Origin of the sequence: Streptomyces sp. NPDC090032, assembly GCF_044748025.1 — a bacterium.
In the GTDB taxonomy this organism is placed as follows: domain Bacteria; phylum Actinomycetota; class Actinomycetes; order Streptomycetales; family Streptomycetaceae; genus Streptomyces.
Genome location: NZ_JBIVFF010000006.1, coordinates 115,344 through 172,265, shown reverse-complemented (window position 1 = coordinate 172,265; position 56,922 = coordinate 115,344). Strand labels below are relative to the sequence as shown.

General features: G+C 70.9%; 47 protein-coding genes, 1 tRNA gene and 1 pseudogene (2 of these 49 running past the window's edge). 27 read left to right on the top strand and 22 right to left on the bottom strand.

Annotation, left to right across the window (positions count from 1 at the left end; translation table 11 throughout):
- Nucleotides 1-823, top strand: the 3' portion of a protein-coding gene (locus ACIPWY_RS16175) for a serine hydrolase domain-containing protein (protein WP_362897749.1). It extends 338 nt beyond the left edge of the window; 823 of the gene's 1,161 nt are visible here — the last part of the coding sequence; the start codon falls outside the window, past its left edge; it ends in the stop codon at nucleotides 821-823.
- A gap of 40 nt (nucleotides 824-863) precedes the next feature.
- A complete protein-coding gene (locus ACIPWY_RS16170) occupies nucleotides 864-1,637 on the top strand; it encodes an SDR family NAD(P)-dependent oxidoreductase (RefSeq protein WP_362897748.1) in 774 nt (257 codons plus the stop codon).
- An 8-nt stretch (nucleotides 1,638-1,645) separates the two neighbouring features.
- Here ACIPWY_RS16170 and ACIPWY_RS16165 read toward each other — a convergent pair whose 3' ends face one another.
- From ACIPWY_RS16165 to ACIPWY_RS16145, 5 genes are all read right to left on the bottom strand, one after another.
- Nucleotides 1,646-2,500, bottom strand: a complete 855-nt coding sequence (locus ACIPWY_RS16165) for a DMT family transporter (protein ID WP_362897746.1) — start codon at nucleotides 2,498-2,500, stop codon at nucleotides 1,646-1,648.
- Nucleotides 2,497-3,030 carry a YbaK/EbsC family protein gene (locus tag ACIPWY_RS16160; RefSeq protein WP_401533557.1) on the bottom strand — a complete coding sequence of 178 codons (534 nt, stop codon included), beginning with the start codon at nucleotides 3,028-3,030 and terminating at the stop codon, nucleotides 2,497-2,499. Before ACIPWY_RS16160 ends, ACIPWY_RS16165 begins: the two co-directional genes overlap by 4 nt.
- A gap of 67 nt (nucleotides 3,031-3,097) precedes the next feature.
- Nucleotides 3,098-4,762, bottom strand: a complete 1,665-nt coding sequence (locus tag ACIPWY_RS16155) for a penicillin-binding transpeptidase domain-containing protein (RefSeq protein ID WP_401533554.1) — start codon at nucleotides 4,760-4,762, stop codon at nucleotides 3,098-3,100.
- A 92-nt stretch (nucleotides 4,763-4,854) separates the two neighbouring features.
- Complete coding sequence (locus tag ACIPWY_RS16150) at nucleotides 4,855-6,492, bottom strand: penicillin-binding transpeptidase domain-containing protein (RefSeq protein WP_401533552.1); 1,638 nt, start codon at nucleotides 6,490-6,492, stop codon at nucleotides 4,855-4,857.
- A gap of 130 nt (nucleotides 6,493-6,622) precedes the next feature.
- A complete protein-coding gene (locus ACIPWY_RS16145; protein WP_362897738.1) occupies nucleotides 6,623-8,386 on the bottom strand; it encodes a phospholipid carrier-dependent glycosyltransferase in 1,764 nt (587 codons plus the stop codon).
- A gap of 99 nt (nucleotides 8,387-8,485) precedes the next feature.
- Between ACIPWY_RS16145 and rsmI the strand changes: the two genes are divergently transcribed.
- The 11 genes from rsmI to ACIPWY_RS16090 all read left to right on the top strand — a co-directional run bounded on the left by rsmI (nucleotide 8,486) and on the right by ACIPWY_RS16090 (nucleotide 21,511).
- Entirely contained in the window at nucleotides 8,486-9,382 is an 897-nt protein-coding gene (gene rsmI / locus ACIPWY_RS16140) for a 16S rRNA (cytidine(1402)-2'-O)-methyltransferase (protein ID WP_362897736.1), read from the top strand.
- A gap of 194 nt (nucleotides 9,383-9,576) precedes the next feature.
- Entirely contained in the window at nucleotides 9,577-10,041 is a 465-nt protein-coding gene (locus tag ACIPWY_RS16135) for a hypothetical protein (RefSeq protein ID WP_362897734.1), read from the top strand.
- Nucleotides 10,042-10,120: 79 nt separating this feature from the next.
- Nucleotides 10,121-11,002 carry a TatD family hydrolase gene (locus ACIPWY_RS16130; RefSeq protein WP_362897732.1) on the top strand — a complete coding sequence of 294 codons (882 nt, stop codon included), beginning with the start codon at nucleotides 10,121-10,123 and terminating at the stop codon, nucleotides 11,000-11,002.
- Between the two features lie 136 nt (nucleotides 11,003-11,138).
- On the top strand, nucleotides 11,139-12,488 hold the full coding sequence (locus tag ACIPWY_RS16125) for a ubiquitin-like domain-containing protein (protein ID WP_393701598.1): 1,350 nt from the start codon (nucleotides 11,139-11,141) through the stop codon (nucleotides 12,486-12,488).
- Nucleotides 12,489-12,549: 61 nt separating this feature from the next.
- Complete coding sequence (gene rsmA / locus ACIPWY_RS16120) at nucleotides 12,550-13,413, top strand: 16S rRNA (adenine(1518)-N(6)/adenine(1519)-N(6))-dimethyltransferase RsmA (RefSeq protein ID WP_362897728.1); 864 nt, start codon at nucleotides 12,550-12,552, stop codon at nucleotides 13,411-13,413.
- Entirely contained in the window at nucleotides 13,410-14,315 is a 906-nt protein-coding gene (locus ACIPWY_RS16115) for a 4-(cytidine 5'-diphospho)-2-C-methyl-D-erythritol kinase (protein WP_401533548.1), read from the top strand. Before rsmA ends, ACIPWY_RS16115 begins: the two co-directional genes overlap by 4 nt.
- A gap of 78 nt (nucleotides 14,316-14,393) precedes the next feature.
- Nucleotides 14,394-14,639: a hypothetical protein gene (locus tag ACIPWY_RS16110; protein WP_362897724.1), complete on the top strand. Its 246-nt coding sequence runs from the start codon at nucleotides 14,394-14,396 to the stop codon at nucleotides 14,637-14,639.
- A 127-nt stretch (nucleotides 14,640-14,766) separates the two neighbouring features.
- On the top strand, nucleotides 14,767-16,578 hold the full coding sequence (locus ACIPWY_RS16105; RefSeq protein WP_362897722.1) for an ABC-F family ATP-binding cassette domain-containing protein: 1,812 nt from the start codon (nucleotides 14,767-14,769) through the stop codon (nucleotides 16,576-16,578).
- 222 nt (nucleotides 16,579-16,800) lie between these two features.
- A complete protein-coding gene (locus tag ACIPWY_RS16100; RefSeq protein WP_393701602.1) occupies nucleotides 16,801-18,609 on the top strand; it encodes a PQQ-binding-like beta-propeller repeat protein in 1,809 nt (602 codons plus the stop codon).
- Between the two features lie 73 nt (nucleotides 18,610-18,682).
- Nucleotides 18,683-20,557: a PQQ-binding-like beta-propeller repeat protein gene (locus ACIPWY_RS16095; protein WP_393701604.1), complete on the top strand. Its 1,875-nt coding sequence runs from the start codon at nucleotides 18,683-18,685 to the stop codon at nucleotides 20,555-20,557.
- A gap of 246 nt (nucleotides 20,558-20,803) precedes the next feature.
- Nucleotides 20,804-21,511, top strand: a complete 708-nt coding sequence (locus ACIPWY_RS16090; RefSeq protein WP_393701606.1) for a LuxR C-terminal-related transcriptional regulator — start codon at nucleotides 20,804-20,806, stop codon at nucleotides 21,509-21,511.
- Between the two features lie 259 nt (nucleotides 21,512-21,770).
- Here the strand turns inward: ACIPWY_RS16090 and ACIPWY_RS16085 are convergent, their stop codons facing one another.
- Both ACIPWY_RS16085 and ACIPWY_RS16080 read right to left on the bottom strand, forming a co-directional pair.
- Complete coding sequence (locus ACIPWY_RS16085) at nucleotides 21,771-22,052, bottom strand: hypothetical protein (RefSeq protein WP_362897714.1); 282 nt, start codon at nucleotides 22,050-22,052, stop codon at nucleotides 21,771-21,773.
- A gap of 18 nt (nucleotides 22,053-22,070) precedes the next feature.
- Nucleotides 22,071-23,753: a sodium:solute symporter family protein gene (locus ACIPWY_RS16080; protein WP_393701609.1), complete on the bottom strand. Its 1,683-nt coding sequence runs from the start codon at nucleotides 23,751-23,753 to the stop codon at nucleotides 22,071-22,073.
- Nucleotides 23,754-23,963: 210 nt separating this feature from the next.
- Here ACIPWY_RS16080 and galT point away from each other — a divergent pair, with 210 nt between their 5' ends.
- The 3 genes from galT to galK are packed head-to-tail and all read left to right on the top strand — an operon-like array spanning nucleotide 23,964 to nucleotide 27,163.
- The gene (gene galT / locus ACIPWY_RS16075) at nucleotides 23,964-25,025 is read left to right on the top strand and encodes a galactose-1-phosphate uridylyltransferase (RefSeq protein WP_362897710.1); all 1,062 of its coding nucleotides are present in this window, start codon (nucleotides 23,964-23,966) and stop codon (nucleotides 25,023-25,025) included.
- The gene (gene galE / locus ACIPWY_RS16070) at nucleotides 25,022-25,987 is read left to right on the top strand and encodes a UDP-glucose 4-epimerase GalE (RefSeq protein ID WP_362897709.1); all 966 of its coding nucleotides are present in this window, start codon (nucleotides 25,022-25,024) and stop codon (nucleotides 25,985-25,987) included. Before galT ends, galE begins: the two co-directional genes overlap by 4 nt.
- Before the next feature lie 3 nt (nucleotides 25,988-25,990).
- The gene (gene galK / locus ACIPWY_RS16065; protein WP_362897707.1) at nucleotides 25,991-27,163 is read left to right on the top strand and encodes a galactokinase; all 1,173 of its coding nucleotides are present in this window, start codon (nucleotides 25,991-25,993) and stop codon (nucleotides 27,161-27,163) included.
- A gap of 39 nt (nucleotides 27,164-27,202) precedes the next feature.
- Here galK and ACIPWY_RS16060 read toward each other — a convergent pair whose 3' ends face one another.
- Nucleotides 27,203-27,658, bottom strand: a complete 456-nt coding sequence (locus ACIPWY_RS16060; protein ID WP_362897705.1) for a GNAT family N-acetyltransferase — start codon at nucleotides 27,656-27,658, stop codon at nucleotides 27,203-27,205.
- Nucleotides 27,659-27,923: 265 nt separating this feature from the next.
- Between ACIPWY_RS16060 and ACIPWY_RS16055 the strand changes: the two genes are divergently transcribed.
- Entirely contained in the window at nucleotides 27,924-28,673 is a 750-nt protein-coding gene (locus ACIPWY_RS16055) for a response regulator transcription factor (RefSeq protein ID WP_362897703.1), read from the top strand.
- A 25-nt stretch (nucleotides 28,674-28,698) separates the two neighbouring features.
- On the opposite strand, the gene ACIPWY_RS16050 is transcribed toward ACIPWY_RS16055, so the two are convergent.
- A complete protein-coding gene (locus ACIPWY_RS16050) occupies nucleotides 28,699-29,196 on the bottom strand; it encodes a MarR family winged helix-turn-helix transcriptional regulator (protein WP_393701613.1) in 498 nt (165 codons plus the stop codon).
- Between the two features lie 89 nt (nucleotides 29,197-29,285).
- Here ACIPWY_RS16050 and ACIPWY_RS16045 point away from each other — a divergent pair, with 89 nt between their 5' ends.
- From ACIPWY_RS16045 to ACIPWY_RS16035, 3 genes are all read left to right on the top strand, one after another.
- Nucleotides 29,286-30,077, top strand: coding sequence for a trans-aconitate 2-methyltransferase (locus tag ACIPWY_RS16045; RefSeq protein ID WP_393701615.1), 792 nt, complete (start codon nucleotides 29,286-29,288; stop codon nucleotides 30,075-30,077).
- Nucleotides 30,077-30,442: a VOC family protein gene (locus tag ACIPWY_RS16040; RefSeq protein WP_362897698.1), complete on the top strand. Its 366-nt coding sequence runs from the start codon at nucleotides 30,077-30,079 to the stop codon at nucleotides 30,440-30,442. The genes ACIPWY_RS16045 and ACIPWY_RS16040 overlap by 1 nt, the downstream gene beginning before the upstream one ends.
- 104 nt (nucleotides 30,443-30,546) lie before the next feature.
- A complete protein-coding gene (locus ACIPWY_RS16035; protein WP_362897696.1) occupies nucleotides 30,547-32,214 on the top strand; it encodes a multicopper oxidase family protein in 1,668 nt (555 codons plus the stop codon).
- Between the two features lie 27 nt (nucleotides 32,215-32,241).
- Here the strand turns inward: ACIPWY_RS16035 and ACIPWY_RS16030 are convergent, their stop codons facing one another.
- Nucleotides 32,242-32,925, bottom strand: a complete 684-nt coding sequence (locus ACIPWY_RS16030) for a TetR/AcrR family transcriptional regulator (RefSeq protein ID WP_362897694.1) — start codon at nucleotides 32,923-32,925, stop codon at nucleotides 32,242-32,244.
- Complete coding sequence (locus tag ACIPWY_RS16025) at nucleotides 32,922-33,917, bottom strand: fatty acid desaturase (protein WP_362897692.1); 996 nt, start codon at nucleotides 33,915-33,917, stop codon at nucleotides 32,922-32,924. The genes ACIPWY_RS16030 and ACIPWY_RS16025 overlap by 4 nt, the downstream gene beginning before the upstream one ends.
- 273 nt (nucleotides 33,918-34,190) lie before the next feature.
- Here ACIPWY_RS16025 and ppc point away from each other — a divergent pair, with 273 nt between their 5' ends.
- Nucleotides 34,191-36,929 (top strand): phosphoenolpyruvate carboxylase, encoded by a 2,739-nt coding sequence (ppc, locus tag ACIPWY_RS16020; protein WP_393701619.1) that lies wholly within the window; start codon nucleotides 34,191-34,193, stop codon nucleotides 36,927-36,929.
- Between the two features lie 26 nt (nucleotides 36,930-36,955).
- On the opposite strand, the gene ACIPWY_RS16015 is transcribed toward ppc, so the two are convergent.
- The 6 genes from ACIPWY_RS16015 to ACIPWY_RS15990 all read right to left on the bottom strand — a co-directional run bounded on the left by ACIPWY_RS16015 (nucleotide 36,956) and on the right by ACIPWY_RS15990 (nucleotide 41,832).
- Entirely contained in the window at nucleotides 36,956-37,411 is a 456-nt protein-coding gene (locus tag ACIPWY_RS16015) for a hypothetical protein (RefSeq protein ID WP_351986545.1), read from the bottom strand.
- A 153-nt stretch (nucleotides 37,412-37,564) separates the two neighbouring features.
- A complete protein-coding gene (pth, locus tag ACIPWY_RS16010; RefSeq protein WP_362897688.1) occupies nucleotides 37,565-38,161 on the bottom strand; it encodes an aminoacyl-tRNA hydrolase in 597 nt (198 codons plus the stop codon).
- A gap of 117 nt (nucleotides 38,162-38,278) precedes the next feature.
- On the bottom strand, nucleotides 38,279-38,866 hold the full coding sequence (locus tag ACIPWY_RS16005; protein ID WP_362897687.1) for a 50S ribosomal protein L25/general stress protein Ctc: 588 nt from the start codon (nucleotides 38,864-38,866) through the stop codon (nucleotides 38,279-38,281).
- A 225-nt stretch (nucleotides 38,867-39,091) separates the two neighbouring features.
- Nucleotides 39,092-40,069 carry a ribose-phosphate diphosphokinase gene (locus ACIPWY_RS16000; RefSeq protein ID WP_100596162.1) on the bottom strand — a complete coding sequence of 326 codons (978 nt, stop codon included), beginning with the start codon at nucleotides 40,067-40,069 and terminating at the stop codon, nucleotides 39,092-39,094.
- A 119-nt stretch (nucleotides 40,070-40,188) separates the two neighbouring features.
- Nucleotides 40,189-41,643 (bottom strand): bifunctional UDP-N-acetylglucosamine diphosphorylase/glucosamine-1-phosphate N-acetyltransferase GlmU, encoded by a 1,455-nt coding sequence (gene glmU, locus ACIPWY_RS15995; RefSeq protein WP_362897685.1) that lies wholly within the window; start codon nucleotides 41,641-41,643, stop codon nucleotides 40,189-40,191.
- A gap of 118 nt (nucleotides 41,644-41,761) precedes the next feature.
- Nucleotides 41,762-41,832: transfer RNA gene (locus tag ACIPWY_RS15990), tRNA-Gln, on the bottom strand.
- Between the two features lie 492 nt (nucleotides 41,833-42,324).
- Between ACIPWY_RS15990 and ACIPWY_RS15985 the strand changes: the two genes are divergently transcribed.
- The gene (locus ACIPWY_RS15985; RefSeq protein ID WP_362897683.1) at nucleotides 42,325-43,647 is read left to right on the top strand and encodes a histidine kinase; all 1,323 of its coding nucleotides are present in this window, start codon (nucleotides 42,325-42,327) and stop codon (nucleotides 43,645-43,647) included.
- 297 nt (nucleotides 43,648-43,944) lie between these two features.
- Here the strand turns inward: ACIPWY_RS15985 and ACIPWY_RS15980 are convergent, their stop codons facing one another.
- Together ACIPWY_RS15980 and ACIPWY_RS15975 are read right to left on the bottom strand one after the other, a co-directional pair.
- Complete coding sequence (locus tag ACIPWY_RS15980; protein WP_362897681.1) at nucleotides 43,945-44,430, bottom strand: SUKH-3 domain-containing protein; 486 nt, start codon at nucleotides 44,428-44,430, stop codon at nucleotides 43,945-43,947.
- A 62-nt stretch (nucleotides 44,431-44,492) separates the two neighbouring features.
- Nucleotides 44,493-45,065, bottom strand: coding sequence for a YwqJ-related putative deaminase (locus ACIPWY_RS15975; protein WP_362897679.1), 573 nt, complete (start codon nucleotides 45,063-45,065; stop codon nucleotides 44,493-44,495).
- 222 nt (nucleotides 45,066-45,287) lie between these two features.
- On the opposite strand from ACIPWY_RS15975, the gene ACIPWY_RS15970 reads away from it, so the two are divergent.
- The 3 genes from ACIPWY_RS15970 to ACIPWY_RS15960 all read left to right on the top strand — a co-directional run bounded on the left by ACIPWY_RS15970 (nucleotide 45,288) and on the right by ACIPWY_RS15960 (nucleotide 50,340).
- Complete coding sequence (locus ACIPWY_RS15970; protein ID WP_393705426.1) at nucleotides 45,288-46,313, top strand: SMI1/KNR4 family protein; 1,026 nt, start codon at nucleotides 45,288-45,290, stop codon at nucleotides 46,311-46,313.
- Between the two features lie 7 nt (nucleotides 46,314-46,320).
- Nucleotides 46,321-49,161 carry an SUKH-4 family immunity protein gene (locus tag ACIPWY_RS15965; RefSeq protein WP_393705427.1) on the top strand — a complete coding sequence of 947 codons (2,841 nt, stop codon included), beginning with the start codon at nucleotides 46,321-46,323 and terminating at the stop codon, nucleotides 49,159-49,161.
- Between the two features lie 279 nt (nucleotides 49,162-49,440).
- Nucleotides 49,441-50,340 (top strand): cellulose-binding protein, encoded by a 900-nt coding sequence (locus ACIPWY_RS15960; protein WP_393705428.1) that lies wholly within the window; start codon nucleotides 49,441-49,443, stop codon nucleotides 50,338-50,340.
- A gap of 147 nt (nucleotides 50,341-50,487) precedes the next feature.
- Here ACIPWY_RS15960 and ACIPWY_RS15955 read toward each other — a convergent pair whose 3' ends face one another.
- The 3 genes and pseudogenes from ACIPWY_RS15955 to ACIPWY_RS15945 form a co-directional block, all read right to left on the bottom strand.
- Nucleotides 50,488-52,119 (bottom strand): cation acetate symporter, encoded by a 1,632-nt coding sequence (locus ACIPWY_RS15955; RefSeq protein ID WP_393705429.1) that lies wholly within the window; start codon nucleotides 52,117-52,119, stop codon nucleotides 50,488-50,490.
- A pseudogene (locus tag ACIPWY_RS15950) lies at nucleotides 52,116-52,556 on the bottom strand (DUF485 domain-containing protein); the annotation flags it as partial. The pseudogene ACIPWY_RS15950 and the gene ACIPWY_RS15955, both read right to left, overlap by 4 nt.
- Nucleotides 52,557-52,833: 277 nt before the next feature.
- Nucleotides 52,834-54,450: an MDR family MFS transporter gene (locus ACIPWY_RS15945; RefSeq protein WP_362897669.1), complete on the bottom strand. Its 1,617-nt coding sequence runs from the start codon at nucleotides 54,448-54,450 to the stop codon at nucleotides 52,834-52,836.
- Between the two features lie 343 nt (nucleotides 54,451-54,793).
- On the opposite strand from ACIPWY_RS15945, the gene ACIPWY_RS15940 reads away from it, so the two are divergent.
- Together ACIPWY_RS15940 and ACIPWY_RS15935 are read left to right on the top strand one after the other, a co-directional pair.
- A complete protein-coding gene (locus tag ACIPWY_RS15940) occupies nucleotides 54,794-55,582 on the top strand; it encodes an ABC transporter ATP-binding protein (protein WP_401533534.1) in 789 nt (262 codons plus the stop codon).
- On the top strand, nucleotides 55,579-56,922 hold the 5' portion of the coding sequence (locus tag ACIPWY_RS15935) for an ABC transporter permease (protein WP_393705430.1). The gene runs 1,236 nt beyond the window's last position; only the first 1,344 of its 2,580 coding nucleotides appear in the window; it begins with the start codon at nucleotides 55,579-55,581; its stop codon lies off the right edge, out of view. The genes ACIPWY_RS15940 and ACIPWY_RS15935 overlap by 4 nt, the downstream gene beginning before the upstream one ends.

Here is a 56,922-nt window from a genome sequence, read left to right as displayed (position 1 = left end):
CCGCACCGGAGTCCCCGCGCTCGACCGCCCGCTGACCCCCGCCGAGGCCGCCGACCCCGACACCGGCGCCGCGGCCGTCGCCGCCCAGGCCCCCGCCTGGGAACCCGGCACCGACCACGGCTACCACGCACAGACCTACAGCTGGCTCACCGGCGAGCTGGTGCGCCGCGTCACCGGCCGCACCGTCGGCGCCTGGATCGCCGAGCACATAGCCGCCCCCGCCGGCGCCGACCTCTGGGTCGGCCTGCCCGCGGCCGAGGCGCACCGCGCCGGACTCATCGGCCCCGTCGAACCCCCGGCAGCGCCCGGCGGCGGCCTGCGCACCCGCCCCAAGAAGAACGTCGCCGAGGCCTACGCCGACCCGGACTCCCTCACCCGCCGCGCCTTCGGCGCCATCCACCCCGCGCCCGACGAGAACGACCCGGCCTACCGCGCGGCCGAACTGCCCGCCTCGAACGGTGTCGGCACGGCGGAGGGACTCGCCCGTTTCTACGCGTCCCTGATCGGCGAAGTCGACGGCGGCACCCGCCTGTTCACGCCCGGCACCGTGGAGTCGGCCCGCACGGAGGCGTCCTCGGGCGCCGACCGTGTACTCGTCGTCCCGACCCGCTTCGGACTCGGCTACATGCTCCACGGCGTCGCCTCACCCCTCCTCGGCCCCGGCTCCTTCGGCCACCCCGGCCGTGGCGGCCCGCTCGGCTTCGCGGACCCCGGGTCGGGGATCGCCTTCGGTTACGTCACGAACGGCATGCAGAAGGGCGTCACCGCGGACCCGCGCGCTCAGTCGCTGGTGCGGGCGGTGCGCGCCTCGCTCGCCGGATGACCGCCGTGTGCCCCGGACGCGCGCCGGGTAGCGTCGGCCCATGAGGCGCTTCGAGGGGTACGGGGTCATGGTCACCGGCGCGGCGCGCGGCATCGGCGCCGCCACCGCGCACAGGTTCGCCGCCGAGGGGGCGCAGGTCGCCGTCACCGATGTGGATCCGCAGGCGGCGGAGAAGACGGCCGCCGGAATCCGCGAACAGGGCGGCGCGGCACAGGCGTTCGCCTGCGACGTCGGGTCGCGCGAAGCGGTGGAGGCGGCGGTCGAGGCCGCCGTCGGGGAGTTCGGCCGCCTCGACGTGCTCGTCAACAACGCCTATTCGTGCGCCCCGGACGCCGCCCGCTTCGAGGACGAGCCGGACGACGTGTGGGCCCGCGACCTCGACATCACGCTGACCGGCGCGTACCGCTGCTGCCGTGCCGCTCTGCCCCACCTGGTGGCATCGGGCCGTGGCGCGATCGTGAGCGTCGGTTCCGTCAACGGCCTTCAGGATTACGGCAATCACGCGTACAGCGCCGCGAAGGCGGGACTCGGCTCACTCACCCGCACCCTCGCCGGGCACGCGGGCCCGCGCGGCGTCCGCGTCAACCTCGTCGCGCCGGGCACGGTGCGCACCCCCGCCTGGTCGGGCCGGGGCGCCGCCCTGGACGCCGTCAGCGGCCTCTACCCGCTGGGGCGGGTCGGCGAGCCGGAGGACATCGCGGCGGCCGTGACGTTCCTCGCCTCGCCGGACGCGGCATGGATCACCGGGGTCACCCTCCCGGTCGACGGCGGCCTGACGTCGGCGAGCCTGGGATTCCGCGCCCAGCTCCAGTGACGCCCCGCTCAGCCCGCGGTGTGCAGCATCAGCCCGATCCCCGCCACCATCAGCCCCGCCGCCACCATCCGTGGTGTCCCGAACCGTTCCTTGAAGAACACCGTCCCGATCGCCGCGCCCACGATGATCGACGACTCGCGCAGGGCCGAGATCGGGGCGAGGTCCGCCCGTGTCTGCGCCCACAGGACGAGCCCGTACGCGGACACGGACAGGGCCGCGCCGAGCAGCCCGACCGCCGCGAACGGCCGTAGCCGGGCCGCCAGTTCGCCCCGCCACGTCCAGGCCGCGTACACGGGGACGCCGAGGGCGCCGAGGAGCATCAGCCAGGCGATGTAGCCGAGCGAGTTCCCGGAGGCGCGCACGCCGAGTCCGTCCACCACCGTGTACGCCGCGATGGACACGCCCGTCGCGACGGCCGCGCCCACGGCAGCCCAGTCGGGCCTGCGTCCCGAGCCCCGTATGCCCCACAGGGCGAGCCCGGTCAGACCCGCGCACGAGACCGCGACGCCCGCCGCCTGCCAGCCGTCGGGGATCTCGCCCGCGAACACCGCCGCGAGCACGGTCACCACGAGCGGCGCCGTGCCGCGAGCGATCGGGTACGCCTGGCCGAAGTCGCCGAGCTTGAACGACCGCATCAGCAGGGCGTAGTAGGCGACGTGGAGGAGCGCGGAGCCGATGAGGTACGGCCAGGCCGCCGCGTGCGGGAACGGTACGAAGGGCACGCACACGAGCCCGATGAGCGCGCCGCCGCCCGAGATCAGCGTGAAGCCGACCAGCTTGTCCGTGATGTGGTGGGCGATCGCGTTCCAGCTCGCGTGCGTGACGGCCGCGAGGAGCACGGCCGCCGCGACGAGCGGGGTCACCGAGCGCTCTCGCGCACGTCCACGAGGGTCGCGCCGGCGTGCGCGATCAGCGACTTGGGGTCCATGGGGAACACGGCGTACGGGGTGCCCGCGGCGGCCCACACGGTGTCGTGGTCCAGGAGGGAGCGGTCGGCGAGGACCCGGGTCCTGGTGAGGTGGCCGAAGGGCGGGATGCCGCCGATCGCGTACCCGGTCGTCGCGCGCACGACGTCCGCCTTGGCGCGGGTGACCTTCTCCGCGCCCAGCTCGTGCCGGACCAGCTCCACGTCCACCCGCGACGCGCCGTCCATGAGGACGAGCACCGGCACTCCGTCCGCCGCGAAGATCAGCGACTTGCAGATCTGGCTGAGTTCACAGCCGATCGCGTCCGCCGCCTCCTGCGCCGTCCTCGTCGCCTCGGGGAAGCGGCGGACGAGCGGGAGTACGTCGGCCAGGCCCAGCCCGGCGAGGGCTTCGGCGAAACGGGGGTGCGCGTGGGTGGCGGCGGGCGCGGCGGATGCTGCGGGTGCTGCTGGTTCCGGGGTGCTCATGGCGGCACCGTAGCGCTCGGTGTACCCGCCACGCGACCAGGTATCAGCCCAGCCGCGAGCCCTGTCGTCAGTCCCCGGCGAGCAGCATCTGCCGCACCACGGGACCCGCCGAGTCACCGCCGTGGCCGCCCTGCTGGACGACCGCCGCCGAGGCCAGATCGCCGCGCCAGGCCGTGAACCAGCCGTTGGGCTCCTTCTGCCCGTCGACCTCCGCCGAGCCGGTCTTCGCGCCCATGTCGGTGCCGAGCCCGGACATCGGCTCGACCGCCGTACCGGCGACCGCCGTGTAGTGCAGCAGCTCGCGCAGGGCGCTCACGGTCGACGGGGACAGCTTGCGGGACGCCGTGGCGAGCGTGCGGTGGTCGACGTCCGGAGAGACCAGGTAGGGCTGCTTGAACTCGCCCGTCTCGGCGGTGGCGACGACCGACGCCATGTTGAGCGGGTTCATCCGCACCCCGCCCTGACCGATCAGCGAAGCCGCCATCTGCGCCTGCGACTGCACGGGGACCGCGCCGTCGAAGCTGGGCACGCCGATCGACCAGTTGTCGCGGCCGAGCCCGAAGACCTCCTGCGCCTGCTTCGTCAGGTCGCCGTCCTCCAGCTCCTTGGCCTGGCTGATGAAGGCCGTGTTGCAGGAGCGCGCGAAGCTGGCCCGGAAGGTGCCGTCCTTGATCTCGAACTTGTCGTCGTTCTGGAACTTCCAGCCGCCGTACGTCACGTACTTGGGGCACGGGTGCTTCTTGTCGACGCCCGCGAGGTTCTTCTCCAGGAGCATCGACGACGTCACGATCTTCATCGTGGAGCCGGGCGCGAGGGAGCCCTGGAAGGCCGTGTTGAAGCCTTCGGGGCGGGAGTTGGCGACCGCGAGGATCTCTCCGGTCGACGGCTTGATGGTGACGACCGCCGCCTTCTCCCGCTTGGCGACCTCACGTTCGGCGACGGCCTGCGACGTCGGGCTGATCGTCGTGCGCAGGGTGCCGGGCGTGCCCTTGGAGAGCGTGACGAGCGTCTTGTCGGGCGTGTGCTCGCTCTCCTTGCCGCTGTCCTTGTGGACGACGCGCAGTTCGATGCCCGCCGTGCCGCCGGCCTTCTTGCCGTACTTCTCGCGCAGCCCGTCGATGACGGTGCCGAGCGAGGGGTACTCGGCCGCGGTCAGCTCGTTCCCGGAGCGGTCCGTCGCCTTGATCGGGGGGTCGCCGGCCGCGCCCGTGACGAGCCGGTCACCGTCCTTGAGGTCCGGGTGCACGACGGACGCCCGCCACCCGACGAGCGGCTCGCCGTCCTTCACCCGCCGCACGACGGTCAGTTCGGAGCCGTACGCGAACGGCTTCGACTTTCCCCCGTACGAGACCGTCGCCGCCACCGCGAACGGCATCTTGGCCCCGGCGCGCTTGCCGGGCGTCAGCTTCACCCCGGACAGATGGGCGTCCTTGCCGTACGAGGTGAGGGCGGCCGTCGCCGCGGTCGCGTCGTCCGTGGCGGCCGCAGCCTTCGCGGTGTCGCCCGCGGCCCACGCGGTCAGGAAGCGGTCGGCCGCGGTGCGGACCTCGGCCGCGGTGACGGGACCCGTCTTGACGTGGGGTTTGTCGTCGGCGGCGGACGTCCGGTCCGAGTCGCCGTCGAAGAAGGCGTAAGCGCTGAATCCGGCGCCGAGCACCACGACGGCGGCCACGCCGCCGATCACGGCCGCGTTCGCCTTCTTGCGCTCGGGTTGCCTGCCTCTGCTGCCCACCGGTCCTCCGTCGTTGCCTGTCTGCCCGGTCCACTGGGTTCCTCGCGGACGGCTCAGACTAAGGCGTCGGGGGAGTTGCCCCCGACGGCGCCTCAGCTACCGGCCCGTAGCACCGCCGCGACGATCGGGCCCGCGGCGTCGCCGCCGTGGCCGCCCTCCTCGGTGACCGCGGCCGCCGCGACGTCCCCGCGGTAGCCGGTGAACCAGCTGTTCGACTTCGTCTGGCCGGTGACCTCCGCCGAGCCGGTCTTCGCGCCGATCTCCGGGCCGAGACCCGCCATGACCTGCGCGGCGGTGCCGACCGTCGCCGTGCGGTACATCATCGTCCGCAGCTGCGCAGCGGTGTTCGCAGGCAGGCCGCGGGCGGTGGCGAGCTCCCGGTCGTCGACGGAGCGCGGCACGATCACGGGCTGGTGGAAGGCGCCCGTCAGCGCGGTCGCCGTGACGGACGCCATGTTCAGCGGGTTCATCTGGACCTGGCCCTGCCCGATGGCGTTGGCCGCGCGGTCGGGGCCGCCGGACGGAGGAATCTTGCCGTCCGCGGATGCGATGCCGGTCTTCCAGTTGTCCTGGCCGAGACCGAAGCGGTCCTGCGCCTCGCGCGTCAACGACTCGTCCGTCAGCGGCTTTTCGTCGATGAGCTTCACGAACGCCGTGTTGCAGGACCGCGCGAAGCTGTCCGCGAGGTTGGCGCCCTCGTTGGCCTTCATGCCCGGAAGATTGTGGAACGTCTGGCTCTGCCAGGTCGCCGTGTCCGGGCAGGGAGCAGGGCTGTTGACCGAGGCGACACCGTTGTCGATGAGCATCGCCGTCGTGATGATCTTCATCGTGGAGCCGGGGGCCTGCTCGCCCTGGAAAGCGGCGTTGAAGCCGTCCTGACGGTGGTTGGCGACCGCGAGGACCTGGCCCGTGCTCGGCTGCACGGCCACCACGGACGACTCGGCGTAGCTCTTCACGGCTCGCTCGGCCGCCGCCTGCGCGGTGGCGCTGAGCGTCGTGTGCAGCTCGCCCGCCTTGCCCTTCACCAGCGTGAGCAGCGTCTTGGTCCCGGCGTCCTCGCTCTCGCGCCGGATGTACGTCTCGACGCCCGCCCGGCCGCCGGCCTTGTCCCCGTACTTCTCCCGCAGCTGGTCCAGGATCGGCCCGAGCGAGGGGTACTTCTCCTTCGTCAGGACGGCGCCCGAGCGGTCCACGGCCTCGATGGGCGGTGCCGAGGCCTCGCCCGTGACGAGGGTGTCGCCGCGGCGCATGTCCGGGTGCACGACGGCCGCCTGCCAGTCGACCAGCGCCCGGCCGGTGTTGAGGCCCCGCACGACCTTCAGCGAGGAGTCGTAGGCGAGGGTCTTCTTCTTCCCCTCGAACGACACCGTGGCCTTCACCTCGAACGGCACCTCGGCCCCCGAGGGCGCCCCCGCCGTCAGCGTGGTCTGCGTGATGTGCGCGTCGTCGTGCCAGCCGGTCAGCGCCGAGAGCGCAGACTCCGCGTTGTTCGTGTACGTCGACGCCGAGCCCGGGTCGGACTTCGCCCACGCCGCGAGGAACTTCTGCGACACGTCCTTGATCTCGTCCGCCGTCGGCGGCCCGGTCCTGCGCGGCGAGGGCGCCCCCGCCGTACTCGATCCGCCTGTACCGGTCACGGCCGTCACCACGTTGTACGCGCCGTATCCCGCGCCCCCGACCATGACGGCGAACACCCCGCCGATCACAGCGGCCTTGGCCCCCTTGCGCATGCTGCGTCCCCTCCCCAGGTTCCGGTGGGGAACTTTATGCGGAGGCCGTGCCCTATGTGACGAGAGTGCGCAGATGTTGTCCGAACTTGTCCGAACGGAGACCGCTCGCGTGGGCTCGGAACATCCGAGGTCAGACCCAGGAGTCCAACCACATCCGGGACTGCCAGGAGCTGAACGGGATCGCCTGGCCGGTGTAGATCGGCCAGAAGTAGACGAAGTTCCACACGATCAGCAGGACCAGCACGCCGGCACCGGCCGCGCCCACGACCCTGCGCCGCTCCCCGGAGCCCGGTGGCCCGAGGATCGCGCCGATCAGCATCGCGATGCCGAGGCACAGGAAGGGCACGAAGACGACCGCGTAGAAGAAGAAGATCGTGCGTTCCTGGTAGTTGAACCAGGGCAGGTAGCCCGCGGCGATGGCGCACGCGATGGCGCCCGCCCGCCAGTCACGGCGGAAGAACCAGCGCCACAGCAGATACAGCACGGCGAACGCCGCCGCCCACCACAGCAGCGGGGTGCCGAGCGCCAGGACCTCGCGGGCGCACTTGTCGCCCGCACCGGCCGGGCAGCCGTCCTTGCCGGGCAGCGGGGACTCGTAGAAGTACGAGACCGGCCTGCCGTCGACGAGCCAGCTCCACGGGTTCGACTGGTAGATGTGCGGGGAGCTGAGCCCCACGTTGAACTTGTAGACCTCGTGCTCGTAGTGCCACAGGCTGCGCACCCAGTCGGGGAACAGCCAGGTCCAGGAGCCGCCCCGGCCGTCGGTCGCCGCCCAGTTGCGGAAGTAGCCGCCGGTCCCGTCGGCAGGAGAAAGGATCCAGCCGAGCCAGGACAGGACGTAGGTGCCTACCGCGACCGGCACCGTCGACAGGAACGCCCACCCGAGGTCCCGCTTGAGCACGGCGACGTACGGCCGGCGGGCCCCGGCGACCCGGCGCGCGCCGACGTCCCACAGGACCGTGAGGATGCCGAACGCCGCCAGATAGATGAAGCCGTTCCACTTCGTGCCCGCGGCGAGGCCCAGGCACAGGCCGGCGAGCAGCCGCCACGGGCGCCATCCCAGGCGCAGCGTCTCGGCGATGTGCACGTCGGGGCGCGGCACACCGTCCTCGCCCCTCGGCAGCGCGGCCGCGAGCTTCCCGCGCGCCTTGTCGCGGTCCACGAGCAGGCAGCCGAACGCGGCGACGACGAAGAACACGAGGACCGAGTCGAGCAGCGCCGTGCGGCTCATCACGAACGCGAGGCCGTCCACGGCGAGCAGCAGACCGGCCAGGCAGCCCAGGAACGTCGAGCGGAACAGCCGCCGCCCGATGCGGCACACGAGCAGCACGCACAGCGTGCCGAGCACCGCGGTCATGAACCGCCAGCCGAACGGATTGAAACCGAACAGCCACTCACCGATCCCGATGACGTACTTGCCGACCGGCGGATGCACGACGTACGAGGCGTCGTGCGGGATCGGCACATGGCCGCCGGTCTTGAGGATCAGGTCGTTGGCGTTCTTGTCCCAGTTGACCTCGAAGCCGCGGTGGATCAGCGCCCACGCGTCCTTCGCGTAGTACGTCTCGTCGAATATCACGGCCTTCGGGCTGCCGAGATGCCAGAACCGCATCAGGCCCGCGATCAGCGTCACGAGCAGCGGACCGAGCCAGCCCGACCAGCGCGTCACGCCCCGCGCGACGCCTTCGGAAAGACCGAGCGTCGTCCACAGCCGCGACGACGGCGGCGCGTACGGCGGCACGAGCCGCGTGCCCACGTCGTCCCGGGGCCGCGCCACGTGACCGAACTGCCGCAGCCGGCGCTCCCACGTCGACGGCTGCCGCCCCTCGCCGGGGTCGAGGCCCGGCGGGGCGCTGGTCGAGGGCGAGTGCGGCGAGGACGCAAGTCTGGTCACCGCGCCATCGTAGGGAACGTCACTGTGCGAGTCCCGCGTGCGGCCCGGCCGACACGTCCCGCACGACACACCGCGCCCCGCCCCTGCGAGGATGGATCCGTGACATCAAGCCCAGATTCCCCCGGAACGCTCGTGCTCGCGGGCACGCCCATCGGAGACGTGTCGGACGCGCCGCCCAGGCTCAGCAAGGAGCTGGCCGACGCCGACGTCATCGCCGCCGAGGACACCCGCAGGCTGCGGCGTCTGACGCAGGCGCTCGGGGTGAGCCCGGGCGGGCGCGTCGTGTCGTACTTCGAGGGGAACGAGTCCGCCCGAACGCCCGAGCTGGTCGAGGCGCTCGCGGGCGGGGCCCGGGTGCTGCTCGTGACCGACGCGGGGATGCCGTCCGTGTCCGATCCCGGGTACCGGCTCGTCGCGGCCGCCGTCGAGCGTGACATCAAGGTCACCGCAGTGCCCGGTCCGTCCGCGGTGCTCACCGCGCTCGCGCTGTCCGGGCTCCCCGTCGACCGGTTCTGCTTCGAGGGTTTCCTGCCGCGCAAGGCCGGCGAGCGCATGGGCAGGCTGAAAGAAGTGGCCGAGGAACGCCGCACCCTCGTCTATTTCGAGGCCCCGCACCGCCTCGACGACACCCTCGCCGCGATGGCGGAGGCATTCGGCGCCGAGCGCAGGGCGGCCGTGTGCCGTGAGCTCACCAAGACGTACGAGGAAGTGAAGCGGGGCCCGCTCGGGGAACTCGCGAAATGGGCCGCGGAAGGCGTGCGCGGGGAAATCACCGTCGTCGTCGAGGGCGCCCCGGAGAAGGGCGCGGAGTCACTCGACGCCTCCGAGCTGGTACGCAGGGTGCTGGTGCGCGAGGAGGCGGGGGAGCGGCGCAAGGAAGCCATCGCGGCGGTGGCCGCCGATGCCGGGCTACCCAAGCGCGAGGTCTTCGATGCCGTGGTGGCGGCAAAGAATGCCGCTCGGGGCGCCCCATCGGAGGGCAAAGGACTATCGTGAAAAGCAAAGCGCAGGCCGCGCGTCAGGCCCTTTCCGATAAGGAAAGGCCAAATCGGATCCAATAGTCGACAGGCCTGATGCGATCGCGCCGGGAGAAGCGTCCACTGGTTGAAGGGACGCACCCGTCCCACGCTTCAGGGCGGATGTAATGCCCCGCCCGGAAGTGCCTTGTCCAGAGGGCAAGAGGAGCAGGCATGAGTGAGATCGCAGGCGCCGTACCGACCCCGGCCGGTGCTGCCGCACGCCAGATACCCAACCGGAGCGCGGCCACAGCCATCGCCCACGAGTCGTACGCCTTCGCCTGCATGCGGTGCGGTCACGGCTGGGAACAGAGTTTCGAGATCGAGCACCACATCGACGGCGACGGCGCCGAGTTCGTGATGTACGTGGTGGGCGGCGAGCGCGTCCCGTCCCCGCTGACCCGGCCCACGTGCCTCAACTGCGGCGGCCATGTCGTACGGATCATGAGGGCGGGGCGGGTCTCGTCGATCCGCGGCGTGATGGAGCGCGAGGGAATCATGCCGGGGGAGCAGCGCGAGGGCGAGGACCACCCCGCGAAGGACCACCCCGCGAAGGACCACCCGGAGAAGGCCCCCCACGACCACCACTGGCACCTCTCCGACCTGCTGCACCCCTTCCAGCACCGCAAGACCGACTGAGCGCCGCCCCGAGTACCGTCTGGCCGGCCGCGACCGGACCCCGACGACCCCACCGACCCCGGCTTCGTAGGATCGGGGCATGAGTTCTGACCGTTCGAAGGACGTCACCCCGCCGCCGCTGCCCGCGCCCCTCTCGGTGCCGGTCGCCGACTCGCACACCCACCTCGACATGCAGTCGGGCACGGTGGAGGAGGGCCTCGCCAAGGCCGCGTCGGTGGGTGTGACGACCGTCGTCCAGGTCGGCTGTGACGTGAACGGGTCCCGCTGGGCCGCCGACACCGCGGCCGCGCACCCGAGCGTGCACGCCACCGTCGCGCTGCACCCGAACGAAGCGCCCCGTATCGTCCTCGGCGACCCCGACGGCTGGTCGCGGCAGGGCGAGCGGCCCGCCGGCGGCGACGCCGCCCTCGACGAGGCGCTCGCGGAGATCGACCGGCTCGCGGCCCTCCCGCACGTCAAGGGCGTCGGGGAGACCGGACTCGACCACTTCCGTACGGGACCTGAAGGCATCGCCGCGCAGGAGCGCTCCTTCCGCGCCCACATCGAGATCGCCAAGCGGCACGGCAAGGCGCTCGTGATTCACGATCGCGACGCCCACGCCGACGTGCTGCGCATCCTCAAGGAGGAGGGCGCCCCCGAGCGCACGGTCTTCCACTGCTACTCCGGAGACGCGGAGATGGCCCGGATCTGCGCCGAGAACGGCTACTTCATGTCGTTCGCCGGGAACGTCACCTTCAAGAACGCGCAGCCCCTGCGCGACGCCCTGGTCGTAGCCCCGCGCGAGCTCGTCCTCGTCGAGACCGACGCGCCCTTCCTGACCCCCGCGCCCTACCGCGGACGGCCTAACGCCCCTTATCTCGTTCCGGTCACGCTGCGCGCCATGGCCGCGGTGAAGGACCTCGACGAGGACACCCTCGCGACGGCCGTCGCGGCCAACACGGCGCGCGCCTTCGACTACTGACCGGCCACACCCCGGAGACGGCGCCGGACGGGTAACGCCGGGAACACGCCGCGACACAGCGTAGTCGCGCCGCTTTGGAGAGTGACGATCGCTCCGCTAGGTTCTCCTCGCCCGATCCGGACCCAGGAGCGTCGTCGTGAGCAATTCGCCGTACGGGACGTATGAGCCGCAGGAAACGCTCGACGCGCTCGACGAGACACACGAACCACCGGCCGGCCCGCACCCCTACGGGGCCTACGGGGACACCTACCGCCCCGGCTACGAGTCGATGGAGACCCAGCCGGCCTGGCCGGTGCCCGAAGCGCTGGTGCCGCGCCGGACCGTCCCCGCGCCGCAGACCGCGGGGCGCGCCGAGGCCCGCAGGGCGGCCCGGCGCAGGAAACGGCCCGAGCGGCCCGAGACCCTCAGACGCCTGCTGCCGCAGGCCCTCGTCGTCGCGTTCCTGGCCGGCGGCACCACCGCGTTCGTCGCCGCCGACAAGGCCGTCCAGCTCAGCGTCGACGGCAGGCCGCGCACCCTGCACACCTTCGCGGACGACGTCAGCGAGCTGCTCGCCGACGAGGGGGTCGACGTCGGCCCGCACGACGTCGTCGCCCCCGCCCCCGGGACCGCCCTGGCCAGCGGCGACGAGGTCACCGTGCGCTACGGCAGGCCCGTCCACCTCACCATCGACGGGGAGCGCCGCAAGCTGTGGACCACCGCGGGCACCGTCGACGCCGCCCTGCGTCAGCTCGGAGTCCGCGCCGAGGGCGCCTACGTCTCCACGTCCCGCTCGAGCCGCATCGCCCGTGACGGCCTGGCGTTCGACGTCCGCACGGAACGCAGCGTCACCGTCATGGCCGACGGCCGCGAGCGCACCCTCCGCACCAACGCCGCGACCGTCCGGGACGCCGTCGACGAGGCGGGCGTCTCGCTGCACGGCCAGGACACCATGTCCGTGCCGCAGGACAGCTTCCCGCGCGACGGGCAGACGATCACCGTCATGCGGATCAAGGGCAGCAAGGAGGTGCGCGAGGAACCCATCGAGTACGCCGTGGAGCGCACCAAGGACCCGACCCTGTTCCGCGGCACCGAGGTCGTCGAACGGGCGGGCCGCCAGGGCACCCGCCGCGTCACCTACGCCCTGCGCACCGTCAACGGCGTCAAGCAGAAGCCGCGCCGCATGAGTGCCGAGGTCGTGCGCGAGCCCCGCAGTCAGGTCGTCAAGGTCGGCACCAAGCCGCCGCCCTCCTCCGTCGCCGGCGCCGACGGCCTGAACTGGAGCGGGCTCGCCCGCTGCGAGTCGGGCGGCCGCCCCGCCGCGACCGACGCCACCGGCACCTACGGCGGCCTCTACCAGTTCGACGTACAGACCTGGCGCCGCCTGGGCGGCGGCGGCCGGCCCCAGGACGCGTCCGCCTCCGAGCAGACGTACCGGGCGAAGAAGCTGTACGTGCAGCGCGGCACCAGCCCGTGGCCGCACTGCGGGGGCCGCCTGCACGGGTAAGGCCTGGCGGGGGCCCGTGGTCCGGTCGGGACCCGGCCGCGGCGCCCCGTACCCTGAGACCGTGAGCACCACTGACCCCCAGGGCCCTCTGCTTGGCCCCGCCGACATCCGCGAACTGGCGGCAGCCCTGGGCGTGCGGCCCACGAAACAGCGCGGCCAGAACTTTGTCATCGACGCCAACACGGTCCGCCGCATCGTGCGCACCGCGCAGGTCACCCCCGAGGACAACGTCGTCGAGGTCGGCCCCGGCCTCGGCTCGCTGACCCTGGCGCTCCTGGAGGCCGCGGCCCACGTCACCGCCGTCGAGATCGACGACGTGCTCGCCGCCGCGCTGCCCGCGACGATCGAGGCCCGCCTCCCGCAGAAGAAGGACGCCTTCGCGCTCGTCCACTCCGACGCGATGCTCGTGAGCGAACTGCCGGGCCCCGCGCCCACGGCGCTCGTCGCGAACCTGCCCTACAACGTCGCGGTGCCGGTCCTGCTCCACATGCTCGCCACCTTCCCGACCATCGAGCGCACGCTCGTCATGGTGCAGGCCGAGGTCGCCGACCGCCTCGCGGCCGCCCCCGGCTCGAAGGTCTACGGCGTCCCGTCGGTCAAGGCCAACTGGTACGCGGACGTGAAGCGCGCCGGCTCCATCGGCCGGAACGTCTTCTGGCCCGCGCCGAACGTCGACAGCGGCCTCGTCGCCCTGGTCCGGCGCGCCGAGCCGGTGGCGACCACCGCCTCCAAGCGCGAGGTCTTCGCCGTGGTCGACGCGGCCTTCGCCCAGCGCCGCAAGACGCTGCGCGCCGCCCTGTCCGGCTGGGCCGGATCGGCCGCCGCCGCCGAGGCCGCCCTGGTCGCGGCCGGTGTCTCCCCGCAGGCGCGCGGCGAGGCCATCACGGTCGAGGAGTTCGCGAGGATCGCGGAGAACAAGCAGTGAGCGTGACGGTACGGGTCCCCGCCAAGGTCAACGTCCAGCTCGCGGTGGGCGCCGCCCGCCCCGACGGCTTCCACGACCTCGCCAACGTCTTCCTCGCCGTCGGCCTCCACGACGACGTCACGGCGACCGCGGCCGACGAACTGACCCTCACCTGCGAGGGCCCCGGCGCGGACCAGGTCCCGCTCGACCGCACGAACCTCGCGGCCCGCGCCGCGATCGCGCTGGGCGAGCGGTACGGGATCGAGCCCCGCGTCCACCTCCACATCGACAAGGACATCCCCGTCGCCGGCGGCATGGCGGGCGGCTCCGCGGACGCGGCCGGCGCCCTCGTCGCCTGCGACGCACTGTGGGGCACCGGCGCCACCCGCGACGAACTCCTCGACATCTGCGCCGAGTTGGGCAGCGACGTGCCGTTCAGCCTGGTCGGCGGGGCGGCGCTCGGCACCGGGCGCGGTGAGAAGCTTCAACTCCTGGACGTGGGCGGGGAGTTCTGGTGGCTGTTCGCCGCCGCCGACGGAGGGCTCTCGACGCCCGCCGTGTACGGCGAGTTCGACCGCCTCGCCGCGACCGCGGGCCGCGCCGTCCCCGATCCTGAGGCCTCGCCCGCCCTGCTCGACGCGCTGCGCTCCGGCGACACGGCCGCGCTGGCCGCGACGCTCACGAACGACCTCCAGCCCGCCGCGCTCTCCCTGTTCCCCGCGCTGAAGGGCACCCTCGACGCGGGCACGGCGGCGGGCGCACTCGCGGGCCTGGTCTCCGGCTCGGGCCCGACCACGGCGTTCCTCTGCGCGGACGAGAAGTCGGCGCGCACGGTTGCCGCCGCCCTCACGGCGTCCGGCACCTGCCGCTCCGTACGGGTCACGACATCACCGGCACCTGGCGCGACGGTCGTCCAAGGCTGACGCAGCGGGACGTACTCACGGGTAACTGAGTACGTCCGCGCTGTCGGCCACCACGGGCGCCACGGCACCGTGGTCACCATGACCACCGACACCGCGAGCGCCCGGCACCGGCGCCGCAGACGCCGCATCGGCAGCGCTGTCGTCCCGCTCGGCGCGATCGCCCTCGTCGGGCTGCACTCCGTGCTCGCCACCCGCGGCCACCTCCTGCCCCCGCCCGCCGGCGGTGGCTGGCAGGGCAGGGTCGCACGGCCGCGCGAGGTCGCCGCAGTCCTCGGCCGGGCGGGCGCAGGTCCCCGCATCCGTGCCGCTCGACGGCGCCCGTAGCTCGCGGGGAAGCGGAGGCTCCCGCCCGGGTCCGGGCCGTCCGGGACCTCACAACGAAGGCGCAGGCCGGCGGACCCCTCGCGGCGACTACGCTGGAAGACTGATCCATCCCCTTGTCAGGAGCGAAATGGCAGTCAACCTGGTCAATGTCGAGGCAGTCAGCAAGGTGTACGGCACCCGTGCCCTGCTCGACGGCGTATCGCTCGGCGTGTCCGAAGGGGACAGGATCGGTGTCGTCGGGCGCAACGGCGACGGCAAGACGACCCTCATCAGGATGCTCGCCAAGCTGGAGGAGGCCGACACCGGCCGCGTCACCCACAGCGGCGGCCTGCGCCTCGGCGTCCTCACGCAGCACGACTCCCTCGACCCCGAGGCGACCGTCCGGCACGAGGTCATCGGCGACCTCGCCGACCACGAGTGGGCGGGCAACGCCAAGATCCGCGACGTGCTCACCGGCCTCTTCGGCGGACTCGACCTGCCCGGCTTCCCGCAGGGCCTCGACACGGTCATCGCCCCGCTGTCCGGCGGCGAGCGGCGCCGTATCGCGCTCGCGAAGCTCCTCATCGGCGAGCCCGACCTGATCGTCCTCGACGAGCCCACCAACCACCTCGACGTCGAGGGCATCTCCTGGCTGGCGAGCCACCTGCGGACCCGCCGCTCCGCCCTCGTCTGCGTGACCCACGACCGCTGGTTCCTCGACCAGGTCTGCACCCGCATGTGGGACGTGCAGAGGGGTGACGTCTTCGAGTACGAGGGCGGCTACAGCGACTACGTCTTCGCGCGCGCCGAGCGCGAGCGCATCGCGGCGACCGAGGAGACCAAGCGGCAGAACCTCATGCGCAAGGAGCTGGCCTGGCTGCGCCGCGGCGCCCCGGCCCGTACCTCCAAGCCCCGCTACCGCATCGAGGCCGCCAACGAGCTCATCGCCGACGTCCCGGAGCCGCGCGACAAGAGCGAGCTGATGAAGTTCGCCAGCTCCCGGCTCGGCAAGACGGTCTTCGACCTCGAGGACGTCACCGTGCAGGCCGGGCCCAAGGTGCTCCTCAAGCACCTGACCTGGCAGCTCGGCCCCGGCGACCGCATCGGCCTGGTCGGCGTGAACGGCGCGGGCAAGACCTCCCTGCTGCGCGCCATGGCGCAGGCCGCCCGCACCGACGGCGAGGAGCAGCCCGCGGCCGGCCGCGTCGCCGTCGGCAAGACCGTGAAGCTCGCCTACCTCTCGCAGGAGGTCGCCGAGCTCAACCCCGAACTGCGCGTCCTGCAGGCCGTGCAGCAGGTCCGCGACCGCGTCGACCTCGGCAAGGGCCGCGAGATGACCGCGGGTCAGCTCTGCGAGACGTTCGGCTTCAACAAGGAGAAGCAGTGGACGCCCGTCGGTGACCTGTCCGGTGGTGAGCGCCGCCGTCTCCAGATCCTGCGCCTCCTGATGGACGAGCCGAACGTCCTCTTCCTCGACGAGCCGACGAACGACCTCGACATCGAGACCCTGACGCAGCTGGAGGACCTCCTCGACGGCTGGCCCGGCTCCATGGTCGTGATCTCCCACGACCGGTTCTTCATCGAGCGCACCACGGACAAGGTGTTCGCGCTGCTCGGCGACGCCAGCTTGCGGATGCTGCCGCGCGGCATCGACGAGTACCTGGAGCGGCGACAGCGGATGGAGGAGGCCGTGGCCGCCGCCTCCCCGGTTCTCGCCGCGGCGCAGGCTCCCGAGAAGACGGTGTCCGCCGCGGACGCCCGCGCCGCGAAGAAGGAACTCCAGAAGATCGAGCGGCAGATGGACAAGATGTCCGAGAGGGAGACCAAGCTGCACGCGCAGATCGCCGATAACGCCACGGACTTCGCGAAGGTGGCCAAGCTGGACAGTGAACTGCGTGAACTGATCGGGGAGCGCGAGGAGTTGGAGATGCGCTGGCTCGAGCTCGCGGAGGACGCGTGAAGCTCCCGTAACAGACCCATCACGGGCCGGTGCTCCCTTGGGAACAGGGGAGCGACCGGCCCGATGTGTTAGTGCGCAGGGTGATAGAAAGGGCGCTCTGGCGATTGCCTGAGAACGACCGGAGAACGTCCTGAAATCGATCAGGCGAGATCGATCAGGCGAGATCGACCAGGCGAGATCGACCAGGCGAGCAGACACATCAGTGAAGAGGGGGGAGCGCTGATGACTCAGCCGCCCAACCAGCCGCCGCAAGGCGGCTTCGGAGCACCACAGGATCCGCAGCAGCCTCCGGCGCAGCCGCCGCAGCCTCCGGCCCAGCCGCCGCAGGCTCCGCCGACTCCGCAGCCCGGATACGGCTACCCGCAGCAGCCGGGCCCGTACGGCCGGCCCCCGCAGGGCGGCCCCTACGGTCAGCCCCAGCAGCCGGGTCCCTACGGCCAGCCTCCGCAGCAGCCCGGCCCCTACGGCCAGCCCCCGCAGCAGCCCGGCCCGTACGGCGCGCAGCAGCCCGGCCCCTACGGGCAGCAGCCCCAGTACGGCTACCCGCCGCAGCAGCAGCCCCCGTTCCCCGGCGGCCCCCCGGCCCCGGGCGGCGGCAAGAACTTCTTCAAGGGCCGGACCGGGATCATCGTGGCCGCCGCCGTGGCCGTCGTCGTGATCGCCGGCGGTGTGGTCTGGGCGGTCGTGGGCGGCGGTGACGACAAGAAGAAGGATCCCGTCGCCGACAAGAGCCAGGACCCCAAGCCCACCGGCTCCGCGCCGGTCGACCCGGGCGACGGCTCCGGCGACGGGCGCGACGGCAAGGAGGACCTCAACGCGGGTCGCCAGGCCGGTGAGTCGAAGGTCCTCTGGTACAAGACGGCCCCCAAGGCCCCCGGTGACGGCGCGGACGCGCCCGGCATGTGGATCACCGACTCCATCGCGGTGAAGGCGGTCTACAACGAGCTCGTCGCGTACAACATCTCGGACGGCAGGCCGAGTTGGCCGACCATCAAGCTCCCGCAGAAGATCTGCGGCGCCAGCGTGCAGAAGTCGGACGGCGACAAGGTCGCCATCGCGTACATGAGCGGCGTCACCGACCGCGCCAAGTGCAACCAGGTCCAGCAGATCGACCTGAAGACCGGCAAGAAGGACTGGGAGAAGAAGATCCCCGAGGGGGACCTCTTCGACGGCACCGGCAGCGGCGTCGAACTCACCTACGCGGGCAGCACGTTGATGGTCGGCCGCCAGATGTCCGGCCTCGGCCTGAGCGTCAGCGACGGCAAGCAGCTCTTCGAGAAGAAGAAGTACGGCGCCTCCTGCTTCCCCGGCGCCTTCGCCGGCGGCGAGCGCCTCCTGGCCGTCTCCTCCTGCGGTGCCTCCACGGACAAGGAGCACGACGAGATCCAGGAGCTGGACCCGGCGACGGGCAAGACGAAGTGGACCAAGCCGTTCCCCAAGGGCTGGAAGGTCGCCCGCGCCTACTCCGTCGCGCCGGTCGTCCTCTACCTCACCAACGAGGACAAGAAGCAGTGGAACATCACCACGCTGAAGAACGGCAGCAGCGCGGTGCGTTCCGAGGTCTCGGTCGACGAGGAGTTCGCCCCCGAATGCGGCTGGGCCATCCTCGACCGTGACCTCCAGGGCTGCACGGGCGTCGCGGCCGACACCAACACGCTGTACCTGCCGACCAAGGCCACCAGCGGCTCCGCCAACGAGGTCGTCGCGATCAGCCTGGAGAACGGCAAGGAGCGCTGGCGCGTGAAGTCGCCGGTGGCGCAGAACATGCTGCCGCTGAAGACCGAGGGTGGCGCGGTGATCGCCTACGTCAACGCCTCGTACGACGCCGGTGGCCGGGTCGTGTCGATCGCGACGGCGGGCTCGCACACGCCGAAGACCCTGCTGCAGAACCCGGCGGGAACCGCGCAGATCGAGAACGGCTTCTACTCCAAGGCGGTCGACTACGTCGACGGGCGCTTCTACATCTCCACGACGCGCCTGTCCGGCACCGCCAAGGGCGAGGAGAAACTGATGCTGGCGTACGGCAAGTGACCGCCGCAGCCCCAGTGACCGCCCACCACACCGCCGCCCGCTCCTTCTCCCCGTCACCCGAGGTACAGACGTCATGACGCAGCCGCCCCAGCCCCCCAACGAGCCGCCGCAGGGCCCGCCCCAGGGCCCGCCGCCGGTGGGCTTCGGCAAGCCGCAGGACCCCCCGCCCGGAGGGTTCGGCGCGCCCCAGGACCCCCCGCCCGGAGGGTTCGGCGCGCCCACGCCCCCGCCGGCGCAGCAGCCCGGCTACGGCTACCCGCAGGCGCCCCAGACGCCGCCCGCGGCGCAGCCGCCCGCCCAGCCGCCGACGCCGCCGCAGGGCTACGGCTACCCGGGCCAGCAGCCCCCGGCCCCCAACTACGGCTACCCGCAGGCCCCCCAGGGCCAGCCGCCGACGATCCCGCAGGGTTACGGCTACCCGGGCCAGCAGCCTCCGCAGTACGGCGCCTACCCGCCGCCGGGCACCGTGCCCATGCAGGCGGCGGGCGGCGGCGTCGGCAAGAAGATCAGCTCCCAGATGATGATCATCATCGGTGCTGTCGTAGCGGTCGCGCTCATCATCGGCGGCGGTGTCTGGTACTCCTCGTCGTCCGGTGACGACAAGACCGACGCCAGCACCGCGGGCACGACCGGTGGCACCGGCGGCAAGGGCGACGACGGGAACAAGGGCGGCACCGGCGGCACCACCACCGGCGGCGCCAGCAAGGAGAAGGTCCCGGCGAACACCAGCTCCCAGGTCCTCTTCCAGGTACCCCAGCACGAGGTGCCCAAGGACGAGGTGTTCAGCACCAAGGGCTCCTGGCTCACGGACACGACGTACGCCAAGGCGGGTATCGACGAGATCGTCGGCTACGCCGCGGACACCGGCAAGAAGTCCTGGACGCTCCCGCTGTCCGGCCAGACGTGCGGCGGCGCCCCCGAGGTCACCCAGGACGGCCTGAGCGCGGTCGTCAGCGAGGCGGCCCCGCGCAAGCCGAAGGAGTACGACTACCAGCCGTGCACCAAGATCACGGTCTTCAACGTCGACACGGGCAAGAAGCTGTGGACGAAGAGCGTCGGCAGCGGCGGGAGTGACATCCCGTTCAAGGAGCTGTCGATCACCGGCTCCACGCTGGCGGCCGGCGGCGGCTACGACGGCGGCGCGGCCTTCGACATCAAGTCGGGCAAGATCCTCTGGCAGCCGCAGGCCGGCTCCTGCGAGGACCTCGGCTACCGCGGCGGCGAGCAGCTGGTCGCCGTGCGCAAGTGCGGTGACTACGGCGATGAGAAGCACCAGGTGCAGCTCCTCGACCCGGCGACCGGCAAGCCGAAGTGGACCTACAAGGTGCCGGCCGACGTGAACGTCATCTCGGTCGTCTCCAGCAAGCCGGTCACCTTCGTGATCGCCACCGGCGAGGAGGTCGAGATGTCGGACCTGTTCTCCCTCGACGACACCGGCAAGCTGCGCGCCAAGGTCTCGCTGGAGAAGGACCGGTACGACTTCGACTGCGACGTCAGCGCGATGCACGGCTGCCGTGGCATCACGGTCGGCAACGACCGCGTCTACATGCCGACCCGCGAGCACGACGCCGGCGGCACGTCCGGCATGACCAACGAGATCGTGTCGTTCTCCCTGGCGAACGGCCAGCTCACCGGTGACCGCGTCGACGGCGGCGAGTACACGCTCTTCCCGGTCCGCATGGACGGCGGGAACGTCCTGGCGTACAAGGACGGGCCCTACGACAAGGGCGCGGAGATCGTCACGATCGACCCGAAGACGCTGAAGCAGAAGACGCTCCTGGTCACTCCGGCGACGGAGACCGTGACCAGCGTCATCAGCAGCATGACCCCCACCCAGTCCGAACTGCTGTACACCAACGGCAGGCTGGCCATGGGCAAGGAACTCATCTCCAAGCCGTACTCGGCGGACGAGAAGGACTACGAGGCCGTGGTCTTCGCGGCGCAGTGACTCAGGGGCCGCTCCCCGCGGCCCGGCGACGGCCCCGCACCCTCACCCGGTGCGGGGCCGTCGCCGTATGCGCCGCCCGCCAGAGATTCCGGCATTCCGGGTCACTTCTCACCAGTAGGGGAAGCGCAACGCCGGACGAGCGTGTAGCTTCCGGGAGATGGAGGAGGTCGGGGAGTCGGGGGGCTTTCCGCACCAAGGGGGTTCTGGGGAGCCCACGGGTTCCCGGGGGATGTGGGGGATGACTCTATGGGTGTGCGGCTCATGGTGGTCGACGACCATCGACTGCTCGCCGAGGCGCTCGCCTCGGCTCTCAAACTGCGCGGGCACCGGGTGCTCGCGGCGGCCGCGCCTGCCGCGGGAGCGGCCGAGCTGGTGATCCAGCGGGCGCCCGAGGTCTGTCTCATCGGTACGGCGACGCCCGCGGAGCCGGGCATCTTCGACCCGATCGTGCGCATCAAGCGGGAGCGCCCGCAGGTGGCGGTGGTCGTCCTCGGGCCGGTGCCCTCGCCCAGGGGCATCGCGGCGGCGTTCGCGGCCGGCGCCTCCGGCTACGTACGGCACGACGAGCGGATCGAGGGCGTCGAGCGCGCCCTGATGAAGGCGCGGGCGGGGGAGACGGCCGTGGCGCCGCAGCTGCTGCAGGGGGCGTTCAGCGAGTTGCTCAACCCGGCCGCGCAGCCGGACGACGAGGGGCAGCGGCTCCTGGAGATGCTGACGCCGCGTGAGGTCGAGGTCCTGGTGCGGGTCGCGGACGGCGAGGACACCCGGCTGATCGCGGCCGGCATGGGCATCGCCCCGAGCACGGCCCGTACGCATGTGCAGCGGGTCCTGATGAAGCTGGGCGTCGGCTCGCGCCTGGAGGCGGCGGCGCTGGCCGCGCGCACGGGGCTCCTCGACCGGGCGGGGTCCGGTTCCGGCGGCCCCGGGGGTGCCGGATCCGGATTCCTGAGTTAGAGTCGATCTTGCGCTCGTCACCGCGACTCATGGTGTACGGGCAGTGCGTCGGTGGTCCAAGGAAAGGCGCCCCGCTTCCTGCGGGGAGATGCAGGTGCAAGGCCTGCTCGGCGCTCCACTTCAAGTCCCGTCCCGCTTCGGCGGGGCGGGACTTGTCTCGTTCACGCGGTGGTTCTCTTCTCCCCGGTGCCCGGCGCACAGCGAAAGGGCCGGAGCCCACCGCGAACGCAGCGGTGGACTCCGGCCCCGTCGAAGCGGCTCAGGCCTCCCCGTCCTCCGGCACCGGCGGAGCCGTCGGACGCAGCTTCAGCCACACCAGGAAGAACAGTCCGAGGGCGAGCATGCCGAGGCCCGTCCACAGGTTGATGTTGATGTTCTCGGCCTTTTTCAGGTCGGCGTCGGACGCCGTGATGCCGGCGATCGTGACGATGACCCCGTACACCACGAACAGTCCGCCGATGATGCGCCGGATGTCGAAGAGCCGCGCCGCCGTCGCCGACTTGCGCTCCAACTCGGAGACTTCGTTCTGGAGTTCAGACATGAGGGTTCGCGCCTCCGATCAGAGGGAGAAGGGGACGTAGCACAGCGCGGCGAGCACGATCGCGCCCCAGCCGAGCAGTGCGGGCTTGCGGTACCAGGCGTCGTCGCCCTCGGCGGGCGGCTCCTCCAGGCCCGGCGCCGTCGTCCCGTACACGAGGCCCGCGAGCTCGGCCTCCGGCTTGGGCGCGGTGAACAGGGTGACGACGACCATGACGACCGCACCGGCGACGAAGCCGACGATCGCGGAGACGAAGTTGGCGCCCTGGTCGGTCGGGATGTCGATGACGCCCTGCTTGTAGATCCAGAAGTAGTTGACCATCGCGGCGGTCGTGCCCGCGAGCAGGCCCCACACGCCGGACTTCACCGAGGCGCGCTTCCAGAACATGCCGATGATGAAGACGACGAACATCGGGACGTTGAAGAAGGAGAACAGCGTCTGGAGGTAGCCCATGATGTTCGAGAACGACGAGGCGATGAACGCCGTGCCGATCGACACGAGGACACCGATCGCCGTGATGAGGCGGCCGAACTTCAGGTAGTACGCGTCGGGCTTGCCGGTCTTCACGTACTTGGCCCAGATGTCGTACGTGAACACGGTGTTGAAGGACGACACGTTCGCCGCCATGCCCGCCATGAACGCGGCGAGCAGACCGGTCACCGCGATGCCGAGCACGCCGTTGGGCAGCAGCTCCTGCATCAGGTAGGGGATCGCGTCGTTGTACGTCAGGTCCGATCCGGCCATACCGATCTTCGGGACGAGGACGGCGGCGACCATGCCAGGGATCATCACCAGGAAGACGATGAAGATCTTCGGGAACGCGGCGATGAGCGGGGTGCGCTGGGCCGCGGAGAGGTTCTTCGCGGACAGGGCGCGCTGCACCTCGGCGAAGTTCGTCGTCCAGTAGCCGAAGGAGAGCACGAAGCCCAGGCCGAGGATGATCGTCAACCAGTTCGCGCCGAGCGGGTTGGCCTCACCGATGCCCGTACCGCCCCAGGCCGAGAGGAAGTTGTCGCCGTGCGAGCTCTTCAGGGAGTCGGTCATGCCGCCCCAGCCGCCGACCCGCTTGAGGCCGATGATGCACAGGGGGATGAGCGCCGCGAGGATCACGAAGAACTGGAGGACCTCGTTGTAGATCGCCGAGGAGAGTCCGCCGATGGTGATGTACGCGAGCACGAACAGGCCGGCGACGACGATGGCCAGCCACTGCGGCCAGCCGAGCAGCGCCTCCACGACGATCGACAGGGCGTACAGGTTCACGCCCGCGATCAGGATCGCCGCGAAGGCGAAGAGTATGGAACTCAGCAGGTGCGCGCTCTTGTCGAACCTCTGGAGCAGGTACTCGGGGACCGAGCGCACCTTGGAGCGGTAGTAGAAGGGCATCATCACGAGGCCCAGGAAGACCATCGCCGGGATGGCGCCGATCCAGTACCAGTGGACGACCGAGACGCCGTACTGGGCGCCGGTCGCCGCCATGCCGAGGATCTCGGTGGCGCCCAGGTTGGCCGCGACGAACGCCAGACCGGTGACCCAGGCGGGCAGGGAGCGGCCCGAGAGGAAGAAGTCGAGGCTGGTCTTCACGGAGCGCCGGGCGGCGAATCCGATGCCGAGGACCACGGCGAAGTAGATCGCAAGGATCGCGTAGTCGAGGCCGTTGGTGGGCAGCCGGAGCCCCGCGGCCAGGGTTTGTGTGGGGGACAGCATGAGAACTCGCTTCGTTGCGCGAACTGATCAGACCGGAACCTACGCGTCTACGTTCAATAAATGAACAGTTCTGCTGAGGTTCTTTGTTTGATTGTGATGCGAGTGACACGCCGCGCACCGAACGATGCGCCCTCGGCCTTGACCAACCCGTTCAACCGTGCTTTGTTATGTTTGATTATGTTGAGTTGATGCGAATGAGGAGCATCGGACGTGAAGAAGACGTCGACCCGGCTCGCCGACGGTCGCGAGCTCATCTACTACGACTCGCGTGACGATGTCGTGCGGGACGCGGTGGACCGGCGTCCACTGGACCCCGTCGCCTCCTCCTCGCAGATCCGCCGAGACCCCCTCCTCGGCGACAGTGTCGCGGTCGCCTCGCACCGCCAGGGCCGCACCTACCACCCGCCGGCCGACGAGTGCCCCCTGTGCCCGTCCGAGGGCGACCGGCTCAGCGAGATCCCCGACTCCTCGTACGACGTGGCGGTCTTCGAGAACCGCTTCCCCTCGCTCGCCGGCGACGCCGGCCGCTGCGAGGTCGTCTGCTTCACCTCCGACCACACGTCGTCCTTCGCCGACCTCACCGAGGAACAGGCCGGCCTCGTCCTGGACGCCTGGACCGACCGCACCGCCGAGCTGTCCCACCTGGACTCGGTGGAGCAGGTGTTCTGCTTCGAGAACCGCGGCGCCGAGATCGGCGTCACCCTCGGTCACCCGCACGGCCAGATCTACGGCTACCCCTTCACCACCCCGCGCACCGCCCTCATGCTGCGCTCGCTCGCCCAGCACAAGGAGCAGACCGGCGGCCGCAACCTCTTCGACGACGTGCTCGCCGAGGAGCGCACCGGCGAGCGCGTCGTCATGGAAGGCGACCACTGGGTGGCCTTCGTGCCGTACGCGGCCCGCTGGCCCTACGAGGTGCACCTCTACCCCAAGCGCCGCGTGCCCGACCTGCTCGCTCTCGAAGACGGCGCGCGCACAGAGTTCCCTCAGATTTATCTGGAACTCTTGAGACGCTTCGACCGGCTCTTCGGAACGGGCGAGTCCCCGACGCCGTACATCGCCGCCTGGCACCAGGCACCGTTCGGCACCCTGGACGACTTTCCCGGCGTCCAGCGGGACGACTTCGCGCTTCACCTTGAGCTTTTCACCATTCGCCGCACTGTTGGCAAGCTGAAGTTTCTCGCGGGTTCCGAATCCGGCATGAACGTGTTCATCAACGACGTGCCGCCGGAGACCGCGGCCGAGCGACTGCGAGAGGTAGCGAGTACATGAGCGGGAAGTACCTGGTCACCGGTGGTGCGGGATATGTGGGCAGCGTGGTCGCGCAGCACCTGGTCGAGGCGGGGCACGACGTCACCGTCCTCGACAACCTCTCGACCGGATTCCGCGAGGGCGTACCCGCGGGGGCGACGTTCATCGAGGGCGACATCCGCGACGCCGCCAAGTGGCTCGACCGGTCCTTCGACGCCGTCCTGCACTTCGCCGCGTTCTCCCAGGTCGGCGAGTCCGTCGTGAAGCCCGAGAAGTACTGGGACAACAACGTCGGCGGCACCATGGCGCTCCTCGCCGCGATGCGCTCGGCCGACGTGCGCAAGCTCGTCTTCTCCTCCACCGCGGCGACGTACGGGGAGCCCGTCAGCACCCCCATCACCGAGTCCGACCCCACCGCCCCCACCTCCCCCTACGGCGCCTCCAAGCTCGCCGTCGACCACATGATCACCGGGGAGGCGGCCGCGCACGGCCTGGCCGCCGTGTCGCTGCGCTACTTCAACGTGGCGGGCGCCTACGGCAGCTGCGGCGAGCGCCACGACCCCGAGTCGCACCTCATCCCGCTCGTCCTCCAGGTCGCCCAGGGCCGGCGCGACGCGATCTCCGTCTACGGCGACGACTACCCGACGCCCGACGGCACCTGCGTGCGCGACTACATCCACGTCGCCGACCTCGCCGACGCCCACCTGCTCGCCCTCGACGCCGCCCGCCCCGCCGAGCACCTCATCTGCAACCTCGGCAACGGCAACGGTTTCTCCGTGCGCGAGGTCATCGAGACCGTCCGCCAGGTGACCGGCCACCCGATCCCCGAGGTCACCGCCCCGCGCCGCGGCGGCGACCCGGCCGTCCTCGTCGCCTCCGCCGCCACCGCGCGCGAGCGCCTCGGCTGGAACCCGTCCCGCGCGGACCTCGCGGGAATCGTCGCCGACGCCTGGGCCTTCGCCCAGGCACGCCAGGAGGGGTAAGTCATGTCTGTCGCCTCGCAGTTCAGCGATCTGTACGGATACGAGCCCGAGGGGGTCTGGGCCGCGCCCGGACGCGTGAACCTCATCGGCGAGTACACCGACTTCAACGAGGGCTACGTGATGCCGCTCGCGCTGCCGCACACCGCGGTGGCCGCCGTCGCGCGCCGCACCGACGGCGTCCTGCGGCTGCACTCCGCGGACATCGACGCGCCGATCGCCGAACTGCGGGCCGACGAACTGACCCCGCTCTCCGAGTTCGGGCAGGGCGGCTGGGCCGCGTACCTGGCGGGCGTCGTATGGGCGCTGCGCGAGGCCGGGCACACCGTCACCGGCGCCGACATCCACCTCGCCTCCACCGTGCCGACCGGCGCGGGCCTGTCCTCGTCGGCCGCACTCGAAGTCGTCACCGCGCTCGCGCTCAACGACCTCTTCGAACTGGGGCTCACCGGGCCCGAGTTGGCGCGGATCGCGCAGCGAGCCGAGAACGACTTCGTGCGCGTGCCCTGCGGGATCATGGACCAGATGGCGTCGGCGTGCGCCACCGAGGGCCACGTCCTGCACCTCGACTGCCGCGACCTGTCCACCCGCCAGGTCCCCTTCGACCTGGCCGCGCAAGGCCTCCAGCTGCTCGTCGTCGACACCCGCGTCAAGCACGAGCTCGGCGACGGCGCGTACGCGGAGCGCCGCGCGGGCTGCGAAGAGGGCGCCCGCGCCCTCGGCGTCTCCCACCTGCGTGACGTGTCGTACGCCGAACTGCCGCAAGCCCTCGCCAAGTTGGCGGACCTCACCGACGAGCGGATCGTGCGCTACGTCCGTCACATCGTCTGCGACGACCACCGTGTCGAGCGGGTCATCGAGCTCCTCGACGCGGGCGACGTACGGGCGATCGGCCCGGTCCTCACCGAGGGCCACGCCTCGCTCCGCGACGACCTGCGCATCTCCTGCGCCGAGCTGGACCTGGTCGTGGACACCGCGAACGCGGCGGGCGCGCTCGGCGCCCGGATGACCGGCGGCGGCTTCGGCGGCTCGGCGATCGTCCTGGTGGAGGAGGCGGACGCGGACGCGGTGACGAAGTCGGTCACGGAGGCGTTCGCCGCGGCGGGCTGCACGGCCCCGCGCGTCTTCCCGGCGGTCCCGTCGGCCGGAGCCCGCAAACTCACCGGGGCCGCTTCGTAAGGGCGCACAACTCCGGGATCCCCGGCGGCCGGCCGGGGATCAGCCCAGCCGCTTCGTGAGCGTGAACTCCTTTACTCCCGGCGGGTAGTCGGGGATCACGCTCACCAGTTCGTAGCCGTGCTGGCGGTAGAAGCCCGGCGCCTGGAAGTCCCATGTGTCCACGCGGGCGCCGTGGCAGGCGCGGTCCTCGCGGGCGATGCGTTCCGCCTCGGTGAGAAGGCGGGAGCCCAGGCCCTTCGTGCGGTGACGGTCGTCGACCCAGAGCAGGTTCACGTGGAGCCAGGTCGCCCAGGTGTGCCCGTCCAGGCCGCCGGCGATCTCGCCGCTCTCGTCCAGCGCCCAGACCTGGAGCGGCACTTCGCGGTCCTCGGGCGTGCCCCGCAGTGACCTGAGCTCCGCCGACGCCGCGTTGTTCGCCTCACGCAGCCGGAAGTGAAGAAGATCGCGCCGCTGTTTGTCGACTTCTGTCTCAATACGAAACATACGCCTCACCATAAACGCGCAGGCCAATCAGTTCTGCAAATTGCCTTCCGCTCCTGGCCCGCGGCCCTACTCTGAGGGCAGCGCCGGTGGGGGCCGGTGCTGATCAGGGGGCGAGACAGCCGGGTACGACGCCCGGAGCGGGGGGAGCGGTATCAGCACGGCGGCGGCCGTGCGACCGCGACGACCTGCCTCTTCGGGCGCCGTACCCGTGCCGGAAGCCTCCCGGCGCCGGGGAATCCCCTGCTCCGCGAGGAGCGTGGGGGAGGGGGTTATACACGTGGTTCGCATCCGAGTCCTGGTCGTCGACGACCACCGCATCTTCGCCGAGTCGCTCGCCGCGGCTCTCGCCGCCGAGCCCGACGTGGACGTGTCCGCGGCCGGCAGCGGCCCCGCCGCACTGCGCTGCATGGACCGCGCGGCGGCGGAAGGGCGCCGGTTCGACGTCCTCCTCGTCGACGCCGACCTGGGAGCGGCCCTGCACGGCCCGCGCCCGCCGACGGCCGTGCCCGACGCGACGCCCGGCCAGGACGGCCTGGTCGACGGCATCTCCCTGGTGGCGGGCGTCCGTTCGGGCCAGCCCGCCGTACGGACCGTGGTCCTCGCCGAGAAGGACGACCCGCGCCGCGCGGCCCTCGCACTGCAGGCGGGCGCCTGGGGCTGGGTGGCCAAGGACTGCTCGCTCTCGCGGCTGCTCACGGTCATCCGGGGCGTCCTGCGCGACGAGACGCATCTGCCGCCCGCCCTGCTCACGAGTGTGCTGCGGGAGCTGACCGCGGCGCGCAAGCACCGCACCGAGTCCGAGCGCCTGGTGGAGTCCCTGACGCCGCGCGAGGGTGAGGTGCTGCGCTGCATGGTCGCCGGCCTCGGCCGCAAGGCGGTCGCCGAACGCCTCTTCCTGTCCCCGCACACGGTCCGTACGCACATGCAGAACGTGCTCGGCAAGCTCGGGGTCCACTCCACGCTCGCGGCGGTCGCCCTGGCCCGCAGGGCCGGGGTCGGGCCCGCGGACCTGGAAGCGGCCTCGTAGGAACGGGACCCGTACGACGGGCGTCTCAGCCGGGGATGTTGTCGAACGGCGCGGTCAACTGCCGCAGCAGTCCGGCCAGTTCACCGCGCTGGGTGCGGGACAGCTCGGCGAGGATCGCCCGCTCCTGCTCGAGGAGGCCGGCGAGCGCCTGGTCGGCGCGGTCCTGTCCCTCGGGGGTGAGCCGCACCAGGACGCCGCGCCGGTCGCTCGGGTCGGGCAGACGCTCGACGAGACCCTTCTTGGCGAGCCGGTCGATACGGTTGGTCATCGTGCCGGAGGTGACGAGGGTCTGCGTGAGGAGCTGTCCGGGGGAGAGCTGATAGGGGGCGCCGGCCCGCCGCAGGGACGTCAGTACGTCGAACTCCCACGGCTCCAACTGGTGCTCGGCGAACGCCAGGCGCCGGGCCCGGTCAAGATGACGCGCCAGCCTGCTGACCCGACTGAGCACCTCGAGGGGCTCCACGTCGAGGTCAGGGCGCTCTCGGCGCCACGCTGCGACCAGCCGGTCGACCTCGTCCTCCATGACGATCAGTCTAGTGGGTCCCTCGACATGAAGTCTCTTGAATTCAACTATCTTGACATCGAGATAAATCCGGGAGGATCCTGGCCGCCATGAGCGCACCCACCTGGGACCCCCAGCAGTATCTCCGGCACGCGGACCACCGCACCCGCCCCTTCGCCGACCTCCTCGCCCGCGTCCAAGGCGACCCGGCGAGGATCGCCGACCTCGGCTGCGGCGCGGGCAACGTCACCGCCCTGCTCGCCGAACGCTGGCCGAAGGCCAGGATCACCGGCTACGACAACTCCCCGCAGATGCTGGAGAAGGCCGCCTCCCACGCTACCGACCTGCTCGACTTCGCACCCGCCGACGCGGCCACCTGGACCCCCGCCGAGCCCTTCGGCCTGATCGTCTCCAACGCCCTGCTCCAGTGGGTCCCCGGCCACACCGACCGCTTCCCCGACTGGCTCGCCGGCCTCACCCCCGGCGGCACGTTCGCCTTCCAGGTCCCCGGCAACTTCGACGCCCCCAGCCACGTACTGATGCGTGAACTCGCCGGATCCGCGCGGTGGCGGGACCGGCTCGGCGACACGCTGCGCCACGCGGACGCCGTCCACACCCCGGAGCAGTACCTGAACCGGCTCACCGCGCTCGGCTGCGACGCGGACGTCTGGGAGACGACGTACCTGCACCTGCTCCAGGGCGAGGACCCGGTCCTGGACTGGGTCAAGGGCACGGGCCTGCGGCCCGTCCTCACCGCCCTCGCGGACGACCCGCAGGCCACGGACGAATTCCTGACCGCCTACCGCGCCCTGCTCCGCACCGCCTACCCCGCGACACCGCACGGCACGGTCTTCCCCTTCCGCCGCCTCTTCGCCGTGGCCCGCAAGCCCGCGGACGGCTGATGCTCCGGGCCCTGGATCACGTACAGCTCGCCGCGCCCGCGGGATCCGAGGACGTGCTGCGGCGGTTCTACGGGGTCGTGCTCGGCATGACGCAGACGCCGAAGCCCCCGGCGCTCGCGGCGCGCGGGGGCTGCTGGTTCGAGGCGGGCCAGGTGCGGCTGCATCTGGGGATCGAGCAGGACTTCCGGCCGTCCCGCAAGGCCCACCCGGGGCTGCGGGTCACGGGGATCGAGGCGTACGCGGCGCGGCTCGCGGCGCACGGTGTGCGGATCACCTGGGACGGGGGCCTGCCGGGCCATCGCCGCTTCTACGCCGAGGATCCGGTGGGCAATCGGCTGGAGTTCCTGGAGCCGGTCGCGCCCTGAGCCGGCGTGCGCCGAGACCCGGCCCGGTGGCGCGACCGGCTCGGTGGCGGGACACGCCGATTCGGTTCGCAGACATATCATCATAAAAGGTGTGTTATTCAGCTATGCACACACATACGCGGCGCAATCTGCTCGCTGCCTCGATCGCGGTCGCCGGGTCGGGAGCCTTGTCAGCCTGTTCCGGGCCAGAGTCCGAGTCGGGCTCGCGCGCGGGGTCCGCTCCCCACTCCGAGTCGGCTCCACCGCCGGAGTCCGCTCCCCCTCCTGAGGGCGGTTCGCACGCGCGGACCGTCGTCCCGGACCACGACGGACGTCCCTTCGTCCCCAGGGGGCCCGAGGGGTACGTGAACCCGTCCGGTCCGGAGGTCCTCGCCGCCGAGCGGGCCCGCGGGTCAGGCCCCGTCCGCAAGTACCGGCTCACCGCCACCGAGACGTCCCTCGACCTCGGCGGAAAGACCGTCAAGTCATGGGCGTACGGGGACTCGCTGCCCGGCAAAGAGGTCCGCATCACCGCGGGCGACATCCTCGACCTCACGGTCGCCAACCACCTGCCCGTGACGACGACCCTGCACTCGCACGGTGTCCGCATGCGCTGCGACATGGACGGCGTACCGGGCCTGACCCAGTACTCGATCAAGCCCGGCGCGGACTTCAACTACCACTTCGCCGTGGAGCACCCGGGCACGTACTGGGTGCACTCGCACTCGGGACTCCAGCTCGACCGCGGCCTGTACGCCCCGCTGATCGTCGAGGACCCCAAAGAGCCCCTGTCCTACGACAAGGAGTGGGTCGTCGTCCTCGACGACTGGCTCGACGGCGTGGGCGGCTCCACCCCGGACGCGGTGCTCGCACAGCTGCACCACGGCAGGGCCATGGACATGGACATGGGAGAGGGCACCGAGGACGACGGTTCCAGCCACGGCAGCCCCGACGGCCCCGACCGCATCCTGCGGAACTCCCACAGCCGCCTGCTGCAAAGCGAGGGCGGCAGTGTCGACTACCCGTACTACCTGGTCAACGGCCGCCTCGCACACTCCCCTTCGGTCTTCCGGGCCCGCACCGGGGACCGCATCCGGCTGCGCATCATCAACGCCGGGGGCGACACGGCCTTCCGCGTGGCACTGGGCGGCCACAAGATGACGGTGACGCACACCGACGGCTACCCGGTCGAACCCATGGAGACGGACGCGCTGCTCCTCGGCATGGCCGAACGCTACGACGTCCTGATCACCGCACAGGACGGGGTGTTCCCGCTGGTCGCGCTGGCCGAGGGCAAGGACGCGAGAGCGCTGGCGGTCCTGCGTACCGGCGGCGGGGCCATCCCCGGGCCCGACGTGCATCCGCAGGAGCTCGACGGCGAGATCGTGCCGGCCGGCCGCCTCGTGCCCCAGGACTCAGTAGCCCTCTGCAGCCGTCGCCCGGACCGCGAGATGCGCATCAAGCTGACCGGCAACATGCGGAGTTTCAACTGGGGCTTCGACCACCGGCCCTACAACGTCGAGCAGCGCCGCCCGATCCGGGAGGGCGAGCGGGTCCGCCTGACCCTCATCAACACCACCGACATGTGGCACCCCATGCACCTGCACGGCCACACCTTCGCCCTCAGAGGCTTCGGCGACCGCGGCGCCCGCAAGGACACCTCCTACGTGCTGCCCCACCGCAAACTCGTCGTCGACTTCAACGCCGACAACCCGGGCCTGTGGATGCTCCACTGCCACAACCAGTACCACTCCGAGTCCGGGATGATGACCATCCTCGGCTACCGAAAATGACGGCCCTGTCCCAGATCGTCACCCGGTTCAGGCCTTGCGGTGCCCCATCAGCCGCGGCTTCGGCTCCAGACCGTCGAGGCCGTGCCAGGCCAGGTTCACCAGGTGCGCGGCGACCTCGGCCTTCTTCGGCTTACGGGCGTCCAGCCACCACTGACCCGTCAGCGCGACCATGCCGACCAGCGCCTGCGCGTACAGCGGCGCCAGCTTCGGATCGAAGCCGCGGTTCTTGAACTCGCGGCCAAGGATGTCCTCGACCTGCGTCGCGATGTCGGAGATGAGCGAGGCGAACGAGCCCGTGGACTGCGGGATCGGGGAATCGCGGACCAGGATGCGGAAGCCGTCCGTGTACTCCTCGATGTAATCGAGGAGGGCGAACGCGGCCTGCTCACACAGCTCCCGCGGGTGCCCGGCCGTCAGCGAGCCGGTCACCATGTCGAGGAGCTGGCGCATCTCACGGTCGACGACCACCGCGTACAGGCCCTCCTTGCCGCCGAAGTGCTCGTACACCACCGGCTTGGAGACCCCGGCCTTCGCCGCGATCTCCTCCACCGACGTGCCTTCGAAGCCCTTCTCGGCGAAGAGGGTGCGACCGATCTCGAGCAGCTGCTGGCGGCGCTCCGCACCGGTCATCCGGGTGCGGCGCGCGCGCCGGGGCTTGTCGTTGCCGGCTGGGCTCGCAGAGTTCGGATCGGTCGCCACGGGCTCCATCATGCCGCGTCAGCGGCCTGCGGCTTGCGGCGGGACTCGATCCGCTCCTTCGACGGCCAGCGCACGTCGTGCGCCCAGCCCAGCTGCTCGAACCAGCGGATCAGCCGCGCGGACGAATCCACCTGGCCGCGCATCACGCCGTGCCGCGCCGACGTCGGGTCGGCGTGGTGCAGGTTGTGCCACGACTCGCCGCAGGACAGGACCGCCAGCCACCACACGTTGCCCGACTTGTCCCGCGACTTGAAGGGACGCTTGCCGACCGCGTGGCAGATCGAGTTGATCGACCACGTGACGTGGTGCAGCAGCGCCACCCGCACCAGCGAGCCCCAGAAGAAGCCCGTGAACGCGCCCCACCACGACATCGTCGCCAGACCGCCGATCAGCGCCGGCAGAGCCAGCGACAGCATCGTCCAGAAAATGAACTGACGCGAGATGGCCCTTATGGCCGGATCATTCACCAGATCGGGTGCGTACTTCTCCTGCGACGTCTGCTCCTCGTCGAACATCCAGCCGATGTGCGCCCACCACAGGCCCTTCATCAGCGCCGGCAGCGTCTCACCGAACCGCCACGGCGAGTGCGGGTCACCCTCCGCGTCGGAGAACTTGTGGTGCTTACGGTGATCAGCCACCCAGCGGACCAGAGGACCCTCGACCGCCATCGACCCGGCGACCGCAAGAGCGATCCGCAGCGGCCGCTTCGCCTTGAAGGAACCGTGCGTGAAATACCGGTGGAAACCGATCGTGATGCCGTGGCAGCCCAGGTAGTAGAAGAACACCAGAAGGCCGAGGTCGAGCCAGCTCACACCCCAGCCCCAGGCCAGCGGCACCGCCGCGACCAGTGCCAGGAACGGGACGGTGATGAAGAGCAGCAGCGCGAGCTGCTCCACCGAACGCTTCTTCTCACCGCCGAGCGTGGCGGAGGGCAGCGAAGCGCCGGTCGAATCGCCCGACGACGCCCCCGGGGCGTCATCGATCACATCGGGGCTTGGTGTCATGGGGCGTCCCCTGTGGGGTCGAGGATTGAGACAGGTTTGAGAACGGGGAGGTGGAGCTGAGAACTTTTACTACGCGTCCGTAACCTACGGCGTCGTAAGTATGGCAGCGCGCAGGCGAGCGGCAAGAGGCCCGGAAACGGCCCTACCGGACGGACACCTATCCTTGGAAACGGTCGGACAGCGCGGTCCGCTCTGTATCTCCACCCGGGATTCATACCCGGTTCCCGGGGTTTCCCTCCCAGACGTGCTTCACCACTGCAAGGAGCCGCACCTGTGAGCAGTGCCGACGACCAGAGCCGCGAGGCCACCTCCAGCGCCGAGCTGCGCGCCGACATCCGCCGACTCGGCGACCTCCTCGGCGAGACACTCGTACGCCAGGAGGGCCCCGAGCTCCTCGAACTGGTCGAGAAGGTCCGCCGACTCACCCGGGAGGACGGCGAGGCCGCCGCCCGCCTGCTCGGCGACACAGAACTGGAGACCGCGGCCAAGCTGGTCCGCGCCTTCTCGACGTACTTCCATCTGGCGAACGTGACCGAGCAGGTGCACCGCGGTCGCGAACTGCGCGCCCGCCGCGCCGCCGAAGGCAGCCTCCTGGCCCGCACCGCCGACCGGCTCAAGGACGCCGACGCCGACCACCTGCGCGAAACGGTCCAGCACCTGAACGTACGGCCGGTGTTCACCGCCCACCCGACCGAGGCCGCCCGGCGCTCCGTCCTCAACAAGCTGCGCCGCGTCGCCGAACTCCTCGAGACCCCCGTCATCGAGGCAGACCGCCGCCGCTACGACACCCGCCTCGCCGAGAACATCGACCTCGTGTGGCAGACCGACGAACTGCGTGTCGTCCGCCCCGAGCCCACCGACGAGGCGCGCAACGCGATCTACTACCTCGACGAACTGCACGCCGGCGCCGTCGGTGACGTCCTCGAAGACCTCACCGCCGAGCTGCAGCGCGTCGGCGTCACCCTCCCCGAAGCCAGCCGCCCCCTCACCTTCGGCACCTGGATCGGCGGCGACCGCGACGGCAACCCGAACGTCACACCCGCCGTCACCTGGGACGTCCTGATCCTCCAGCACGAGCACGGCATCAACGACGCCCTGGAGCTCATCGACGAGCTGCGCGGCTTCCTGTCGAACTCGATCCGCTACACCGGCGCCACCGAGGAACTCCTCACCTCCCTCCAGAACGACCTGGAGCGCCTCCCGGAGATCAGCCCCCGCTACAAGCGCCTCAACTCCGAGGAGCCCTACCGGCTCAAGGCCACCTGCATCCGGCAGAAGCTGGAGAACACCAAGGAGCGCCTCGCCAAGGGCACCCCGCACGACGACGGCCGCGACTACCTCGGCACCGCCGAACTCCTCCAGGACCTCACGCTCATCCAGACGTCCCTGCGCGAGCACCGCGGCGCCCTGTTCGCCGACGGCCGGATGAACCGCACCATCCGCACCCTCGCCGCATTCGGCCTCCAGCTCGCCACCATGGACGTACGCGAACACGCCGACGCCCACCACCACGCGCTCGGCCAGCTCTTCGACCGCCTCGGCGAGGAATCCTGGCGCTACGCCGACATGCCCCGCGAGTACCGCCAGAAGCTCCTCGCCAAGGAACTCAGGTCCCGCAGGCCCCTCGCCCCCTCACCCGCACCCCTCGACGCCGCGGGCGAGAAGACCCTCGGCGTCTTCCACACCGTCAAGCGCGCCCTCGACGTCTTCGGACCCGAAGTCATCGAGTCGTACATCATCTCCATGTGCCAGGGCGCCGACGACGTGTTCGCCGCCGCCGTCCTCGCCCGCGAGGCCGGACTCGTCGACCTGCACGGCGGCTGGGCCAAGATCGGCATCGTGCCGCTCCTGGAGACCACCGACGAGCTGCGCGCCGCCGACGTCATCCTCGACGAGATGCTCGCCGACCCCTCCTACCGGCGCCTCGTCGCCCTGCGCGGCGACGTCCAGGAAGTCATGCTCGGCTACTCGGACTCCTCCAAGTTCGGCGGCATCACCACCTCCCAGTGGGAGATCCACCGCGCCCAGCGCCGACTGCGCGACGTCGCCCACCGCTACGGCGTACGCCTGCGCCTCTTCCACGGCCGCGGCGGCACCGTCGGCCGCGGCGGCGGCCCCTCGCACGACGCGATCCTCGCCCAGCCGTGGGGCACCCTCGAGGGCGAGATCAAGGTGACCGAGCAGGGCGAGGTCATCTCCGACAAGTACCTCGTGCCGTCCCTGGCCCGCGAGAACCTCGAACTGACCGTCGCCGCCACCCTCCAGGCATCCGCGCTGCACACCGCGCCCCGCCAGTCCGACGAGGCCCTCGCCCGCTGGGACGCGGCCATGGACGTCGTCTCCGACGCCGCGCACGCCGCGTACCGCAAGCTCGTCGAGGACCCGGACCTGCCGACGTACTTCCTCGCCTCCACCCCGGTGGACCAGCTCGCCGACCTGCACCTGGGCTCGCGGCCCTCCCGCCGCCCCGGCTCGGGCGTCTCGCTCGACGGACTGCGCGCCATCCCGTGGGTGTTCGGCTGGACCCAGTCGCGGCAGATCGTGCCCGGCTGGTTCGGCGTCGGCTCGGGCCTCAAGGCCCTGCGCGAGGCCGGCCTCGGCACCGTGCTCGACGAGATGAGCGAGCAGTGGCACTTCTTCCGCAACTTCCTGTCGAACGTCGAGATGACCCTCGCCAAGACGGACCTGCGGATCGCCCGCCACTACGTCGACACGCTCGTCCCCGACGAGCTCAAGCACGTCTTCGCCGACATCGAGGCCGAGCACGAGCTGACCGTACGAGAGGTACTGCGCATCACCGGCGGCCAGGAACTCCTGGACACCCAGCCGGTGCTCCAGCAGACCTTCTCGATCCGCGACGCCTACCTGGACCCGATCTCGTACCTCCAGGTGGCCCTGCTCAAGCGCCAGCGTGACGACGCGGCCGCCGGCAACGAGCCGGACCCGCTGCTCGGACGGGCACTCCTGCTCACCGTCAACGGCGTCGCGGCGGGCCTGCGCAACACCGGCTGATCAACCAGTGGGGACCTGACGGCAGTTCACCAGGTGAGCGTCGCGAACGCGGCACTCAGCAACGCGAGTCCGGTGGCTGCCGTCACCCATGCCCAGCGCGTCAGACGCAGCCCGCCCGCGATCACCACCGCGGCCAGCAGCAGCGCACCGCCCAGCGGCACCCACGCGTGGAAGAACCCCGCGGCCCCCGTGCGCACCACCTCACCCGTGCCCGGCTTCACCACCACCGGGATACGCGCGCCCTTGTTCTCCGCGATCGACCGGTCGATGACGACACGGGCGCGCGGCTGCGAACCCGGCGACAGAGGCGCGTAAGGGCCGGTGCACGCGTCGTCGGTGCACCGTGTCACCGTCATCGTGCCGCGCTCACGGCCTTTGGTGAGCATCACGTGCTGCGCCGAGGACCAGGACGCCCAGACGCCCGCGATCAGGATCAGCAGGGTCACGACCGCCATCGCGGCCCGCCGGGTGTACGAGAGCATGGCGGCGATCCTTGGCCATGGCCCTGCGAAGAGTCAAGGAAAGCGGGCAGGTCCCGGTCGAGATGCCCGTGACCTGCCGAGATGCCCGGTCGACTCACCCGACAGGTCAACTCACCCGACAGGTCGTGTCAGGTCAGGACAGGTCGGGGCAGGTCAGGAGTTGTACGCGCTCTGCGCCCGCTCCAGACCCTCCGTGACCAGACACTCCACCGAATCCGCCGCACGGTCCACCAGGTAGTCCAGCTCCTTGCGCTCCGTCGACGAGAAATCCTTCAGCACGAAATCCGCGACCTGCATACGCCCCGGCGGACGCCCGATCCCGAACCGCACCCGGTGATAGTCCGCACCCATCGACTTCGTGATCGACTTCAGACCGTTGTGCCCGTTGTCGCCACCGCCCAGCTTCAGCCGCATCGTCCCGTAGTCGATGTCCAGCTCGTCATGGACCGCCACGATGTTGCCGACCGGCACCTTGTAGAAATCCCGCAGACCCGTCACCGGACCACCCGACACGTTCATGAACGACATCGGCTTCGCCAGGATCACCCGGCGGTTCTGCGGACCCGGCGCACCGATCCGCCCCTCAAGCACCTGCGCCTGAGCCTTGCCCGCCCGCTTGAACTTGCCACCGATCCGCTCCGCCAGCAGATCGGCCACCATGAAACCCACGTTGTGCCGGTTCATCGCGTACTCGGGCCCGGGATTCCCAAGACCCACGATCAGCCAGGGGGCAGTGGCATCGGTCGTCATCGGGACCGCGTCTCCTCACGTACAACACACGGACGGGAACATGAAAACGGACGGCAACATGAAAAACGGGGTGGCGGGCCGCAGTGGCCCGCCACCCCGTCAAGCAGAGCGTACGGCTCAGGCCTCGGCAGCCGCGTCCTCGGCGGTCTCGGCAGCCGGCTCCTCGGCCTGCGCGGCCAGGATCTGGATGACGACGGCGTCGGGGTCGGTGACCAGGGTCGTACCGGACGGCAGCGTGACGTCCTTGGCGTGAATGGCGTCGCCGCCCTCCAGGCCCGCGATCGACACGGAGACGGAGGTCGGGATGTGCGTCGCCTCGGTCTCGACGGACAGCGTGTTCAGCACGTTCTCGACGAGGAAGCTGCCCGGAGCCAGCTCACCCTCGGTCTCGACCGCAACCTCGACCGTGACCTTCTCGCCGCGCTTGACGGTCAGCAGGTCGACGTGGACCAGGTAACCCTTGAGGGCGTCACGCTGGACAGCCTTCGGGATCGCCAGCTCGGTCTTGCCGTCGACGTCCAGCGACAGCAGAACGTTCGGCGTACGCAGCGCCAGCAGCAGCTCGTGACCCGGCAGCGTCACGTGAACCGGCTCGGCACCGTGACCGTAGATGACACCGGGAACCTTGTCCTCACGGCGGACGGCGCGGGCAGCACCCTTGCCGAACTCGGTACGGATCTCGGCGGCAAGCTTGATCTCAGCCATGTGCACTCCTCGTAGAAAAGGGGGGAAAGGTGGTCACCCGGCCACGAACGGGCCTGCTACGAAGAGCGCGTCGATAACGGACCGCCGCACATGACAGTGCGGCCTCCCTCGCCGAGCAACTCCGTGAGTCTACCCGGCGGGGGAGGCCGCCCAAAATCGATCTAGAAGAGCATCAGCGATCGACTGGAAAAGCATCAGGATCGATGCAGAAGAGCATCAGCGCGACTACGCCTGCTCCTCGAACAGGCTCGTCACCGAACCGTCCTCGAAGACCTCACGCACCGCACGCGCGATCGTCGGCGCGATCGACAGCACCGTGATCTTGTCCAGCTCCAGCTCACCCGGCGTCGGCAGCGTGTCCGTGAAGACGAACTCACTCACCTTCGAGTTCTTCAGACGGTCAGCAGCCGGCCCCGACAGCACACCGTGCGTCGCCGTCACGATGACGTCCTCCGCACCATGGGCGAACAGCGCGTCCGCAGCCGCGCAGATCGTGCCACCCGTGTCGATCATGTCGTCCACCAGGACACACACGCGGCCCTTCACATCACCGACGACCTCGTGCACGGTGACCTGATTCGCCACGTCCTTGTCACGACGCTTGTGCACGATCGCCAGCGGCGCACCGAGACGGTCGCACCAGCGGTCCGCCACACGCACACGGCCGGCGTCCGGAGACACCACCGTGAGCTTGGCGCGGTCGACCTTCGCACCCACGTAGTCCGCCAGGATCGGCAGCGCGAACAGGTGGTCCACCGGGCCGTCGAAGAAGCCCTGGATCTGGTCCGTGTGCAGATCCACCGTCAGAATGCGGTCCGCACCCGCCGTCTTCATCAGGTCCGCCACCAGACGCGCCGAAATCGGTTCACGTCCACGGTGCTTCTTGTCCTGACGGGCGTAACCGTAGAACGGCACGATCACCGTGATGGAGCGAGCCGACGCACGCTTCAACGCGTCGATCATGATGAGCTGCTCCATGATCCACTTGTTGATCGGAGCCGTGTGGCTCTGAATCAGGAAGCAGTCGGCGCCGCGAGCGGACTCCTGATAGCGGACATAGATCTCGCCATTGGCGAAGTCGAATGCCTTGGTCGGAACGATCCCGACACCGAGAGCGTGCGCGACCTCCTCGGCAAGCTCGGGGTGGGCGCGGCCGGAGAAGAGCATCAGTTTCTTCTCGCCGGTCGTCTTGATCCCGCTCACAGCACTTGTCTCCTCAGACGCGTTCTTCCGCCGCTGCGCCCGCTCGTCCCATTAGCAGCGAGGCAGCCGAATCGTGTGCACCTATCACGGTACGCCGTGTCGGACGCACCTGTTTCCGGTCAGCCTTCGCCACCGGCCCCCCGGGACGCCTCCTCAGCCGCCTTCGCAGCCGCGCTCCCCGGACGCTTACGAGCCACCCAACCCTCGATATTCCGCTGCTGGCCACGGGCCACAGCCAACGAACCCGCCGGCACATCCTTCGTGATGACCGACCCCGCAGCGGTGTACGCACCGTCCCCGACCGTGACAGGCGCCACAAACATGTTGTCCGAACCCGTCTTGCAATGCGAACCCACCGTCGTGTGGTGCTTGGCCTCACCGTCGTAGTTCACAAAGACGCTCGCAGCACCGATGTTCGTGTAGTCACCGATCGTCGCGTCACCGACATAGGAGAGGTGCGGCACCTTCGTACCCTCACCGATCGTCGAGTTCTTCGTCTCGACATACGTACCGATCTTGGCCTTCACACCCAGGCGCGTACCGGGACGCAGATACGCGAACGGACCCACCGTCGCCCCCTCGCCCACCTCCGCGCCATCCGCCACCGTGTTGTCGACCCGCGCCCCCGCACCGACCCGCGTGTCCGTCAGCCGCGTGTTCGGACCCACCTCGGCACCCTCACCCAGCCACGTCGCACCCAGCAACTGCGTACCCGGATGCACGACCGCGTCCCGCTCGAAGCCCACCGTCACATCGACCCACGTCGACGCCGGATCCACGACCGTCACACCCGCGAGCATCGCCCGCTCGAGCAGCCGCTCGTTCAGCGTCCGACGCGCCTCGGCCAACTGCACACGGTTGTTGATACCCGCGATCTCACGATGGTCCGCCGCGACCGAAGCACCGACACGATGACCCGCCCCCCGCAGAATCCCGAGCACATCCGTGAGGTACTCCTCACCCTGACTGTTGTCCGTACGCACCTTGCCCAGCGCATCCGCCAGCAGCGCACCGTCGAACGCGAACACACCCGAGTTGATCTCACGAATCGCATGCTGCGACTCACTCGCGTCCTTGTGCTCGACGATCGCCGTCACCTCACCCGACGCCCCGTCCCGCACGATCCGGCCATAACCCGTCGCATCCGGAACCTCCGCCGTCAGCACCGTCACCGCATTGCCGTCACCGGTATGCGTCGCCGACAGGTGCATCAGTGTCTCGCCCGTCAGCAGCGGAGTATCACCACACACGACGATCACTGTGCCCTCGACAACCCCGCCCAGCTCCTCGAGCCCCATGCGCACGGCATGACCCGTGCCGTTCTGCTGCTCCTGCACGGCCGTACGGGCGTCCGGATCGATCCCGGCGAGGTGCTCTCGCACCCGGTCCCGCTCGTGGCCCACGACGACGACGAGATTCTCGGGGCTCAACTCCCGCGCGGCGGCGAGCACATGCCCGACGAGCGAGCGACCGCTGATCTCATGCAGGACTTTGGGCGTGGCCGACTTCATACGGGTGCCCTCACCCGCTGCAAGAACGACGACGGCGGCCGGACGGGGGCTGTTGGCGCTCACGGGTGTGCCCTTCGGCTTCGGATGGCTCGGGGTGGGGATATCCGCAGGATACCGGGGCGTTGTGGGGCGGAAATGGGGGCGGGGCCCGACCGTGTGGTCGGGCCCCGCTTCACCTGTGCTCCCGGGGAAGGAATCGAACCCTCATTCAATGGACCAAAACCATTTGTCCTGCCATTAGACGACCCGGGACGGTCAGCGCCCTATGTCCGAATTTCCGGAGGGGTTTTGAGCGCGGCACCTACTATGCCGTACCAGGCGCCTTCGATGCGACGGTACAGCTCGGCGCCTTTCAGTACGCGGACAGCCAAGCAACCGCGGTAGCCCGAGCCGACGTTCTTCCGGTGCCATGTAGACCTCGATGGAGTCGGTTGAGGTTGTCGTCGTTGTCGTTGTCGTCGTTGTCGACGTGGGGGCGGTCCCGTATCTGGCGGCGGCTCAGCCCCTCCCGCCGCAGTGCGACCGCTCGCTCTCGTAGTCCCTCGAAGTCTGTGTATTTGGCTGTGGTCTCTGTCATAGGAAAAGGCTCGTCCGGGATGCGGGTGGGTGGGTCGTATTTGCATATGGGCCAACAGTTCGAGGGATACCGGCTGGTTTCGCTTCTGTTCGAAGGGTGGTCATGGCAGGGGGCTGTCGCGGAAACTCACCGGAAACGGGGCACCTCGCGCCCGTAGGCTGGACGGCATGACCACGACGGGGGAAACGCACCGGACGGCCGGGGGGCCGTGGTGGTGGGAGCGGCGGCGTAGTGCCGTGCTCGATGTTGGGCTGGCCGTCGCTTCGGCGGTGGAGTGTGGGGTTGAGGGGGTCGGGTTCGCGCGGGACGCCGGGGTGCCGGCGGCCGTGGGGGTCGTTTTCGGGGTGCTTGCCGGGTCGATGCTGGTGCTGCGGCGGCGGTGGCCGATCGCGGTGGTGCTGATCGGGGTCGCGGTGACTCCGGCCCGGATGGGTGTGCTGCTGAGCGTGGTGGGTCTGTACACGCTGGCGGCGTCCGAGATGCCGCGGCGGATCATCGGTTCTCTGGCGGGGATGTCGTTCGTCGGGACGCTGATCGTGTCGGTGGTGCGGGCGCAGCAGGATGCCGGACACGGGAATCTCGTGCGGGTGGGGGACTGGTTCGTTCCGTTCGTCGCCATCACCACGTCGTTGGGCGTGACCGCTCCGCCGTTGCTGCTGGGGCTCTATGTCGGTGCGCGGCGGCGGCTCATGGAGAGTTTGCGGGAGCGGAACGATTCGCTGGAGCGGGAGCTTCAGTTGCTCGCGGAGCGCGCGGAGGAGCGGGCGGAGTGGGCGCGGGGTGAGGAGCGGACGCGTATCGCGCGGGAGATGCACGACGTGGTGGCGCATCGGGTGAGTCTGATGGTGGTGCATGCGGCGGCGTTGCAGGCGGTGGCCCGTAAGGATCCGGAGAAGGCCGTGAAGAACGCGGCGTTGGTCGGGGACATGGGGCGGCAGGCGTTGACGGAGCTGCGGGAGATGCTCGGTGTGATGCGGTCCGGTGGTGGCGGTCGGCGGGAGCCGGGTGCCGGTGCGGGGGTGCCGTTGGCTGCTGTGGGTGTGGCGGCTGCGGCCGCGGCTGCGGCGTCTCGGGTCGTCGATGAGGAGGACGGGCCGTGTCTGCGCGATCTTGATGAGTTGGTGGGGCAGTCGCGGGCGGCGGGCATGGTGGTGGAGCTGCTCGTCGAGGGCGATACGCGGTCGTATGTCGCGGCGGTGGAGCAGACGGCGTATCGGGTGGTGCAGGAGGCACTGACGAACGTGCACAAGCATGCGGCGGGTGCGAAGACGTATGTGCGCCTTGCTCACCGGGTGTCGGAGATCGCGATGCAGGTGGAGAACGAGCCGCCGCCGTCGGATGGGGATGCGGGGGTTGGGGTGCGGCTGCCCAGTGGGGGGAATGGGCTGGTCGGGATGAAGGAGCGGGTGGCGGGGCTGGGTGGGGTTTTCGTGTGCGGGCCTACTGATGCCGGGGGGTATCGGGTTTCGGCGGTTCTGCCTGCCGCGTGAGCTGCGCTGCGTGGGCCGCGTTTCGTTAGCCGCTCTTCGTGGGCTGCGCCGTGTGTGGGGGCTGTTGTTGCCGGGTGCGGGTGCCGGGTGGTGCGTTTCGCCGTTCGTGGGTGCGGGGACGCGGCGGGATGTACGTGCTCGCTGTTCTATGGGCTTGAGCGGACGGGGACATCGGTCCGCGCTCTTCCGCACGTGGCTCCGCGCGCACGTCCCGCGCGTCCTCTCCCGTTTCGTCCGCGGCCGGCCGCCGGTGGTTCGTCCTTCGGGGATGCGGCTTTGCGGGGTGTGGCTTCGGTTTTATGCCGCTGTCAGGCGAGTTGGGGTGGTGCCGGTGATGAGGGTTTCCAGGGCCTGGTCGATGCCGGGGCCCAGGTACCAGTCGCCGCTGTGGTCGAGGGCGTAGACGCGGCCTTCGGTGTCGATGGCCAGGAGTGCTTCGGAGCCGGATTCGGCGCCGAGGGGGCAGACCTCGGTGTCGAGGGCGCGGCCGAGGTCGCCGAGGGTGCGGGCCATGTGGAGGCCGTGGAGCGGGTCGAGATGGGGCTGGGCGGGTGCTATCTGGCGGCCGGGGCCCTGTGGGGTGAGGTGGAGTCCGCCGAATTCGGCCCAGGCCTCGACGGCGGCGGGGAAGACGGTGTGGCGGTGGCCTGCGGGGGATACGTGGGTGCGCAGGGCGTCGGCCCAGAATTCGGCCTGTTTGATGTCCCAGCGTCCGGGCTGCCAGCCGGCGGCGCGCAGTGCTGCGTCGACGGGGGCGGTGAAGCGGGTGCGGTCGGCGGTCATGGGGTGGCCTCGTCCTGTTCTGCTGCTGCCTGCGGTGGTGCGGGTGTGCTCTGGTGTGCTGGTCAGCCGGTGGTGTCCGTGGCCGGGTCCACGACGTGGACGCCGAAGTGGGCGGTGAGCGCGGCGCAGGCGCGGCAGGGGCGGGCGAAGCCGCCGTGCAGGGGGTCGCCGTCCTCGCGGATGCGGCGGGTGGTGAGTTTGGCGTGTTTGAGGACTTTGCGGGCTTCGCCGTTGGTCATGGGTTTGCGGCGGGCGCGTTTGGAGCGTTCCTCGTCGGCGGCCGTGAGGTGGCGGGAGATGAGGATCGTTTCGGCGCAGCGTCCGGTGAAGCGGTCGCGCTGGGCGCTGGTGAGGGTGTCGAGGTAGTCCTGGACGAGTGGGTGCAGGGTGGGGGCGTGTTCGCCGCGGGCAGCGGTGCTGGTCAGTGTGGTGCCGCGGACGGAGAGGGCGGCGGCGACGGTGGGCAGGATCCCGTCGCGGCGCTGGCTCAGGGCAGGGGCGGGCGCGTCGTCGGCGCTGCTCCAGCCGACGCGTGGGTCGCCGGAGGCGTCGTCGGCGGTGGCCGGGTGTCCGGTGTCGGACTCCGGGGCCGGTGCGACGGCCGTGTCGGATGACGGTGCGGTGCTGCTCTGCATGTGGTGCTTTCCCCTCCTGCAATCCCCCGGGTTGCGTGCACAGACTGCCAAATGCGGCCGGTGGTGCGGAAGCTGGGGCGCGGCGACACGCGGGAGCGTCGGCTCATCGTCACGGTGGGGTGACTGCTGGTCATGGAACCGGAGGGCCGGTGACCGGTGTCGTACAACCGCATAGGCTGTCGCTATCCGCGATCCATAACAGTGCCGCAGGGGGCAACCGCCATGACGACAGGTCGGCTCGGGCAGCAAGCCGCGCCGCCGAACGCGGCCTACGCCGGGCAGGTCGTGCACTTCCCGGACCCGGTCCGTGCTGCGCGCCATCCCAGGGGCGTACGGATCGACGGGAACGGCTTTCCGGACTTTTCGGCTTACGCGCGTGCCGCGGCGGAGATCGCCGAGCCCCCGGAGGGGTTCGGGGTCGATGAGCTGCGGTTGACGGACTATGTGTCGGCGAACGCGGCGCTGGCTGCCGCGGGGCATGACTTGTGGGACACGATCGTGCCGGTGGCGACGCCGCACGGCTGGACCTGGCATCACGTGCCGGGCAGTCGTCGTATGGAGTTGGTGCCGGTCGAGGTGAAGGCGTTGCTGCGGCATCACGGTGGTCTCGCGACGGCCGCGGTGGACCATGGCAAGCGGGGGACGCGTCCGTTGCAGGAGACGCGGCCGGCGCATTTCGGCCTGCCGAAGTCGTCGGTGGCGGTGACCGAGCAGCAGATCCTGGGTGTCGAGGAGGATCTGGGTTACCGGTTGCCGGGTGCGTACCGGGCGTTCTTGAAGGCGGCGGGCGGGTGCGCTCCGGTGGGGGCGGCGCTGGACGCCGAGCTGGGGCTGCTGGTGGACCAGCCGTTCTTCACGGTGCGGGACGAGGCCGCGGTCAATGACCTGGTGTACGTGAACAAGTGCCTGCGTGATCACCTGACCAAGGACTATCTGGGTGTCGGGTTCGTGCAGGGCGGCATTCTCGCCGTGAAGGTCAAGGGTGACCGGGCGGGTTCGGTGTGGTTCTGCGCGTATGACGACGCGCGGGACAGCGGGGACACGGCCGGCTGGTCGGTCGCCGAGCGGGTGGAGCGTCTGCTGCTGCCGTGCGGTGACGATTTCGACGCGTTCCTGGCTCGGCTGGCGGGCAATCCGCCGGAGCTGGAGACGGTGGCGAACCTGATGGTGGACGGTGGTTTCGCGAGTGCGGTCGACGCTTCGGGCGCCGCCGTGCCGACTGCTTCGGCTGTCCCGGACGAGGGGTGAGTGTCCGATGGTGACGTTCGCGCAGGCGCAGGAGCGCGCCGAAGAGTGGATCAACGGCGATGTGCCCGGCTATCAGCACCGTGAGGTGCGGGTGCGGGAGTTCGAGCTGGGGTTCGTGGTGTGGGCGGAGGACCGCGAGGGCGGTCCGGTGTCCGACGGCGGGCGTCAGCGGCTCGTCATCGCGCGTGACAGTGGGGACGCCTCGCTGTGGCCGGGGCTGCCGGTGGGTGAGGTGATCCGGCGGTACGAGGAGGAGTACGGGCTGCCGGAGGCTTCGCCGGAGCCGTCGGACGCGCCGCCGGAGCGGGTGGATCTGAATCAGACGTCGTTCCTGTTGAGCCCTCCGGAGTGGCTCCAGGAGGCGGCGGACAAGCTGGGTATTCCGGATCGGCGGGGGGATTCGTCGTCGGCATCGGCATCGGTGTCGGCGTCGTCGACCGGTGGTGCCGATGGGTCCGGCGGGGCTGGATCCGGTGCGGGTGCGTCCGTGCCTGGGACGGCCGCCCCTGCGGCCGTCGACGCGAGCAGCGGTGCCACGCCGTGGCCCGCCTCGCCCGCTACTCCTGTCGGGGCGACCCCGTGGGCCGGTACGGACACGAACGCGGATGAGGAGGAGGACCGTTCGGTCGCGCCTCCGGCGACGGTGTTCGCGCCGCCGCTGGTGGACGCGGGCGATGTGCCTGCGCCCACCGCCGCTCCTGAAGCGAAGACGGCGCTGATGTCGGGCGGCAGTCAGCTCCCGCGTACGTCGGTGGCACCGGCGATCGACGGGCAGGCTCCCGCCGCTCCGGGCACGCCGCCGCCGGGTGCTCCGGCGAACTACGGGTATCCGCAGGGCCCTGGTGCGCAGCAGACTCCGCCGCCGGGTGCTTCTGACGCGTACGGCTATCCGCAGGGTGCCGGTGCGCAGCAGGCTCCGCCTCCCGGTGCTCCGCCGAACTACGGCTATCCGCAGGGTCCGGGTACTCCGCCTGCCCCCGACGTGCCGCAGGCGCCCGGGAGTTCGCAGGGCGGTGTGCAGCAGACTCCGCCGCCCACGTACGGGTACCCGCAGGGGCAGACTCCGCCGCCGGTGGGCGGGCAGGATGCGGCCGGGCGGCCGCTGGCGCCCGGGGCCGGTGACATCGCCGACGCCGCGACCAGTAAGGCGCAGGGTCCGCCCCGTGGCGGGCGCGGTGGTGGCGCGACGACTCCGCCGCCGCCCGGAGCTCCGGGTACTCCCGGTGCGCGGCCCTCGGGTCCCGGCGTTCCCGGTACCCCGGCGGGTGGTTACGTTCCGACGCAGCTCGTCTCGCAGCTGGGCCCCGACGGGCCCGAGGCTCCGCCCGCCCCGGGTGGTACGCCGCCCGGTGGTGTGCACCACGCCGCGACGATGCTGGCCGACCCGAGCATGGGTGGCCCCGGTGCTCCCAAGCCGCCCGGCGCACCCGGCACTCCGGGGGCTCCCAAGCCGCCCGGTCCGCCCGGCGTGCCCGGTGCGGGTGTTCCCAAGCCGCCCGGCGCCCCCGGAACTCCCGGCGCGCCGCAGCCTCCTGGCCCGCCTGGTGTTCCCGGTGCGCCGCAGCCTCCCGGTCCGCCCGGGGGCACGCCGCCCGGTGGTGTGCACCATGCCGCGACGATGCTGGCCCAGCCGGGGCCGGCCGGTCCTGGCGCGCCGCCCCCGCCGGCGGCGCCCGGTGCGCCCGGGGCTCCCGGTGGCGGTGTCCATCAGGCCGCGACGATGCTGGCCGGTCCGGGGCAGGTCGGTCCCGGCATGCCTCCTCCCGCGCCGCCGCAGGCGCCGGGCGGGATGCCGATGCCGCCGCCGATGCCCGGGCAGCAGGTTCCGGGTGGTCCGCCCCCGGCCTCGTACGGGTATCCGCAGCCCACCGGGCAGCCGACCGTCGGGCCCGGCTATCAGGCCGTGCTGCGCTACCGCGCGCCCGACGGCTCCGAGCAGCAGTTGATCCGCCGCTCGGCGCCCGGCACGCCGCACCCGGAGTGGCAGATCTTCCACGAGCTGCGCGGCATGAACATCCCGCCGGACCAGGTTCTGGAGCTGCACACGGAGCTGGAGTCCTGCGAGCTGCCGGGTGCGTACTGCGCCCGCATGATCCGTGAGCAGTGGCCGCAGGCCAGGATCACGTCCATCGCCCCGTACGGCAGGGACCACGCGTCGCGCCAGCAGGGTATGCAGCAACTGATCGCGCACCAGGGCGAGTTGCATCAGGTGGCGGACGGTCCGGCGCGGCTCGCGCCGGTGCGTGCGCCGCTGCCGCCCGCGCAGCCGATGCCGCCGGCTCCGCCGGAGGCGATCGGGCAGGAGCTGGCGGCGGCGTTCGGGCCCGGTGTGTTCCGGTTCGACCAGCGGGCCGTGTCCCGTCAGGGCGTGCCGGACATCGTGGCGCACACCCTCGTCGTGGCGGGGCTGCCCGCCGACTTCGGGCCGTTCTTCTGGGCGCAGGCCCAGCCGGGCCGCCCGGTGCCGACGCTCGCCGAGCTGGCGCAGGAGCGAGGGGTGCAGCCCGCGTCGGACGCGGGTTCGTACCTCGTGATGGGCAGTGACTTCGGGCGGGCGATCTGTGTCCAGTACGGCACGGCGAACATCGTGGCCGTGCCGGTGGAGGCGGGTCCCGGTGGTGCTCCGGTGCCGCCGCAGTTCGTGAACACGGGCCTGCCCGAGTTCGCGCGCAGCCTCGCGGTGCTCGGCCGGATGTGGCCGCTGCGGTTCGGGCTCAACCAGGAGCAGGCGGGCCGCTGGACCGTCGACTTCCAGGCGCAGCTGGCCGCCGTCGACCCGGCGGCGCTCGCGTCGCCGGAGGGCTGGTGGTCGGTGCTGCTCGAGCAGATGTGGGACGGACTGCTGTAGTCCGCCGGCAGGAGCGAGTGGAGGAGAGGTGCGCGGCCGTATCGGTCGCGCGCCTCTCCTCTTTTTGGGCTCTGCCGCCGCCAGCATTCTGGGAGCCCTCATCCCATTCGTCCGTTCGCGGGTGTGTGACCTCTCTCGCCTTCAAGGCCCCCGATTCCGACTTTCGGCCATATTTGGCGCATCCTTGTCGGGTGGGTTGAGTGGAGTGTCTTGATTTGAGCGCTTCGGCTCGATCGAGTGCCGGGTAGGAGAGCCGTAGAGGCTAAGAGGGGAACAAGGATGAGCAGCGGTGCGTCGGTGTCGCCCCATGGCTTCGTCACGGCCCGGGGTCGCGGCTACCGCCCCGGGCAGGTGGACGCGCTGGCCGCCGAGCTGTCCCGGGGCCGCGACGACGCCCTCGAGCGCGCCGCTCTCCTGGCCGCCCGGGTGGAGGAGCTGGAGGCCGAGGCGCAGCGGCTGCATCTGGCCGTGGCCCAGCTCGCCCCCCAGACGTACGAGTCCCTCGGCGACCGCGCCCGCGAGATCCTCGCCCTCGCCGAGGAGGAGGCGGACGGCGTACGGACGGCTGCCGCCGAGGACGTCCGGCGGATCACGCAGGACACGGAGGCCGGCGCGCGGGAGACGCGCGGGGCGGCCCGGGCCGCGGCCGACGCCGTACTGGCCGCGGCCGAGCAGTGGGCCGGCGAACGGCTGAGCGCCGGGCGGGCCGCGGCGGACGAGGTGCGTGCCGGCGCACGGGACGAGGCGAAGGAGTGCCGCGAGGAGGCGCTCGGCGTGCTGGACGACGTGCGGGAGCGGACCGCGGCGGCCCTCGCCGGGCAGGAGAAGGACCACGCCGAGCGGCGGGACGGGGCCGAGCGGGAGATCGCCGGGCACGAGGCCGCGGCGGACGTGCGTGAGGCGGAGCGCCTGGCGCTGGCCGAGGGGCGGCTGGCCGAGGCGCGGCGGGCGTTCGCCGGGGCGGAGGAGTCGGCCCGGCACGGTCAGGAGGACGCCGAGGCCCGCGCCGCGGAGCTCCTCGCGGAGGCGACCCTGTACGAGGAGGGCGTGAGCCGCGAGACGGAGCGGGTGCTGCGCGAGCACGGCGAGAAGTGGGACGAGGCCCGCGCCCACATGGAACGTGTCCGCGCCACCCTGGCCTCCATCACGGGCCGCAACCCCGCCGACGAGACCCCGTAACCGCTGTCGGTCCCGCTGTCGGTCCCGGTCCCGTTCTTGGGCTACGCCCACGCCGTAGCCGTAGCCGTAGCCGTAGCCGTAGCCGTAGCCGTAGCCGTAGCCGTAGCCGCTGCCGGTCTCATCTCCCGCCCCGCGCCCCCCGGCGCCCTATCCGCCGCCGCTCTCCCCCCTCGGCGCCTGTCGCGTCGCGCCCGCCAGGATCCATGCCTCCACCGCCTCGTACTGGCGGCGTTGGTCGTTCGCCGTGCGGCGGCCGGAGGCCATCGTGCCGAGCCAGCCGAAGAGGAAGCCGAGCGGGATCGAGACGATGCCCGTGGTGGTGAAGGGGAACCAGTTGAAGTCCTGGCCGGGGAATGCCGAGGCGGGGGAGCCCGAGACCAGGTTGGTGCCCGTCATCAGGACGAGGCAGGACGCCGTGCCACCGAGCAGTGTCCACAGCAGGCCCGTACGCGTGTAGCGGCGCCAGAAGAGGCTGTAGACGAGCGCGGGCGCGAGGGCCGAGGCACCCAGGCAGAACGACAGTGTGACCAGTGGCTGGAGGTTGTGGTGCTGGACGAGCGTGGCCAGGAGGATCGCGGGCGCGCCGACGGACAGTGCCGAGAGGCGGGCGAGGGTCATTTCCCTGCGGCTGGTGAGCGGTGTCCCGCGGTGTGCGAAGACGTCGTGCGCAAGGGAGTTGGCGCAGGCCAGGATCATTCCGGCGACCGAGGCGAGCAGCGTGAGGAAGAGCGCCGTGGTGACCGTGGTGAAGACGAGGGTCTCCGCCGTGGAGGCGTCCGCGCCGAACGCGGCTCGTGCCCCGAGCAGATACGCCGTGTTGCCCTGCGGGTCGGCCGCCGCGACGGCGGCCCGGCCGAGGAGAGCCGTCGCGCCGAACCCGACGACCGCGATGATCAGTACGAAGAGGCCGACCGCCGACACCGCCCAGGACATCGAGCGGCGCACTTCACGCGCGCTGCGCGCCGTGTACATCCGCATGGTGACGTGGGGCAGGCAGGCGCCGCCGAGGACGACGGTCAGCTCTGAACTGATCATGTCCAGGCGGGGGTTGGCGGTGCCGGTGAACTGGAGGCCCGAGTGGAGGAAGGCAGTTCCCACGCCGCTGGCCTGGGCGGCCTGCGAGGCGAGCGCGCCGGGGTTCCAGTCGAAGCGGTAGAGGATGACGAGGGCTACGGTCAGGCCCGAGCCGAGCAGCATCACGGTCTTCATGATCTGGATGAGGGCGGTGCCCTTCATGCCGCCGATCGCCGCGTAGCTGATCATCAGGGCCCCGAGCGCGATGATGCAGCCCGTCTTGAACCCCTCGCTGGTGAAGCCGAGGACGAACGCCAACAGGTCGCCCGCGCCCGCCAGTTGGACGAGCATGATCGGGAGCAGTGCCGCGAGGGTGGTGGCGCACGCGGTGATGCGTACGGCGCGTCCCGGCAGCCGGCGGGCGATCACGTCGCCCATGGTGAACCGGCCCGCGTTGCGCAGGGGTTCGGCCAGCAGGAACATCATGAGCATCAGGGACAGGGACGTGCTCAGGGCGAGGACGATCCCGTCGTAGCCGGTGAGCGCGATGATGCCGCCGGTGCCGAGGACCGTCGCCGCGGAGATGTAGTCGCCCGCGATGGCGAGGCCGTTGCGCATCGGGGTGAGGGAGCCGAAGCCGGTGTAGAACTCGTCGAGGTTGTCGCGGTCGGGGCCCGTCATCACGCACAGGAGCAGCGTGATGGTGGCGACCGCGGTGAAGGCGACCAGGGACATGCCCTGGGCCGAGCTGCTGAAGTCCGTCATCGGAAGTTCCCCCCGGCCGTCGTGGGAGCCGGATGCCGGTCCAGCTCGGCTTGTCTGCGCAGCCGGTGGGCGAGCGGGTCGACGCGGCGGCGGGCGGTGTACTCGTACAGGCAGAGGGCGAGCCCGGTCACGGGGAGCTGGCACAGGCCGAGGAGGAGGCCGGTGGAGAAGCCGCCGGGGAGCGTGCCCGTCATGAGGGAGGGCGCGAACGCGGACAGGACGAGGAAGAGGGTGAAGTAGCCGAGCGCGGTGAGCGTGGCGACGCGGCGCTGCCAGCGGTAGGCGCTGCGCAGGAGCCGCAGGTCGCTGTGGTGGCCGAGCGCGGGGTGGCGGGGGAGGCGGCGTGCGGGCGGAGGTGGTGGGGGAGGGGGCGCCCAGGGGTAGGTGAGGGCGGGGTCGGGCTGTTGTTGTGGGTGCGGCGGTTGTCGGGGGTACGGCTGCTGGTGTTCGCCCGGGTACTGGTTCCCGTACTGGGCCCGGCCCGGATTGCCGTACTGGTTGCGGTTCTGGTTTCCGTACTGGCTGCGGCCCGTGGGGAAGGGGGCCTGCCATGGCTCGTTCTGGTGGTCGGAATATGAGCGGTGCGGTGTGTCGGACATCCCGGTTCTCCTTGCGCGGCTTGGGTCCGCCGGGGAGTGCGGACGCAGGGAGCGAGAGGGGAGCCGGAACGTTACTCGTAGGTAGGCGCTTTCTGCGACGGTTCTGGCGAACTGCTCAGTCGGTTTGTTGTGAGAGGGGTGAGTGATGCTGATGCGCATCTTGTGAGCCAACTGAGTTGTTTGCAGCCCCAGATGTCGCCTCGGCGCCCCGCTCGTCTCCCCGCTCGCCGTCCTGGTCGATCACCGGGAAGCGTCGTGGCGCGAGGCACAGCAGGACGACCAGGGCGAGCGCCGCCGCGCAGGCCGCGCCCACGTAGACCGAGTCGACGGCCGCCGCCACGGCGCGCCGCAACCGGTCCGGGTCGGCCACGGAGGCGGGGTTCTCCAGGGCCGTGGCCACCGCGTCGAGAGAGCCCGCGCCGCCGAGGCGCCCGGCGAGCACGGTGTTGGCGACGGCGCCGAACACGGCGGCGCCGAGCGTCTGGCCTATCTGCCGGCAGAACAGGACGGACGCGGTCGTCGTGCCGCGCTCGGCCCACCCGACGGTCGACTGGACGCCGATGATCAGGGGCAGTTGGAAGAGGCCGAGTGCCGCGCCGAGCAGCAGCATGACCAGGGCGGGCTGCCAGGCGGCCCCGGGGTAGGGCAGCAGCGGGAAGGCGATCAGGACGAGGAGCGCGGCCGCCATGCCGACGACGGCCGTGTTGCGGAAGCCGATCCTGCGGTACACGTGCTGGCTGAGCGCCGCGGAGACGGGCCAGCTCAGCGTCATCACGGAGAGCACGAACCCGGCGGCCATGGGCGCGAGTCCGAGGACGGCCTGCGCGTACGTGGGCACGAACACGGTGGGCGCGACCATCAGGAGGCCGAGCGCGCCGAGTGCGAGATTGACGGCGGCGATGGTGCGGCGGCGCCAGACCCAGCCGGGGATGATCGGCTCGGCGGCCCGCCGCTCGATGAGGACGACGGCGCCGACCAGCGCAACTCCCGTCCCGAACAAGGCGATCGAGGGCGCCGAGAGCCAGTCCCAGGCGACGCCGCCCTGCACGAGCGCGGTCAGGAGCACCCCGCCGCACGCGAACACCGCGAGCGCCCCGGCCCAGTCGATGCGGGCGCGCGGCCCCTTCTCCCTTACGGGTTCGTGGAGATGGCGTACGAGGAGCCACAGGGCGAGCGCGCCGACCGGGAGGTTGATCAGGAAGATCCAGCGCCAGCCCGCGTACGAGGCGAGCAGTCCGCCGAGCGCCGGGCCCGCGACGGCCGAGGTCGCCCAGACCGTCGACAGTTTGGCCTGGATGCGGGGGCGTTCGCCGAGCGGGTAGAGGTCGGCGGCGAGGGTCTGGACGGTGCCCTGGATGGCGCCGCCGCCCAGGCCCTGGACGACGCGGAAGGCGATGAGCGCGCCCATGTTCCAGGAGCCGGCGCACAGGAGCGAGCCGGCGAGGAAGAGGATGCTGCCGCCGATGAGGACGGGCTTGCGGCCGAAGGTGTCCGACAGTTTCCCGTAGACGGGCAGGGTGACCGTGACGGCGAGCAGATAGCCGGAGAAGAGCCAGGAGAAGACGGAGAAGCCGCCGAGGTCGCCGACGATCTGCGGGACCGCCGTCGAGACGATGGTGGAGTCGAGCGCCGCCAGTGCCATGGAGAGCATCAGCGCGGCGACGACCGCGCCCCGGCGCCGGTCCTTCCCCGTGCCCGCCTGCGTGCCCGCCTGCGATGTCGCGCCGCCCACCGGATTCCTTCCCCCTGCATCTATCCCGCCTCCGACACCATCTCACCTGACCCTGTCGCGGCGGGAGGGTGGAGCGTGACTGCGCAGGAAGGTGGAGCGAACCCCTAGAGGAGCTCCACCGTTGGGTGGACTCCCCCTAGGGGGACCTCCGTACTGCGGACAGGGGACGGTTCGTCCCCCCGGAGGACGAGGGGAGTGGGGGGTTCTTCCTACCTTCAAGGGGTGGGGTTTTCCCCCGGGAAAGAGGGCGACCTGCACCAGGGCGCCGGGGGACCTCTCGCCAGCAGACTGAAGCACGTCGCACACACCTGACATTCCGCATGACCGACATAGGAGACTTACCGTGACAACGGCTGTGACCATTCCCAGGCACGGGGGTACTGGAGGACGGACGGCCGTCGCCGCGCGGGCGCGGCAGGTCGTCAAGGCGTACGGCTCGGGTGAGACCCGCGTCGTCGCGCTCGACCACGTCGATGTGGACATCGCCCGCGGCCAGTTCACCGCGATCATGGGCCCCTCGGGGTCCGGCAAGTCCACACTGATGCACTGCCTCGCCGGCCTCGACAACGTCACGGCCGGGCAGATCTACCTGGACGAGACCGAGATCACCGGCCTCAAGGACAAGAAGCTCACGCAGCTGCGCCGGGACCGGATCGGCTTCATCTTCCAGGCGTTCAACCTGCTGCCGACGCTGAACGCGCTGGAGAACATCACGCTTCCCATGGACATCGCGGGCCGCAAGCCGGACCGGGAGTGGCTGGACCGCGTCGTGCGGACCGTGGGCCTGGCCGAGCGCCTCAAGCACCGGCCCACCGAGCTCTCCGGCGGTCAGCAGCAGCGCGTCGCCGTGGCCCGCGCGCTCGCCGCCCGGCCGGAGATCATCTTCGGTGACGAGCCGACCGGGAACCTGGACTCGCGCGCCGGCGCCGAAGTGCTCGGCTTCCTGCGGCAGTCCGTCGACGAGCTCGGCCAGACCATCGTGATGGTCACCCACGACCCGGTCGCCGCCTCGTACGCGGACCGGGTGCTCTACCTCGCCGACGGCCGCATCGTCGACGAGATGCTCCGCCCCACCGCGGACGCCGTCCTCGACCGCATGAAGGACTTCGACGCGCGGGGGCGCACCTCATGAGTGCGAACACCGTGCTGAAGACCTCCCTGCGCAACTTCTTCGCGCACAAGGGGCGCATGGCCCTGTCGGCCGTGGCGGTCCTGCTGTCGGTGGCGTTCGTGTGCGGCACGCTCGTCTTCACCGACACGATGGACACCACGTTCGACAAGCTGTTCGCGGCGACGTCGTCCGACGTGACCGTCAGCCCGAAGGCCGCCAAGAGCGAGGGCAGCGACACCGGTCGCCCCGAGTCGATGCCGGCCTCCACCCTCGCGCAGGTCAAGCGGGCCGACGGCGTCAAGTCGGCCGAGGGCGCGGTCAGTTCGATGAACGTGACCGTCGTGAACGCGGACAACAAGAACATGGGCTCCGAGAACGGCGGCCCCACGATCGCGGGCAACTGGACGCACAACGACCTGCGTTCCATGGACATCACCTCCGGCCACGCCCCGCGCGGCCCCACCGAGGTCATGGTCGACTCCGACACCGCGGACAAGCACCACCTGAAGATGGGCGACGAGCTGCGCACCATCGCCGCCACCGGCGACTTCAGGGCGAAGATCGTCGGCATCGCCTCCTTCAAGGTGACCAACCCGGGCGCGGCCGTCGTCTACTTCGACACGGCCACCGCCCAGCGCGAACTCATCGGGCAGAGCGGCCGGTTCACCCAGATCAACGTCGCCGCCGCCACCGGCGTCAGCGACACCGTCCTCAAGAAGAACGTCGCGGCGTCCCTCGACGGCCCGTACAAGTTCCAGACGCAGAAGGAAGCCGCCGACGCCAACCGCAAGGACGTCGGCTCCTTCATGGACGTCATCAAGTACGCCATGCTCGGCTTCGCCGGGATCGCGTTCCTCGTCGGCATCTTCCTGATCATCAACACCTTCTCCATGCTGGTCGCCCAGCGGACCCGCGAGATCGGCCTGATGCGGGCCATCGGGTCGAGCCGCAAGCAGGTCAACCGCTCGGTCCTCGTCGAGGCGCTGCTGCTCGGCATCGTCGGGTCGGTCGCCGGCGTCGGCGCGGGCGTCGGACTCGCCGTAGGCCTGATGAAGCTGATGTCCGCGGCGGGCATGGACCTGTCCACCGACGACCTGACCGTCAACTGGACGACCCCGGTGGTCGGGCTGCTCCTCGGCATCGTCGTCACCGTCTTCGCCGCGTACGTCCCGGCCCGCCGCGCGGGCAAGGTCTCGCCGATGGCGGCCCTCAGGGACGCCGGCACCCCCGCCGACGTCAAGGCGGGCGTGGTCCGCGCCCTGATCGGTCTCGTCCTCACGGGCGGCGGCGGCTTCGCGCTCTACACCGCCTCGCAGGCGGCCAGGGCGAGCGAGGGCTCGCTGTGGCTCGGCGTCGGCATC

What these genes read in the sequence shown, in the direction of transcription:
- ACIPWY_RS16170 (WP_362897748.1), top strand. Translation starts at nt 864, where the DNA reads ATGAGGCGCTTCGAGGGGTACGGGGTCATGGTCACCGGCGCGGCGCGC.
- ACIPWY_RS16160 (WP_401533557.1), bottom strand. Translation starts at nt 3,030, where the DNA reads ATGAGCACCCCGGAACCAGCAGCACCCGCAGCATCCGCCGCGCCCGCC.
- ACIPWY_RS16150 (WP_401533552.1), bottom strand. Translation starts at nt 6,492, where the DNA reads ATGCGCAAGGGGGCCAAGGCCGCTGTGATCGGCGGGGTGTTCGCCGTC.
- ACIPWY_RS16135 (WP_362897734.1), top strand. Translation starts at nt 9,577, where the DNA reads ATGAGTGAGATCGCAGGCGCCGTACCGACCCCGGCCGGTGCTGCCGCA.
- ACIPWY_RS16130 (WP_362897732.1), top strand. Translation starts at nt 10,121, where the DNA reads ATGAGTTCTGACCGTTCGAAGGACGTCACCCCGCCGCCGCTGCCCGCG.
- ACIPWY_RS16110 (WP_362897724.1), top strand. Translation starts at nt 14,394, where the DNA reads ATGACCACCGACACCGCGAGCGCCCGGCACCGGCGCCGCAGACGCCGC.
- ACIPWY_RS16105 (WP_362897722.1), top strand. Translation starts at nt 14,767, where the DNA reads ATGGCAGTCAACCTGGTCAATGTCGAGGCAGTCAGCAAGGTGTACGGC.
- ACIPWY_RS16100 (WP_393701602.1), top strand. Translation starts at nt 16,801, where the DNA reads ATGACTCAGCCGCCCAACCAGCCGCCGCAAGGCGGCTTCGGAGCACCA.
- ACIPWY_RS16095 (WP_393701604.1), top strand. Translation starts at nt 18,683, where the DNA reads ATGACGCAGCCGCCCCAGCCCCCCAACGAGCCGCCGCAGGGCCCGCCC.
- ACIPWY_RS16090 (WP_393701606.1), top strand. Translation starts at nt 20,804, where the DNA reads ATGGGTGTGCGGCTCATGGTGGTCGACGACCATCGACTGCTCGCCGAG.
- ACIPWY_RS16085 (WP_362897714.1), bottom strand. Translation starts at nt 22,052, where the DNA reads ATGTCTGAACTCCAGAACGAAGTCTCCGAGTTGGAGCGCAAGTCGGCG.
- ACIPWY_RS16080 (WP_393701609.1), bottom strand. Translation starts at nt 23,753, where the DNA reads ATGCTGTCCCCCACACAAACCCTGGCCGCGGGGCTCCGGCTGCCCACC.
- galE (WP_362897709.1), top strand. Translation starts at nt 25,022, where the DNA reads ATGAGCGGGAAGTACCTGGTCACCGGTGGTGCGGGATATGTGGGCAGC.
- galK (WP_362897707.1), top strand. Translation starts at nt 25,991, where the DNA reads ATGTCTGTCGCCTCGCAGTTCAGCGATCTGTACGGATACGAGCCCGAG.
- ACIPWY_RS16060 (WP_362897705.1), bottom strand. Translation starts at nt 27,658, where the DNA reads ATGGTGAGGCGTATGTTTCGTATTGAGACAGAAGTCGACAAACAGCGG.
- ACIPWY_RS16050 (WP_393701613.1), bottom strand. Translation starts at nt 29,196, where the DNA reads ATGGAGGACGAGGTCGACCGGCTGGTCGCAGCGTGGCGCCGAGAGCGC.
- ACIPWY_RS16045 (WP_393701615.1), top strand. Translation starts at nt 29,286, where the DNA reads ATGAGCGCACCCACCTGGGACCCCCAGCAGTATCTCCGGCACGCGGAC.
- ACIPWY_RS16040 (WP_362897698.1), top strand. Translation starts at nt 30,077, where the DNA reads ATGCTCCGGGCCCTGGATCACGTACAGCTCGCCGCGCCCGCGGGATCC.
- ACIPWY_RS16035 (WP_362897696.1), top strand. Translation starts at nt 30,547, where the DNA reads ATGCACACACATACGCGGCGCAATCTGCTCGCTGCCTCGATCGCGGTC.
- ACIPWY_RS16030 (WP_362897694.1), bottom strand. Translation starts at nt 32,925, where the DNA reads ATGATGGAGCCCGTGGCGACCGATCCGAACTCTGCGAGCCCAGCCGGC.
- ACIPWY_RS16025 (WP_362897692.1), bottom strand. Translation starts at nt 33,917, where the DNA reads ATGACACCAAGCCCCGATGTGATCGATGACGCCCCGGGGGCGTCGTCG.
- ACIPWY_RS16015 (WP_351986545.1), bottom strand. Translation starts at nt 37,411, where the DNA reads ATGCTCTCGTACACCCGGCGGGCCGCGATGGCGGTCGTGACCCTGCTG.
- pth (WP_362897688.1), bottom strand. Translation starts at nt 38,161, where the DNA reads ATGACGACCGATGCCACTGCCCCCTGGCTGATCGTGGGTCTTGGGAAT.
- ACIPWY_RS16005 (WP_362897687.1), bottom strand. Translation starts at nt 38,866, where the DNA reads ATGGCTGAGATCAAGCTTGCCGCCGAGATCCGTACCGAGTTCGGCAAG.
- ACIPWY_RS15985 (WP_362897683.1), top strand. Translation starts at nt 42,325, where the DNA reads ATGACCACGACGGGGGAAACGCACCGGACGGCCGGGGGGCCGTGGTGG.
- ACIPWY_RS15980 (WP_362897681.1), bottom strand. Translation starts at nt 44,430, where the DNA reads ATGACCGCCGACCGCACCCGCTTCACCGCCCCCGTCGACGCAGCACTG.
- ACIPWY_RS15975 (WP_362897679.1), bottom strand. Translation starts at nt 45,065, where the DNA reads ATGCAGAGCAGCACCGCACCGTCATCCGACACGGCCGTCGCACCGGCC.
- ACIPWY_RS15970 (WP_393705426.1), top strand. Translation starts at nt 45,288, where the DNA reads ATGACGACAGGTCGGCTCGGGCAGCAAGCCGCGCCGCCGAACGCGGCC.
- ACIPWY_RS15965 (WP_393705427.1), top strand. Translation starts at nt 46,321, where the DNA reads ATGGTGACGTTCGCGCAGGCGCAGGAGCGCGCCGAAGAGTGGATCAAC.
- ACIPWY_RS15960 (WP_393705428.1), top strand. Translation starts at nt 49,441, where the DNA reads ATGAGCAGCGGTGCGTCGGTGTCGCCCCATGGCTTCGTCACGGCCCGG.
- ACIPWY_RS15955 (WP_393705429.1), bottom strand. Translation starts at nt 52,119, where the DNA reads ATGACGGACTTCAGCAGCTCGGCCCAGGGCATGTCCCTGGTCGCCTTC.